This is a genomic window from Paenisporosarcina sp. P4_B8, from assembly GCF_056402175.1.
This window is the reverse complement of record NZ_JBFUHX010000001.1, coordinates 57,672-115,088: the sequence shown is the minus strand read 5'-3', so window position 1 is coordinate 115,088 and position 57,417 is coordinate 57,672. Positions and strand designations below refer to the sequence as shown.

The window sequence follows — 57,417 nt, the reverse complement described above, 5'->3', positions numbered from 1 at the left end:
ATCAACTTCAGTTTAATCGGCATGAACAAAGTTTTATTCGGTTTCGCCCGTTAATTCCCACATGATAGAATTGAATTAAATGATTGAATAGCAAAAGACAGGGCCTCTGCCCTGTCTTTTATTTTGTTGCATGCGCAATCCAGCCACCAAATAGAGTGGTCGAAAAGAATTGTGTTACCCGCTCGAATCCAGCTTGTTGTAAGAGTTCTTCAATCCGAGTTGCAGGTATGAATGACAGTTCACGAACCGACTCTTCCATCGCCTCTACATCTTCTTGTGTTAAATCAGTTAAATCCAGCCAAATCGATTTCCATAAATTCATCCGCTCATCGAATTCTAGATTCGATTGATCACCAAACATCGATACGAGTACAAATGGAGCTCCCGGTTGCAATCTTTCTCTTACTGTTTTCAATAAACTCAGTTTTTCTTCAACTGTTTCAACGAAATGGAGGACAAGCAAACATGTGGCAGCATCAAATGTTTCATTAAATTCGATTTGTTCAATTATCCCTGTGTGTATGGACACTCGATCTTCGATTCCTGCATTTTTCGCTTTTTGCATAGCGACTTCAAGCATGGCTTCTGAAGGGTCAACCCCAGCGAAAGTCCAAGTAGGGTTTGCTGTTCCAAAGGTCACAATTTCATTTCCTCCGCCCGCTCCAATGACCAACACGTTTGCAGAGTCGCTTACATTCGCACGAAGGAATGACTGAACCATCCGGAACAATGCATCGTAAGTTGGTAAAGCACGGCGAATGCCTTTATCGTATTCTCTTGCCATTTCCAGATCAAATTCCAAATCATCTTTCACTGTGTTTCCCCCTTTAATTAATCATTTATATCTTCTATTATGGGACAGTTCATTGAAACTTTCAAACCGCTACATATTCGCTATCTTAAGAGACTAAATGGTACACTTTTACAATAAAAGCGAAAAGCTTCTTTCTAGCCAGACACTGGCGCTTGGAGCTGGAACTAATAAATCATATGCCCTTTTGGAGGCTGATATATATGGAAGATACTATGATAAAGCGGACTCTCGGCCAAACAGATTTACACCTGTCCCCCCTTGGACTAGGGACTTGGCAATTCAGTAAAGGATCAGGTGTCGTTGGCAGATTTTGGGGAGCACTGGAAGATGAACTTACGGAAAACATCATTAAAACGTCATTGGATGGCGGCATCAATTGGTTTGACACAGCTGAAGTATATGGTGGCGGTGAGTCCGAAAGAATTTTAGCGAAAGCGCTTGAAAATATAGGTGCAAGCCCTGAAGAAGCTCGAATTGCGACTAAATGGTGGCCTATGCTTCGAACAGCAAGTTCCATTCCGAAAACGATTAATAATCGTAAAGAGGCTCTTCAAAATCGCAGGATTGACTTGTACCAAATTCATCAACCCTATTCACTCTCATCCGTTGAAAAGCAAATGCAGGCAATGATCGAGCTAGTAAAAGCTGGTCATATTAACCATATCGGCGTTAGTAATTTCAACGCTTCTGCAATGGTCAATTCCCATCGGATTCTTAGTGAAAACGGACTGACACTGGCTTCGAATCAAGTGAAATACAGTTTGCTGGACCGACGTATGGAGGAAAACGGAGTTCTGGATCGCGCGAAGGAATTAGGCATTTCCATCATTGCTTACTCGCCACTTGAGCAAGGAATACTAACTGGGAAGTTTCATGATAATCCTGCATTGATTCACGATGCCAAAGGACCTCGTAGATTTCAACGCAAATTCAAGGAAATAGGATTGGCAGAATCTAAACCACTCATAACTTTACTGGATGCCATTGGTGAAAAATACAATGTCAGTGCCAGCCAAGTAGCTTTGAACTGGACTATCCATTATCATGGAGAAACGGTTTTTGCGATTCCCGGTGCCACTAAAGTTCATCACGCACAAGATAATGTCGGTGCATTAACGTTTAAACTCGATGCGGGAGAACTCGAAGAAATTTCACGCGCTTCCTGGAAAGTTCTTCAAAAATAACAGGAGTATATTTCAGGAGTGAGTTCATGTTAGAAAAATGGATTGAAGAAGCGACCGGACATCGTGTTAGGAGAAGTGCCACTTTAAGTAATCCGAATGATCCCACCGTTAATCGTCACAAAAGAACAAATTGATGTAGGACTTCAATTACTCGATGAAGCATTAATGGAATACGAAGAAGCATTAATGAGTTTAGAGGGTATATAGAGAAAGAGGCTGACTCAATAGTGAGTCAGCCTCTTTCTCTATTATTTTGAATAACGCCTTCATAGATTGGTATATCAAACATATAATGGATAAAAGAAAGGAGAGCTTCGTAATGACCGATCCCATTCAAACAATGATTCAATTATTACAAACGCTGATTCCCCTTATACTAGGTACCATTCTCTTTTCCAGCACTCTGATGTCTCCAAAAAGATGGCTTGTCGCCATCACTTTATTTATAGGCATTAGCGGGCCTTTCATTTATTCCCTGTTTGATGAACAATCTCGTCCCGCTATCGGTGCAACTATCGGTTTGGGTCTCTCCATGCTTTTTGTATGGGTTTGCTCAGGACTGCTTGTACTCATTGCCCTCATTCGTATCTACTTCAACATAAAACAACAAAAAAACTAGAACAAGCGACATTTTGTCGAATGATTCTAGTTTTCTTTTGTTCTGCATACATTTCGCTCAAATGTAACCAATAACAAGAAAATATACCGAAGGTCGCATAGCCGAGGTTTAATTTTTCAACTTGTCTCTTCATTAGCCAAATCTACAATGTTTTCACCAATAGGTTCCCACAATTCGATTTTGTTTCCTTCCAAATCTAAAATGTGTGCAAATTTCCCGTAACTTTCTTCCAAAATAGGTGCTAGGATTTCGACACCTTTCGTTTGAAGTTCTTCAGCCAATTCAACCAAATCATCTACGCGGAAGTTAATCATGAACTGCTTCTGTGATGGTTCAAAGTAAGTCGTCTCTTCTTTAAACGGCGCCCATATCGTCCTCCCTATACCAGGTGGCTTTACAGAATTCCACAGAAACATTTTGCCGTACTCATCCGAATCAATTCCTAATTTTTCTTTATACCAGTTACGCAAGGCTATTGGGTCCTCGCTTTTAAAGAACACTCCACCAATTCCTGTTACACCTGCCATTAATATCACTCCGATTTTTTATAGGTATTGTTAAACGCACATTTGCGCTAGTCACCTGAGCCAACAAGCATAAAAACCACATACTTGTTGGACTCAAACTTCACGTTCGTGCGGCAAGCAAGGTCAAATGCACTTCCTCGGTTTTTATTCTATTTCAACAGCTTTCTATAGCATAGCCCCCGTTTAATAAATTATTTTCTATAGATTAAAACTTTTTTGCCAAAATAAAGTCAAATGTAGTATTAAAAACATGAAAGGAAGAATGAGCAAAGTGAAAAAGAGGAATAAGGCAATTCCACTGTTCATCACTTTTACTGCCGCATTGCTGATTGCACTCAGTTTGCAAACGGATATAGGATCGGCTTTTATGAAAGAAATGAAAGACATGTTTCTCCCTGAGAAAGAAGTGATTCAAAGCATCGAGGGAGAGGATGAAGAAACTGAAGTCCAGTTAAATAAAGGGAAAGATTCGGAATATGTGATTTATGTAGATGAATCACGCTACAAGCTGACCCACGGTGAGGAATCAGATATCATTACCCCTGTTTACCCAGTGCCTGAAAATTATCCGGAAGTGACGATGGAAATCAGGCAAGTTCCCGATGAAAAACCAGAAGAACTTGTTGTTAAATTTGGAGCCGAGCTAAAAAATGACTTTCCCGGGCTCCGGGATGTTGTAGAAGTAACGGAACCCGTAAAAGGATTTGAGTTACACGGTGCAGCAGGCAATGAAGCAAACAGCAAAATCGTTCATGCTTACGTCATCAGTAACGGGAAAGATGGAAGTTTTGTCATCACGCAGTACTATTTCCTCGAAGCTGCTGAAGGACATGGAGCAAGATTTCATCATATGCTAAAAACCTTTGAAATCGTTGAATAACCTTTAAGAGGAGCCGGCCAATCCCGTTCCTCTTAAAGGTTTTTGTTTTCCACAAATAAATACTGGTTTTACATGATGGTTAACCGAGTTTCATCACGTGTGTCGTATCAGGCGTATCATGAGTTTCTTCAAATCCATTCGCCCGGTAAAAAGCATCTGCTTTTGCAGATTCAGTACGACATGTGATTTTTGAAAAATTGCCTTTGGCATGGTTCACAAGTTCGGTGAGTAATTGAGAGCCTACCCCTTGTCGTCTGGCAACTCCGAGTGTATAAAATCTCCTTAAGCGAGCTTCATCTTTGTTTTCCGTATACGGATTTTGATTGATGCCGCCGATTGCCACCAATTTATCGGGACCTTCCCACACTCCGAAAAGTGCTTCCCCGTCTTTGTTGAACGTATTTGATCCATCTTCATAATCATGTACTAAACGAGTCAAGAAACGGTAACCTTCTTCTTCACTTTCTGTTACCAGCTGCGATACGTCTACTTTCTTCAAATCTTCTATTCGTTGAACTTTGAACGTCATCTGAGTTTCTCCCCTTTAGTTAATAGTTTAATTATTCTAACTATATACTATTTCGCTAAACACGGACTCATTACCTTTATTTTTGGCACTTTTAACTTCTTTTGATTTTTAATAAAGAGGATTGTTTATCGTACATTTCGGCTGAATGCATGTTCTGCTTGAGCAATATACTTGTGGGGTCTCATTCTTCGAAAGTGCTGCTCCTGCGGTTACTCGTCGCCTAAAAGATTGCTCCTGCGGTTGCTCGTCGTAAAAGTACTCTTATTAAAAATCAGCTTTAGCTTAAATAAAAGATGGACTCTGCTCTCTTTCCACGGACGACCTAGCAATTCTATAATCACTTGAGATGTACACAAAAAAAGAGTGGGATATTCCCACTCTTTTTCATTACGTTAAACTTCCACTGTATTTCAGCTCGTCTATTGAAAGTTGATCCGCTTTGCCATCTAAAATGGCTTCAACGTCTTGCAATGTTTGTGACAATGCCACAGTCTTTCCTTTTTGGCCCGTAACAGATTCTGCTACAAAAAATGGTTGCGTGAAATATGCTTCCAACCGTTCTCCCCGTTGATATGTTTCCACCTCGGCTGCAGGAATTTTCTCCTTGCCATGCACAGCTACTACTGATCGCAATTCACGGTAGCGACGCAACAATTTTTGTGCACGCTGTCTCAAATTAAAATGACGTTGGTCCAAATCAATCCCTTCCAAAATCGAGGAAGTTGAATAAATCGGGTGGACAGCTGGGTATTGGTGACGGCTTGCCAAATCCGCATCCAGTTGCCACAACGTTTCAAGTGGACCATATGGCATGTCTTCATCCACCACTTCCCCAGATAAATCTACAAGAATGGTTGTTACATTTTGCACGCGTTCTGCAACTAGTTTTTCCTGTAAGTCCAACAGTTCACCAGACACGATATAACTCTTGTCTGTAATGAATATCACTTCTCCATTTTGTGAAGTTAAAGTCGAGTATGTTTCATTGATCGTAGTTGTGACGACATCAGCCAATTCAGTTGTCCCTTGAAGTTCAGGATGACTCCCTTTCGGCAGTAAAAAGACTGTAGTGAGGTCGCTATCTTTAAAGCGATGCATCAATTCAGCCAGGATCACTACTTGCCCCATGCCTGGACGAGCCACTATACCTGTCGTACCGCCTTTTACAAGCGGTGCAAAGAAATCCAAAGTCTTAATTTGCGTTTCAATCATATTCAATTTCTCCCCTCGAATGATTAATTCGTCTATTGAACAATTAGCAAGTGATGCAAGACCAACCAAAGTGCGAACCTCCGCTTTTCCTAAATCAATTTTTCCTGTGCATAAATTAGACACGGTTGCTGGCCGAATGCCAATTGATTTCGCTGCGGTTGTTAAATTTGGAACTTTTCTTCTGAGTAAAGCGACATTTAAACGAATATTATCCATTATTCAATCCCCCCTTGTTACTTTTAATAGTAATTTAAATTACTTTACAATGCAATAGTTTTTTCTTTTTACAGTAAAAATAATTACTTTAAAAGTAACTATCGAATGCTCTTGTGGTAAACTTTGAAAATAGAAAATCATGTATGAGGAGAAAATTATCAATCAAATTGGATCAATTAATTAGTTAAAATGAGGCATTTAACAATAAACGTCTCACAACCGCATGCGAAATCAAATATTAAACAATAAAAAAAGCCGTCCTTTACAGGACAGCTTTCAATAATTAATGTGTAAACTTTTTATCGACATTGTATTTCGCAACAAATTTATTGATGGCATACGTCTCATAAATTTCACGTTCCATTGCATCATCAACATAGAAAATCTTAATTTTCGCTACTTCATCACGGTGCTCTTTAAGTGGTGAAACATTATCTTCAAAATGTTTTTTTACACGTTGTCTTACTTTACGTGCTTTCCCAACAAACAAAAGCTCATCTGTTTTGTTGTAAAACATGATGATACCGCCTTTGTCTCGTGCAATTTGATGGAAGTCGATGAAACCATAAATTGATGGAATTTCTGGCTCGTCGTTTGATCGGTCTTGTTCACGTTGAACAATCGTTAAGTCTGGTTTTGGCATTTCAATCTTAATCATATTCAGTCACGTCCTCACTTCTTTAGAGTGTAATGCTATCACAAATAACGTTAAAAATCTATCAGTTAAACACAGTTCACCTATAGAGAAAGTTTTAGCCAATCCAATAACGTTTAATCACATTTCCATCATCTTCAACAAAGTCGTTGTCTTCGACGCCACCATTCTTTAGGATGGTTTTTTCAGAGCCGATATTAATTGCATCACATACGACTAATACACGATTGATACCAAGCTCTCTTGTTTTTTCAAGAGCCAATCTCAGAATTTCTGTTGCATATCCTTTTTGGCGTTCAGATGGACGAATACCATAGCCAATATGTCCTCCAGCGTTCATCAAGTGATTAGTTAACGAATGTCGAATATTGACCACTCCTAGAATGCGGTATTCCTCCTCAATTAACCAGTAGGTCGAATCAGGCACCCATCCTTCGGGTAAGCCAATCCCTTTTTCAGATTCCAGTAAAGACGAAACCATCCCTTCAAAATCTGTGGGGTCTTTACCGATTACCCAAGGAATCATTTCTTCTTCGCTTTCTTTCCATTCCTCATAGAGAGACATATAAGCCTTCTTCAAGTCCACACTTGGTTTTACCAATTTCACCATGCATTTCACCTCCCAACCTTTATCTTAAGCTTTCAATTGCCTGCTTCACACTGCCATATGTATTGAATGAAGTAAAGTCAATTCCTGCTTGAACTACTGCCATTGATAAATTCGGCCGAATTCCAGTAAACATGATGTGAATACCCAATAATTGCAACACATTATGAATCGTGAAAATATGTTGGGCTACTTCTGAATCAATCGTTAAGATACCAGAAAAATCGATAATTAAATGATCTATGTCTAGCGTTGGTATAGTCGGTAGAACATTGTTCAATAAATGCTGGACTCGGGAATAGTCAATAACACCGATTAAAGGTAAAACAGCAATACCATGCTGGATTGGTACGATTGGTGCAGACAATTCGTTGATTTCTTTTTGGCGATCTTTCAATTGGTCATCACGGTAAGCCTCATATGCAAAAATCGTTTCAATCATGCTGACATCCAGTAGATAGCTTATACGATTGTTGATTTTCAAAACATCTTCCGTCGATAAACCATGCTCCATCGAAATTCTATTAATGTTTTCCAAGTACATCAAACGATTTTTTGCATAAGGTTTGATCATTGTCGATAATTGAGAAAGCATGGCAGCTTGTTGTTCTCCATTCTTTTTACTCCATTTGACCAATTCCGCAGCAGCTACTTCATTGCTATCTTCAAATGACTCAACCAATAACGTCAAAAATTCGACATTGATTTTGATTGATTGCTGAATCATTTCATCTGTTACTTCAAATTCCACATTTTCAAGTGCAGAATCCATCATTTCTGTAACAATTTCTTCTGCATGATCCACCAAATATTTACCTACTTTTAAAATATCATCCACAAGTGTGCACATCCTCAGTTTATTATTGTTAACTATTGCTCTGTAAGAGAATATTACTATAAACACAAGTGGAAAGCATGAATATTCAGTAATTTACTAATTGAATAGTAAAAACCCACTCGAGTGAGTGGGCTTCGTTTTTTATCTTATCCTTGGGTACTTTGAATAGCCTGACCAATTTTTGATTCGGTAATGTTCCAGTGAGAGGCATGCCAGACTGGCTCTTTATTCGACACGATGAAAATTTGTGGTGATTTATGCTGAACACCTAAATTACTTTCGATTTCATTCGATACTGGACGACTTTCGATGACTTTCACTAAGTAAGCGTCAACACCCGTTTCAAATGAAGTGAATTCGCGGTAAGCAGCAGCACTCACAGGACACGTAGTACTATGCTTGAACAGTAAGACAGGCTTTTCTTTTGATTGTTGAAGAATATTTTCCCACTCTGGAATTGTTGTAATTTCTGTATAGGTTGCCATCAATCATCATCCTTTCAATAGTTAGTTTTCCTATTATCTCGAATTTCAAACCGATTTGCACATAACTTGCCTACGTACAAACAGTTTAAAATTTTCGTCCTTGAGGGATACTCATAATGTACTAAACTAAACCAACTCAACAATTTGAAAGGAGAACAAATCATGAAAACTAAAAAACATGCTTTTTATGGACCCTTCCTATTAACGACTGCTTTGCTGTTAAGCGCATGCGGAGAAAAGGAGGAAGTGAAAGATGGACCTACCGGGGAACAAGCTGAAAGTGAATTTGGATTCCGTTCTTTCGATTTAGATATAGATACGGCAGATCAGAAAGACGCAATTGATGTTTCGTTTGACGTGGATGTATCCGAGACTGAAGCGGAGTACATGAATAAACTGGAATCGTTAAATTTGTCAGGAGATAAAGCTTATAAAAAGCTTGAACCACTCTTTAAAGAGCTTGCACTTACGAAAGACATGAGTAAAGAAGAAGTCATTAAAAAAGTGGCAAAGGCCTTTGGCGTGGAAGAGTACAAAGAATTCGATTTAGAAGTTGAATTTTCCGACGGGGACGACCAAGAATTTAAAGATAACAAATAACCAAAAGCCAAGTAGCATTCATGATTCATGCTACTTGGCTTTTATTATGTAAGTTCTTCGGAGGAATCGGCACAAACACACTACTTTTGCCTGAAATATGCGGCATAATCATATTTTTTTCTTTTCAAGCAAACTCACCCCAGATATTTTCAATAAGAAGAAATCGCCATGTATGGCGGCCAGGAGAGTTTCGATATTGGCTCTAAAATGAAAAATCACGATGGGGTTAATACAAATTCCTTAATTTAAATTCTAACTAAGAGCCCCATTTTTCCAACAAAGCCTCGCTCACCTAAATCACGGTTCCCAGTGGCTGAAAAAAATACAAAAAAGCCTTAACGCACATTTTGTCGTCAAGGCTTCTTGTTATTGATCGATTAAACTGACGGATACTTTCACATCAAGCTCGTGGCTGCCACCTCGGTAAATCCCTTGCACCGGACTGACATCCCCGTAATCTCGACCGACGCCAACCCGAATATGGTTTTCAAGTGCTTCCACATTATTTGTTGGATCTAGTCCTACCCAGCCAATACCGGGTACCATGACTTCAGCCCATGCATGGCTTGCTGCGTCCCCAACTAATGCCGAATTTTCTCCGACATACAAATATCCGCTGACGTACCTTGCCGGAATGTGCTTAGCACGAAGTATTCCAAGCATGACGTGAGAAATATCCTGGCAAACACCTTTCTTCAAATCAAAGGATTCCAACGCTTTTGTTGAAACATTTGTCGAGGAACCGTCATACGTAAAACGATTGAACAAATAACCCATAACATCAATTGCATATTGAACAGGATTGGCCATCTGTCCGATATCCTTATCGACTTGTTCCATTTGTTCTGGAGTTAAATAGGTGTATGCCGTATTACTTAAATAAGCTAAATAGTGACTGCTGAATAAATCGGAATGGAAAATCGCATACATTTCCGGTGAATAGTCAATGCGGTGAATCCAAGGACTCTTTTGAATGCTAACAACGGAAGTTGCCTTAACTTCCAAATGCTTATGATGATCCGCTATAAAAAATGATTCTACACTGTTCCCCCAAATATCCACATGTTCTTTCGTAAGAGCAACCGGAGTAATATCCGTTCGATATGACAGCAATCGTTGACACTCATCCGTACGGGGCTTTAATCGGATTGAGTTCATACTTTGATCCACCCATGAATCGTAATCGAAAATGTTGGTATGTTCAATTTTGTACTTCATGGAGGAAGCTTTTTCTGTAATCGGTGGTTGAGGAAAATCTAAAAATTGAACTTGTCGTTGCGTACCAATTGGTTCAATTAAATAATAAGTCTTCGAGAAAATTTGTCCTATTTCATTGCATTTATTTTGGAACTTGTTTAGAAATGCCAGCATATCATCAGAATTTAACTCTTGAATGGACATTTCATCAAATTCATTTTTCACATTCTCAAGGGCGTAATATAATTCGGAAGAATAATGTGCAACTTTTGCATTCTCCAAAATATCAATGGCTGCCCTTACATGATTGATATTGTAATGAATCGACTGCGGGAACGACTCATCAGTAATCAAAAAAGTTAAGATGGTCTTCGGATCCATCTTGGGACGGTTTACTTTCAAATAGGCTTCATAGCCATTCAACATGCGAAGTGCCGATAACCATGCATAGTAATCGTCGCCTTTGTAAAACAACTGGGTTTCCCGTGTCTGTTCACATACCACGTTTAAAATACGTGCCGTTTTTTCTGCACGTTCCAACCACTTCCCAATTTTCATCATGCGATATGCGACACTGCGGGACATACCAGATTCAATAATCCCTTGGGCAGTCAGGCACGTCAATTTCACTTTACGCAAAAACGTGCGTAAGTGATGAATCGTAAAACTTTCCTGTTCTGCTTGAATGGTAAACAGATACAGATCATTCAGAACTTCAAATAGTTCATTCGGCAAGTGATCCCTACTGATTCGTGCATTTTCCCGGGCTACCCGAACACAACTGTATATTGAATTAAAATTATCTGTATGGAAGGCTATAAAACGAATATAATCTTCATCTTGAACATCTTCACTACTTTTTAGCTTATCTAGTTCGTCTTTAGTTGAACACGCTTCAAACATTATTTTCCAGTGTTTACCGTCTAACAATTCTTCACTCGAAGTCTCAACCATCTGTGTTAAATGAACGTCCAAAATTCGCGCGTTTGACTCTGTACGTTCAATATTCCGTGCCATCCAATAGAGTGAATCTGCTACACGACTTAACATTAGCTCATCCCTCCAAACTTCATAACCCATGTATCTTTACCACCACCACCTTGCGATGAATTCACAACGAGGGATCCTTTTTTCAGTGCTACTCGGGAAAGCCCCCCTGGGAATACATGTGTTTCTTTTCCTCTCATGACAAACACTCGTAAATCCACGTGACAAGGATAGAATTCTTCCCCTTGATAGGAAGGAGCTCTCGATAACTTTATCGTCGGTTGTGCAATATATTGATGAGGGTTTTCAAGAATTTTTTCACGGAATTCCTCGATTTCCATTGAGGTTGCATGCGGTCCTACAAGCATGTCATACCCCCCCGAAGCTCCTACATTTTTAACGACCAATTCGTGTAATCGTTCCAGCACCCAGTCCCGCTGTTCGGCATGATCAAGACGGTAGGTCATGACATTATCAATAATTGGGTCTTCTTTCAAGTAGTAACGAATCATATCTGGCACGTAGACATACATCGCTTTATCATCCGCCACTCCATTGCCAATTCCATTCAAAATAGCCACATTTCCTTGACGATAAGCCTCAAGCAAACCTTCAACGCCTAATATTGAATCTTCCCTGAACGCCAGTGGGTCCAGGAAGTCGTCATCAATTCGACGATAAATGATATCCACTTTTTCAAGACCACGGATCGTTTTCATATAAACAATGTTGCCGGAGACGAATAAGTCACGGCCTTCAACCAGGTGTAGACCCATTTGTTGTGCCAGAAACACATGATCATAGTAAGCCGAATTATAAATACCCGGAGTAAGTAGAACTGCTCGAGGATTATCTATACCTTCAGGAGCATGGTCCATAATGGCTTCGTGTAAATAAGTCACTTGATGCTCCAAAGTCTGAACGGAATGTTTTGCAAAAAATTCAGGGTATACCTGACGCATTACATAGCGGTTTTGGTAAACATACGAAATGCCTGAAGGGTTTCGTAAATTGTCTTCCAGTACTAAGTATTTGCCATTTTCATCCCGGATTAAATCGATTCCGGCAAGAAATATATGATTATTCAATGGAATTTTTATTCCCTGTACTTGTTTAACGTAATAATGAGGGTTGTCCACAACCAGTTCCTTAGGGATTATCCCGTCTTTAATGATTTGCTGTTCATTGTATACATCGTGTAAAAAACAATTGAGTGCATTTGTACGTTGTACCATTCCTTTTTCAATTGTTTCCCAATCTTCTGGAGGGATGATGATCGGCACAAAATCAAAAGGCATTGTGCGTTCAGCGCCAACATTATTATGATAGACAGTAAAAGTAATGCCTTGTCTCAAAAACGATAATTGGGCTGTTTCATGTTTTTCTTTCAATTCATCAGCAGAAAAATTATGGAGCATTTCATAAAATTTTTGATAATGGTCCTTAGGTTTTCCGCTTGCCTTCAACATTTCATCAAAAAACGGCTTAACTTTATACGTAGTAAACATGTAAACACCCTCTCTATATATGAAGTTGGAAAATTAAGAAAATAGTACGTTAAGTTTATCATAAAGTTCCTCTTTTCATTACCCATACTCCTAAGTTTTGAAGCCTTCAAATAGAAATAAAATACACACTGGTATCACTAAGAATATGTGAATATAGGAGTCAAAAATGCACACATCTAAATGTGTTTTTAAAAAAGGATATATTTCAAAATAACTGCTCTCCATAAAAAAAAAATGAGCTGCTACCCGTGATTTTCCAATCACGAAGGAGCAGCTCATTTTTATTTAGTAAGAACTTCTTTTTGCTGTCTTTTTTTGACTACAGTACCTAACCCAACAATTAATAACACAAAAGCAATCGGGATGATATATTCAAGAATTGGCCAAGTACTTTCTACAAATAAATGGCCATATTTATCATCAACCATCATTTTCCCAGCAGTATAGGCAATGATGCCCGAACCCGCCCACACAAGGAGCGGGTATTTATCCATTAGATTCATAATGAGCTGACTACCAAAAATAATCAGTGGCACACTAATAGCCAGTCCAATGACAATCAAGACGATATTTCCTTCTGCAGCTCCTGCAATAGCCAGTACATTATCCAGACTCATGACTAAGTCAGCAAAAATAATCGTACGAATAGCGCCGAACAGCGACGCTGAGGAGTGTAAATCTGGATCTTCATTAGCAGATTTAATTAAATCAAATGCAATATATAACAACAATAATCCACCAATAATTTCTACAAACGGGATTTCCAAAAGATAGACAGCTGCAAATGTTAGCACTACACGCAATCCAAGTGCACCAACTGTTCCAATGAAAATGGCTTTCTTGCGTTTGTCTTCGGATAATTTTCTGCTTGCTAGCGCAATGACGACGGCATTATCGCCACTTAATACGATATTAATCAAAATAATTTCAAGTAGTATGCCAAAGAAATGTGCATCCATTTTTTCATCTTCTTTCATTTTGTTCTGTAACTCCTATTACATCATACTCCTCAAACAAAATCTTTCAACCCATCTTTCAAGTTTCTTTCCAATAAAAAGCCCATGAAAGCTGCCGTATGGCAACTCGTCATGGACTGAAATTTATCATTCATATTTTCCAATGATTTTAACTGCTTTTTCCGTAATGTCTGTATCAATGGCTTCATCAAAATCAAACTCGCCTCTAATTGCACCATTCTTCTTATACAGTTCGTACTGATCACGAATATCATCTGTGAACATTTTGCCATTTGGATCAAGTCCAGTGACAAATACATCTTTCCAAACAGCTGCATCTTTTAAAGCAGTGTATTCTGTCATGATGTCGATGATTTCATCTGTGCCTTCGCCTTTTTTGAAGGCATCATTGTAGTCTCTTACACCCTTCAAGTAAGCTGCCATGAAACGTAAGGACACGTCCTGCTCGTCATTCATGAACTGCGGTGAACCTAATACCATGGCAATTTGAGCTTCCGGTGCAAAGTCGGTTGCATCACCTAATCGAACATGAATACCTTCGGCAACGCCTTGCGTGATTAGAGGTTCAATATTCAAAGCTGCATCAATGGAGCCGTTTTCGATGGCTGCCATCATGTTTCCGAAATCCGGCATAAGAACAAACTCGACGTCATCTTTCGACAGACCTGCGTGGTCAAGCATCAGATGGTATATATAATCGTCAACTCCATGCTCCCCTGAAACTGCAATGCGTTTTCCTTTTAAATCACTATATGTTTTGATTTCATCCTGTTTATCAGCACCTATTACAAATGTGAAGTAGGACTTCCCTTTTTCATTATGGCCTTTATCGGCAACAATTTTCACATCGATTCCTTGGGCAATCGCATTAAAGAAGGCAGCTGAGGAAATACCTCCAGCAATATCCACATCCCCTGATGCCAATGCTGGCAACATGTCGTCACTATTCGCGAATGTTGCAAATTCCACTTCGATATTATATTCAGCAAAATAACCTTTTTCATTAGCAATATAAAAGCCTGCCCCAGAAGCAGAACCGTCTTCTGCAATGACTACTTTCGTTTTCTTACTTAAAGGTGCTAAATCACCAGAAGGATTATCTTTACTTACATCGTCATTCACTTTCACTGCTTCCTTATTGGAGCAACCCCCAACAAGTAAAATCAAAACGCCCAACATGCCTAACCATTTTTTCATCTATTCACTCCTCGATTACAATCTTGATCCTTGTACTTCTACTTGCAAGTGACGCCAGATTTCCAGAAATTTCGAAGCCATTTCCGGATTCGAGCGAAAGTCTTCTAATTTCCTTGGACGAGGCAGATCTATTTTCATTTCTGCCACGATTTTGCCTGGCTGCGCACTCATGAGTAATACACGATCACTTAAATACAATGCTTCGTCGATGCTATGTGTGATGAATAACACCGTTTTCTTTGTTTCCGACCAAATCGACAATAATTCTTCTTGTAAAATGTATTTATTCTGTTCGTCTAAAGCTCCAAATGGCTCATCCATCAATAAGATTTCTGGGTCATTAGCAAACGCCCGAGCGATGCTGACACGTTGTTTCATGCCGCCTGAAAGCTCTTTCGGATACATTTTGGCGAATTTCCCAAGACCCACTTTGTTCAAAAAATACGTTGTTCGTTCTTTTACAATCGATTTTGGCAAGTGCCGCATCGTCAGTCCGAACGCTACATTTTTCTCAACCGTCAGCCAAGGGAGTATGCCACGTTCCTGAAACACCATCGATTGACTCGGTCGATCTTCATCTCCGGGTTCAATGGTAAAATCTCCTGAACTTTGATTTTCAAGACCCGCCAGAATGCGAAGTAACGTTGTTTTTCCACAGCCGCTCGGACCAACGAGACACACAAATTCCCCGTCTTCAATATCGAGCGAGATATTTTCAAGTGCAGTGACACTATTTTCTTTCTTGTAAAATACTTTCGTCAACTCATGGATTGATATTTTGGGTTTTGATCTCACGTCGTCACCTCCACGGAACTAACTTTCGTTGTAAGCCACGTAATAATAATGAAAAGATATATCCAAAGAACGAAATCAGGATTAATCCGACAAACATCTCTTTTAATAAAAACGCACTGTAGGACGTCCAAATCAAATAACCAATCCCTGAATTTGCGCCCATCATTTCTGCTGCGACAATGGTAAGCAACGCAATTGCCTGCCCCATTTGAATGCCTTCCAGCATGACAGGAAGCGAACCAGGTAAAGCGATTTTCAAAAAGAAATCCTTACTGCTTGCTCCATAATTCTTCGCCACATCCAAATAAATGGAGTCTATCGAAATAACACCAGCTACGGTATTGATCACAACTGGAAAGAAGACACTACCCGCAATGGTAACAACTTTCGACACTTCACCAATACCAAAAATGATTAAAATAATCGGTAATAATGCAAGTGTGGGAATAGGCATCAACGCCATAATAATTGGAGAAATAAAATGGCGGATTGGCGCGTATAACCCCATACACAAACCGATGATTATTCCAGGAATAACACCTAGTAAGAATCCAAACCCTATTCGGAATAGTGATATGTTAATGTGATGAAACAATTCACCAGTCGTGAGCAATTCGAAAAACGTGGTAACAATTGCAGTTGGCGGAGGGAAAAACCTCGCATCAATCAGTCCGGTTTGAGATAGAAATTGCCAGATGAGCAAGAGACATACTGGAGAAAAAATGGTTAGCCACGTCTTCAGTCGATTCTGTCTTTGCTGCTTTCGCCATTCTTGTTGTTCCGTTTCTATTGGATTTTTTATATCCCTCATTTTCCACCACCTCTTCATCCAAATAATATGAAGATCAGAGGAAATGTGTTCTCACTAAATAGCGTCCTATATCGTTTCCAGACGTCGATTATGCTTTTTGGACGTGGTGTCATTTTTTCACACGTCACTCTTTATTTTTCAGATGTCATTCTCAAAGAGTCCGACGGAGCAAACTGGCATTCTAAAAACTCTTCTCAAAACAAAAAAGACCCGGAAAATTTCCGGGTCCCAATTTCTTCTTATTCAACTTATCCGTTTCGGTAAATTTTGGCGCTGGTTTTTAATCTCTGAGTCGATTGTGATTCTTCTGTGTTACCGTTGACTTGTGATTTGGTCCTCTTTGGCCTTGTCCAGTTATGATGTAATTCCGCTGATTTTGAATCCAGTGGTTGTTTTTTACTCATTGCCTTCACCTCTTTTTTTAAGAATGAAAAGAAGAAATMTTGTTCAGTATGCGTATTACTCGCAAATCTATGTGATGCGCAAAATTAATTTCTATTTAATTGCTGAAGAATTAATTCATTAAACCTACGTTCAAAACTCTCATTATCTTCTTTCCTTCTCTTTTTTGGCCCTTTCATTCGACCACCTGCCTGGCGAATTTTCTTGGCAATATGACGACTATCCAATAGCTGATCTATATTTTCATTCGTATACTCGCGACCATTTTGATCCATCACTAATCCTCGTTTGGCTAATACCATTGCAGCCAAACCGTAATCCTGTGTAATAACAATATCTCCAGGTTTAACGCGATTGACGAGCACAAAATCCACAGCATCCATGCCTTTTGATACCATCACTGTTTTGGCACCTTCTCGTTGCATATTGTGTGCTGTATCGCAGAATAAAGTGACAGGCATTTCATATCGTTTAGCGATTTGAATCGTGCTATCTACTACTGGACATCCATCTGCATCAACTAATATGTTGATCATTTTTCACATTTCCCTCCACTTCAAAACAAATTTCCGTCAATGTCCTTTGCTTAGCTTTCCATTAATCAACCAAATCATGTTCGTTATCTAGCACATGCAAATAAAAACGTGTAAACTTAAGCTTACAGATTCTGGCGATTGGAGATAGTTACATGCATTTTTTTTTGAAAGTTGGATTAAGTCTAGTCCGCATGAAAAACTTAACCTTATTATTTGCAGCACTACTCTTTATTGTATTTTGTACGGTGACGATTTACTTGTTGGAACCTGACACGTTTGAAGGCTTGTTAACATCATTTTACTTTGTAATGACCACCTTTGCTACTGTAGGCTACGGTGATTATTCACCAGTTACGGGAGCAGGAAAATTATTTACAGTCATTATGTACTTATTGGGAATTGGATTACTCGGTGTTGTTATCGGGAAAATAGTAGATGCGTTTTCCATATTCAGAAGACGCAAGGAGGAAGGTAAGTTGTCTTATACACATGAACATCACATCATCATTGTCGGGTGGGGAAAGAAAACTGAAATGGCCCTTAAGGAAATTCTTTCATCTGATCCTTCGGTGGAAATTGTCATAATTGATACTCTTCCTACATCTCCTACAGATGTCACCATGGATCGTGTCCATTATGTTCAAGGTGATCCATCTGAAGAAGGACCATTTGTTCAGGCGAATATCACGAAAGCCAAGTCTGTCATCATTTTTGCTGATGAAAACATCCAAGTCGCGTCTTTGCGAGATGCCAAGACATTGACGATTGCTATTACTTGTGAACGTCTAGCTTCAAATGTGCATACGACAGTTGAAGTGATGACGGAAAAACAACTCGCCAACTTCTCACATGTCAAAGTGGATGAGTTTATTTTGTCCCAGGAAACCATTTCTCTACTAGCCGTTCGCTCTGCTTTACATCAAAATGTTGGCAATATCGTGACACAACTGATTAGTCGCACTGTGGGCGAGGATTTGTTTGAAGTCCCGACACGCTCTGAATGGAAGACATATGGGGACGCATTTCATGCATTATTAGTACACGGCGCAACATTGATTGCCGACCGTCAGAAAATGGACATTAATCGTCGTTTACAGGAACACATTCCATCCGATGCAGTTCTTACGGTCATTTGTGATGAATCAACCTATCAATCTATTATTTCGAAAAGTGGGCAGTGAGAATTAAATAAACAAGTAAAGCCATTCTATCGCAGAATGGCTTTTTCTACTTTCTTATTCAGCTAGTTGTTCCGCTAATTTCAACAACTCATCCTTCAATTCATTCTCATTCAGCTCTGACATATTTAAAGTATATGAATACGTAACATCTTTGACAATTACGTCAAGTTGATTGGGTAAGGTATATTGAGCTTGATAGCCATTATTTAAAGTGATTTCTTCCGGATTGCTATCTGGATAATCTATGTTACCCGTTGTAGTAGAAAGCAGCAGGTTATTATCTTGAGCATCTGAAGCCATAAATTGAGCATCCGGATTTTGACCCTTTCCACCGATATCCGTAATTCCTAAAGATTTGAATCCCACAGTTTTGAATGGTAATTCCTCGGGCAAGTTGACTTCATAGGGTAAAGCATCAATGGCCACGTCCACTGAAGGTGCGCTGTAAAACTTGATGAATCCGTCTTCGCCTTCTTTTGATTCAGTTAATTGTGATGTATCTAAGCTATTCGAGCATCCAGCTAACATTAGTAAGCTACCTGCCAATAAGAATTTTTTCATATTTATTCCCCCTACTTTAAAGTATATAGGTTTCTGCTAAATTTTGGAGGTAATGTAAATAAATTAATTTCCTATATATATAACTACAAGCAAGGAGTTGTTGAAACATTGGTTAAAAAGCCTAATGTTTTATTGTTAAGTTGCTTCACTGCACTTGGTTTTATCCTAATTGCATTCATGGTCGGACAAAAACAAATTGAGCAATTTGACAGAGCCATTGCCACTTTCATTCAAAGTTTCGAAACTCCTTTCTCGACGAATATGATGCTTTTTTTCACAAATATTGGATCAGGAACTTCCATTAACATTATTGCTTTTATCATTTTCATTATCTTTTATTTCTTTTTAAAATTTCGGGCAGAACTCCTTCTATTCATTGTCGTCCTGCTCGGTTCACACTATCTTTTTCGCGTAATAAAACTACTTTTTAAAAGAGAAAGACCAGATTTACATCGCCTTATTGAAATTGGTGGGTACAGTTTTCCAAGCGGACATGCAACAAATGCAATATGTATATATGGAATCCTAACGTTTATTTTGTGGCGTCATATTCCATCTCGTATTGGTCGATATCTACTGTTATCTTTCAGTACTTTCATGATTCTTATGATTGGGATAAGCCGAATCCATTTAGGCGTCCATAATCCAAGTGATGTTCTAGCTGGCTATTTTGCAGGTGGGTGTTGGCTAACAATTGCCATATGGGGTTATCATGTTGCGCTCGTTAAGCTTAATTATTTTTGAGATGTCGCTCCAAAAAACGCTTTTGGATAATGTAATTCTCCAACGGTGTTTTCAAGTTCTCTATCTTTCAGTTCACAAACCATGAAAACGTCATCAGACACTTGATATTGTGTCAATTCTAATCCATGAGCTCTAGCCGGTTGAAAACCAAACTTCGGATAATAGGCTGGGTGTCCAATGAGTAAGACCAGTCCATAGTCCAGATTTTTCGCTCTTTTCAAACCTTCTTCAATCAATTTGATGCCAATGCCTTTTTTCTGAAATTCTGGCAAAACAGCAACAGGTGCTAGGACGACTACCTCTTTTTCGCCATTTTTATTGATAATTTTCGCCTTACTTAATAGTAGATGGCCAACTATTTCACCTTGATCATCTGCCACTATCGATAATTCCGGAATGAAGCCATCTGAAAAACGAATGCGCTCCACAAGTTTCGCTTCATCGTCTCTATTTCCAAAAGCCGTGTAATTCAGATTGAATACATGTTTAAAGTCATTTTTCGTTTCAGTTCGAATTTGCATTCTATTCACCTATTTTCTTTAAACTTCACTCTGTACTAACTTCTACCTCTAACACCACAATCCCTTTTTCTCAAACATCTTGTTTCCAAGAGTATAACTAAAAAAGCTTGAAACGGGCTGCGATGGCTCGTTTCAAGCTTTTTTGTGTTAAGTTTCACGGTTGATTTTATTAAATGTTGGCTCACGCGGAAAGTGCAAATGAATGATAACCAACCATACCGTTTATTAAAGCCATCAGTATTATTGATATTCTTTTGCAAATAACCGGACATCTTCTGAAGTAGACGCGTATTTTATCGTGCCTTCATCTTTCATTCCCAACTTTTGTAGAAGGTTCGCAGATTTTTCATTATCGAGTGATGTAAATCCAACAATTCGGCGATACCCTAAATCTTCTGCACCATAAGTTAAGGTAGCTTCTGCCGCTTCGTATGCGAAGCCTTTACCCCAATATTTTGAGAGTACCGCAAATCCAAGATCCACATCTCTCAAGAAATCACGATGAAGCAGCCCACAAAGCCCAATTGGTATTGCATTTTCTTTCATTTCAATTAAGTACAAACCGATTCCATGCTCTTTATACATGGCCATCGGTCCCTCCACGATGTATTCCTTCGCACCTTCTGCCGTGCGAATACCTCTATCACCGATATATTTAATCCAGTCTGGTTCATTCATGAGTTCTACTATAAACTCCGCATCATCTTCAGTTAAATGCCGAAGTATGAGTCTTTCTGTTTCTACTATTTTCACGCAATTCACCTCTAATTTTTACGGTACTTTTTAAGAGCCACAATATTAAGCAGTATAAATACAATTGCAAAACCAAGAAGTACCAATACGTCCAATTTCACGTCACTTAAACCATAGCCTTTATACATTATACTCTTTAACGCGTCTGCACCATACGAAATCGGCATCACTTTAGATAAACCTTGCAGCCATTCAGGCATCCCCTCGACCGGAATAATTCCTGTAAAAAACACTTGAGGCACAATCACTAGAGGGATAAATTGAATCATTTGGAATTCAGAAGATGCAAATGATGAAAGTAGAATCCCCAAACTTAGGGCAACGAGCGCAATTAATCCATTTACCACAAGTACATGCCAAATTGAACCGACCAAAACCATGTCCAAAACATTAACGGCATACGTAACGACGATGATCGTTTGTATGATGGCAAATAATCCATACCCTATCAAATAGCCAAAGACAATTTCCCTTCTTTGAATCGGGGTAGATAATAACCGTTCGAGTGTTCCTGTCATTCTTTCGCGTAGTAGACCTATTCCCGAAATTAAAAACACGAAGAAAAAGACAAAGAACCCAACTAAAATAGGGCTTAATACGTCAAAGAAAGATGTGTTTTCACTTCCATATACATATTTCGTTTCTATTTCTGACGTTCCAGCTAAATTGCCGAACAAAGCTTGTTGAATTTTTGCTCTCAACATTTTCGAACGGGAAGGATCTGTATTTTCAACTGTCAATGTCATTGTTTCCCCATTAACAACAAGGTACCCATCCAATTCATTATCTATGATTGTTTTCTTTATATCATTTGTCTTTGGGAAAGAGATCAACTCTAACTCATTACTCTTCCATTGCTCTATCATTTCGCTGGATACACCTTCAACACCTAGCCTGGAAGGTACATCATTGCTAGTAAACAAAAAATGCATAAGTGTTAAAATCAATAATGGTGCCATAAACAGGAGAGCCAGTGTCCGTTTATCACGAGCTAGCTGTAATACAATTCGTTTAACGAGGGCCCTGATGCGCATCTGATACCCCTCCCGCTTTTAAAAAGACATCTTCCAAATTACTGACTTGATAAGCCTCTTTTAATGCTTGTGGTGATCCAGTTGTAATGACTTTCCCTTCTCTTATCATGGTGAGCTCGTCACACTTATCTGCTTCATCCATGACATGAGTCGTTACAACAATCGTCTTTTGTTCATCATTCTTCAACCGGTTAAGTTCCTGCCAAATGGATTTTCTTAACTCTGGATCAATACCTACTGTAGGCTCATCAAGTATCAAAATCTCAGGGTTTTGAATAAGTGCGATTGCTAGGGAGAGCCGACGTTTCATGCCACCAGAATAAGTTAAAACTTTCTTTGGAATGGCATTTTCGAGTTGAACAATGCGTGTCACATAAGCAATCCTGTCTTTTTGTTCGTTCTTATTCATCAAAAACATGGAAGCAAAAAATGACAAATTTTCGAAGCCAGTCAAATCTTGATAAAGTGCATCCGATTGTGCCATGTATCCAATTTTCTGGAGCAGGTCCAGATTCGGAACTTTTTTTGAAAGCACTTCTACCGTGCCAGTTGATGGTACCTCCATTCCCATGATGAGTTTTATTAATGTTGTTTTGCCAGAACCTGAAGGTCCAATAAGGCCAAGAATTTGACCCGTATCGGCAGAAAAATTCACGTTCGACAGGATTTGATGCTTCCCGTAAGACTTGCTTACATTGGCAACATGTAAAATCGGCATCCTTTACCACATCTCCTTTTTAACCCGTTACTTTTTCAATCAACTCTGGTGCATTATTTTTGGGAGAGTTCACTTTGTCGGAAACTTCATATGCTTCGAGCAAGCCATTTTCTAATGGAATTAAAAACGGTCTCAGCTCATCCACATGATTCAAATTTAGATTTAACCACTTTTGTTCATCTTCTTGTTTAAGAATGACTGGCATCCGATCATGAAAGGATGACATCAATTCATTCGCTTCGGTTGTCAGAATGGTGCATGTGTGAACAAGGTTGCCTTTTGTGTCTTTCCAAGACTCCCATAACCCTGCCATCGCAAAGAGATTATCGTTTTTCATTTTAATGCGCATTGGAATTTTACGGTCTTCCGTACGTTTCCATTCATAAAATGAATCTGCGACAATTAGGCATCTTCTCTTCTTGAAAGCTTCACGAAAACTTGGTTTTTCATGTACAGTTTCTGCTCTAGCATTAATCATTTTAAAACCGACTTTCGGGTCATTTGCCCATGGTGGAACGAGCCCCCACTTTAAAAAGCCCAAACGGTTTTTATTACCATCATTTATCACGGAAAGGACCATTTGGGAAGGTGCAATATTGTAGCTTTCTTCATAATCTTCTTCATCAAAAGTGGCTTCACCAAAACGTTCTTCAATGATTCGAAATTCCGCAAACAAACTGTAACGTCCACACATATTTACTTCCACACCCTTTCTTTTAGAATCAATTCGCTACAATTAATTGATTTCCTTTATTCACACAAACAAAAACCGCCCTTTCTCAGCCGAGAGTTGGACGGTTTGTATTGATAAAGATTTATTGATTGATATACAGCTCAAATGTATCTGTAAAGTCTTTTTTTGCGTATTTTGAGCGATTTTCCTGCATCCAGTCATGTGCGAAACGAGTAATTTCTTCAAACGATTGAGCAGGCGTTACTTCATCATTTCCAATGCGCCCTATCGACTGGGATGCATAAGATAAACTGTTTTCTGCAATGGCGTACTTTTTCTCGTTTTCTTTTACTTCAATGGAAATCGCATACAACACTTTATACAAATCTTTAATTTCCGCCAAAAAGCGTTTATGGATATCCACTGTCATAGGGATGCTACCGATGGTAAATTTAATTTCCACGTCCAAATCAATTGTTCCGGCTGTTTCCAAGGTAACATTTGTAATCGGATGGTACGCATAGTCATAACGTTTGAGTGTACGTTTCTTGCTGATAGCATTTGCTCCATCCACATGAATCAGCGCTTTGTTTGTAAAACAGTACTCGTCTGCTTTTGTCTTAATCAGGAAGAAGATTTCTTCACCCGATTCATGCATAAGAAAATCATCAGACTCCGTTTTATCAAAATCCGCTTTCGGTACGACAATTCCAATATCAGATAAACCAAGTGCATCTGCTGCTAATTTTTTAAACAAGTGTATTCCTCCCGACAATCTAGACTTCTCTTATACATACGAAATAATTCGCTGAAGGTTTCAAAAATAAGGACCAAAGGTAATTTGGTCTATATTTTCCCTACCAACAACATTACTTAACAGAGTGAACCTGTGGATAACTTCGTGGATATTCGAAAATGGTGTTGAATTACTTTTCTTTCATAATCCACTTATAGTAAAAGACAATCAGTACGACGAAACCACCAAGTGCCATATACAAGTTTGCATATCCCATATACGCTACGGCAATGCCAAGCACAAAGGACCCTACTGCAATGCCTGTATCAAAAAGCGTAAAGAATGTGGCAGTTGCATAAGCACTTCTTCGGTTCGGCGATGCCTGAATGGCAAGCGTTTGGAAACTCGGCAATAACGTACCGTAACCCAAACCGATCAACGCGCCTGCCAGTAGTAACATCCAGGCAGACGAAGCCAAACTGAGGACAAACAAGCCTGCTGCAAAAATCAGGATCGAGGGAATGATGATGATATTCGGTCCCAATGTATCAAACAGTCTTCCTGTGATAGGTCGTGAAATGAGCATTGCTGCCGCAAAGACTAGAAAGAAGTAACTGGCTGTTTCAATTAACCCGATTGACTGTGCATATAACGAGATGAATGACATGATACTCGCATATGCAAACGAAACGAATATCCCTACAGACGAAATTGCAAGTGCCTTGCGTTCAAATAGATCAGACCAACTCAGTTTACGCTTAGCACTAGGCTGAACTACTTGAACGGTATCTTTAACAAAAACCCCACAAAGCCAACCAATAATCATAATCACACCAAATATCAAAAATATGGAATGATACGAAATAAGCGGTTGAAGGGTCAAGGCAATAAACGGGCCAACGACAACTGCCAAGTTCATCGACATGCCGAAGTAGCCAAGTCCTTCTCCTCTTCGCTCAGAAGGAACAATATCCGCTGCAATCGACAACGTCACTGTTGTGGCTATGCTGAATGAAACGCCATGTATAAATCGTAAAATAAGTAGTAAACTGATGTCTTCCGTCAATATATAGGAAAAGGTAGAAACTGCAAATGCAAGCATACTTAATCCCAACATGCGTTTTCTACCGAACTTCTCGAGAATCAGTCCAGAAAAAGGCCGGACGAGAATGACAGACAACAGGAAGATGGTCGTGACAAGCCCCGCTTGGGAAACGGTTCCTCCTGGCAGATCGAGAGCATACATGGGCATTAACGTTAACAATGCATAAAACACCACAAATATGAAAAAATTACTGACGGCAATGTTGATGAAACTTTTTGTCCAAATGGATGATTTATTTGATTGCTTATTCATAATCCTTACCTAATTTCTTTAACAGTCGGGTCAGTTCATTTACTTCATTGTCTGACAATGACTGCAACAATCTACCTTCAACTTCCGCAATTTTCCCTTCAATTTTTGGAATCAAAGACTTTGCTTCATCTGTCAACTCGACAATTCTCTCCCGTTTGTCCTTGCCTTCCCTACGGATGATGAAGTTCCGTTGTTCCAGCTTCACCAAAGTTCTCGTTACAGTTGGAGCTTCTACATTTAAATACTGCCAAATTTCAGTCTGCGTCATGATACCGAATCGCTTCAGGCAAAACAGAATGGACCACTGGGCGGTATATAATCCATAATCTTTTAACGCTTCGTTAACTTCCTTATTTGACAATCGCGCTTTCTGATGCATTTCGTGAAACACTAAATTCTTCATCGTCATCTCTTTTCTAATTATTTACCTAGGTAACTACTTTACTATTCTAGTATATAATTTTAAATAAAAAGAGTAAAGAAAAAAACCTGCAGTTCGCAGGTTTCAGTTTTTAACTTTACCTCAATGCTAATGGGAGGATAATTGCTTTATGTAAAATCAATGAATCGATTAGTGAACTCAAATAGACTACAGTGACAAGACCTTCTTTTGTTTGAAAGTCTTTGAAAACGGCATCATCAATATCTGTCAGATCTTTTTTGATAGCTACCAACGGGACTGTTACTGGATTCTTCCCAGACGGTGCGGGGGAAGGTGATTTCATCTTGCTATTTTCATCCGATCACTTCCCTTAATATTGGGGGCATTTCTATTTGATGTAAGTCTTGACTTCTGAAGGAAAGTTTATTCGAAAATATGTAAGTGTTGACATATGCCGCTAACTCTCGTAAACTAACTTACATAAAGTAACTAGCTTTTGAAATGTAACCAAAAAGGAGAATGATTATGACATTCCATCAACATCCAACCACTTATACAAAGCATGTCCATTTACAAGTAGCGGACTTATCTCGCTCTACCATTTTTTACGAAAACATATTGGGACTTCGTATTTTGGATCAAACAAAATCAATTGTCAGTTTTACTACTAACGGACAAGATGCTATCTTAACAATTGAACAACCTATAGAAGTCAGCAACCACCCCGCAAACGCTGCAGGACTGTACCATATGGCCTTGCTACTGCCTTCCAAGAAAGACTTAGGAATCGTTTTCAATCATATTCGCAGCACCGGTTATCCGTTTAGCGGAGCGTCCGATCACATGGTGAGCGAAGCGCTTTACTTGAATGATATAGATGGAAACGGCATTGAGCTCTATTACGACCGTAGCCCTGATATGTGGAAATGGCAACGTGACATGGTTGAAATGACCATCGATCCACTTGATATTCAGAGTCTTGTGGCAAGTGCAGAGCAGACACCATTCAATGGCATGCCTGAAGGAACCGTTATGGGTCACGTTCACCTCCGTGTCGCAGATCTCGATGAAGCAGAAACGTTTTATGTAAAAGGATTAGGATTCGATGTTGTGAATCGTTATGGAACACAAGCATTGTTCATATCTTCAAACGGCTACCATCATCATATTGCTCTTAATACATGGGGACACCCTAGTTCGATTAAACGCACGGATCAAACACTTGGAATGAAAAGTTTTTCAATCGTTTATCCAAGTGAAGAAGCAAGACAAAAAGTTGTTGCACAATTAAAAGAAATCGGTGCAACCGTTTCAGTTCAAAGTGATTATGTAAGTGTGATAGATCCATCCGGTATTGAAGTTCAATTGTTTATCGCATAATTAAAGTCCCAAATAGAGAAACAAGTCGATACGATACGACAAAAAGCCAAACCTAAACGGAAAACTTCCGAATATGTTTGGCTTTTTGTCTATGATCAAATTAATATCACAAAATCCATAAAAATCATCATACACACAAGTGTCTCATCTGGATGAAACAATTAATTCCATATTAAAAGTCAATGAATTACTTGAACAATCAAATTTGAGAGTTCCATAACCTAAACATTCATTTCAAACTTGCATAAATTAGAAAGATTTTATAATGAGGAGTGTAGTTAAATGGTTATGCCATTCGGAAGAGATGAACGTTCGCGACAAAGTTTCCCGAGTTTCCCAAGACCCCGAAGATTCCCAAGGTATCCGTTTTATCCGTACTATCCGTTTTATCCGTATTATCCATTTTATCCTTATTATCCTTACTATCCTTATTACCCAGGATATGGATACAGTGGATACGGTTATTAACAATAGTAAGTTTTCATGAAAATACACTGATACTCTAGAAAAATTCTAGCTCTCTATGTCACAAAGTATGTAATCAAATTGCTCTTTAAATGATTTACAGTGGAATTATTGTACAATTTAAAAGAGATGGTGATTCCATTGTGGAATTCACCATCTCTTTTACTCATTTCGCGTTTAATCTAAGCTTCTCTAACTCTTCTTCGATCAGATTCACATCAATTCGTTCAAATAAAGGACTTACTTGGAAAACTTGATAAGCTACTTTTTCAATTGGCTGCCATGAAAATGGAGCCAATTGTAACATTTCATTAACTTTTTCACTGGAAAACGGCAGAAATGGTGCTAACAGTTGAGTGCAGTTAGAAATGATATGCACACAAGTAAGCAGTACGTTTTGACAGGCTTCCCGTTTTTCATGAATGGTTTTCCACGGTTGCTGGGCGTCGAAGTATTTATTTCCAAAGCGGATTGTTTCAAAGATGACTTCAATCGCTTGTTTAAAATGGCCGTTTTCAATGAGTAGCCCGACTTCATCGTATTTCGACGACACCTTTGCCTTGATGATCGTATCTATTTCCCCTGAAATATGACCTTCGAAAGACTTGTCGATAAATTTCAATGTACGATTCACTAAATTACCATAAGCACCAAGAAGCTCGGAATTATGACTTAAAATAAACTCTCGCCACGAAAAGTCAGCATCTCTGTTTTCTGGTGCATTCGCCGTCAAAAAATAACGGATAGAATCGGGATTGTAGCTTTCCAGTATTTCAGGTACCCATACGGCCCAATTCTTGCTCGTCGACAATTTTTTCTTTTCCAATGTTAAATACTCGTTCGAGATAATGTGGGTTGGGTGAACACCTTTTCCAATCCCCGATAAAATGGATGGCCAAATGAGCGAATGAAACGGAATATTATCTTTCCCATGAACATAATAGGAAATGGTTTCTTTATCCCAAAATGCTTCATCACTTTGATTTGTTTCGTTTGCCCAGCGCTGACTGGAGGAATAGTAACCCGAAACCGCCTCAATCCAGACATAGATTTTCTTCTCCTCATAACCTTTTACAGGAACGCTTACTCCATTCAACAAATCTCTCGAGACAGCACGGTCATGCAAGCCTTCTTTCAAATAGCGTTCGGTTAGATGGATAGCATTCTCACGCCATTGCTTGTTTTGCTTCGCAATTGCCACTCTGTTCTCCAGCTCATTCTGAAATGAACTTAAAGAAAAATAGAAGTGTTCCGTTGTCTTGGTGGTCGGTTCATTGCCACAGATTTTGCACTTCCGCTCAAGTAAATCCAAAGGGTCAAGAATGGCTGAGCAATGATCACATTGATCCCCGCGTGATGGTTGCCCGCAGTTTGGACAAATTCCTTCTACATAACGATCGGGTAAAAACTGTCTGTCGACATCGCAGTAAGTTTGTTCGATCTCCCGTTTATCAATATAGCCATTTTCAAGTAGCTTCAGGAATATTTGCTGAACGACTTCATGATGCTGTGGATGATCCGTTCTTGAATACCTATCATAACTAAAGCCCAGTTTTAAAAAGCTTTCTTCAAATTCCTGATGAAAACGATTGGCGATTTCCTCAATGGATACCCCTTCCTGTTTAGCCCGAATGGAAATCGGTGTACCGTTACAATCACTGCCCGATACATATAAGACATGTTCCCCTTTTTGACGGTAATACCTTGCCAAAATATCTCCTGGCAATAAAGCCGCAACATGACCTAGATGCAACGACCCGTTGGCATATGGCCATGCTCCCCCAATAAAAACATTCATTGTGACTCCCCCTTTAATTGCATACAAAAAACCCCGCCCTTATCTTATCGATAAGGACGAGGTTGAAAAATCCCCCGTGGTACCACCTTAGTTTACAAAGAGCTCACGCCATTTGCCTTCATAAGTACGCAGCAAAAAATCATGCCGGTATACTCAGACATTTGTAACAAGTGTCAATTCTTGTTGCAGCCTACTCATCATCAGATTTTCAGTGCAAAGCTCAGAGATCATGTTCGTAAGACTAGTTTGCTTCATTTCCACCAACAGAAGCTCTCTATATAACATCGTCCCACTACTTTTCCTCGTCATCGCCGTTTCATATATGATTGAAATGATTATAGTGAAAATGGAAATAAAATGAAATATTAATTTTATTGAGTAAACGGGGTAATCGGCATTGATTATCTTTTTATCGGCATAATCTGATTTTTATTCGGCATGAATCGCGATATAATCGGCTTCATCTGATATTTAATCGGCATAAAACGTAATTTAATCGGTTTCACCCATTTATTCCATTAATAATCTTATATTAGTGAAAGTTTCTTTTTTAGGCACACTATTGTTATACTTTTTCCATCACAGCTTTTTCATATTTTTTACATAAGAGGAGCAATTAAAATGATAGAACAAAGAAATTTACGCCTGGTCGTAACAGGCTTGCTTTTAGCGATTTTGATGGCTGCGATGGACAATACGATTGTTGCCACTGCACTTGGGTCGATATTGGCAGACTTAGGTGGAGTCGAGAGCTACGTGTGGATTACATCAGCATATGCTGTAGCCGTCTTGGCAGGGATGCCGATTTTCGGGAAATTATCTGATATGTATGGACGCAAACGGTTCTTCGTCTTTGGACTAGCAATTTTCCTGATTGGTTCTGCTTTATGTGGAATCGCACAATCTGTCCCTCAGTTGGCTGTATACAGAGCTATTCAAGGGATCGGCGGAGGCGCATTGATGCCGATTGCTTTTACGATTGTCTTTGATATCTTCCCTCCTGAAAAACGTGGAAAAATGACAGGATTATTGGGAGGTGTATTCGGCGCTTCCAGTGTACTCGGTCCGTTACTTGGAGCCTTTATTACCGACACAATAAGCTGGCACTGGGTGTTTTATGTGAATGTGCCAATCGGAATTGTATCTCTATTTCTGATTCTGAAATTCTACAAAGAAACGAAGCAAAATACGAAACTTAAGATTGATTGGCTTGGCGCCATCACCTTGATAACAGCTGTTGTCAGCCTAATGTTTGGACTAGAGCTCGCCGGCAAAGAATTTGCCTGGAGTTCATGGCAAAGCTACACATTATTCGGGATTTTCATTGTGTTTTTGATTGTCTTCTTATGGGCAGAAACGAAAGCATCCGAACCAATCATTTCGTTTTGGATGTTCAAAAACCGTCTGTTCGCTTCTTCACAAGTACTCGCATTTATTTTTGGTGCGACATTTGTCGGATTGACGATTTTCATACCTATTTTTGTTCAAGCCGTGTATGGGGGGTCCGCGACGAATGCCGGTATTATTCTGATGCCGATGTTACTTGGATCTGTTGCCGGAAGTGCATTCGCAGGGATTGCACAAACCAAAATTTCCTATCAGAAAATCATGGCTATATCCGTAGTTTTCTACGCAATTGGAATGGCATTCATGTCGACAATTTCTCCTGAAACAAGCCGTATTTTACTTACTTTGTATATGGTATTGGTTGGGATGGGCGTAGGGTTTTCATTTTCATTACTGCCTTCGGCGAGTATGCATAAGATGGATTATCGCCATCGCGGTTCTGCTAACTCGACCAATTCATTTTTCCGGTCATTAGGTTTGGCGCTGGGTATTACCATATTCGGGTCATTGCAAACGAAATTGATGACTAATGAAATACAAGACAAGCTTGGGGGTTCTGGTCAAGATGCATCGCAGACAATTGACAATTTGCAGACCGTATTCCAACCCGACCAACGACAGATGATTCCATCAAACATTTTGGATGTCATTATCAATGCCATGTCGAATTCCATCTCGGCTACTTTCCTTTGGTCACTCATCCCGATTGCCATTGCAATCGTTGCTGTTTATTTCATGGGAAATGAGAAGCTTGAAGTTTCAAAAGAAGAGTAACTGAAGTCGACAATAATTAAAGGGCTTTTCCTCCGTCATGAATGATGACGAAGGAAAAAGCCCTTTTTTGTGTATTATCCCTCAACCTCGACAAATAGACTGACGAGAAATCCAGCACAAAATATTGCAAGTAAAAAAGACGGCACTGCCAGTACTATTTTCAACCACATGGGAGTGTCCTTGAGCCTTTTAAATAACCGGATAGCAATCCACAAATGAATCCAACTAATGATGCTACGAATAATGGCGCTTGCCATCTTCATGTCATCGAAATGAACATATCGCTGAAGATTGTCCATATCAGCAAAGAGAATTCCCATAAAAGCTAGTGCAGTTATGAAAAAGAAGTGGACGAAAAATCTGAAATGATCTGAAATCCTAGTTCTCATTGATTGATGGCATTTAAAAATGCTACTCCATATTTCTCAAGTTTATTGGCACCTACACCACTGACTTCAAGAAACTCTTCCTCGTTTTTCGGACGTTTGGCACACATGTCTTTCAATGTTTTATCCGAGAAGATGACAAATGGCGGAACATTTGATTCGTCAGCCAATCGCTTTCTCACGATGCGTAGTTCTTCAAATAACGGATCATTGTCAGTAACTTGTTGGGTAACAATCGCCCCTTTGCGAAGAACTTTTTGATTTCCTTTCAGTACTTCTTTACTTTTCTCGGTAACATATATTGTTGGAAATGATCCATGTTCGACTGCGAGTAAGTCCTGTGAAATCATGAACTCCATCAAGTTCGCTACATCTTTCGCACTGTAATGCTTTAATATACCGTACGTTGTCAGTCTCTCAAATCCAAATTCAATTACCTTTTTGTTTCTGGATCCCGTCAGTACTTGGGCTGTCAGCATTTTTCCGAATTTCTGTCCCATTCGAATAACGCATGAAAGGACCATTTGGACATCTTGTGTAACGTCCTGACTTTCCCGTTGGTCGGTGCAATTGCTACAATGTCCGCATACGCCTGCATCGGTGTCACCAAAATAGTGAATGATGAATTGCTGCAGACAATTTTCTGTATGACAGTAGTCAACCATTCCCTGCAACTTGATGAGTTCGCCGGGTATACGACTTGGGTCTTGAGCTTGATCAATCAGGAATCGTTGGGTCTGAACATCTTGTGAGGCATAGAGTACAACACACGCACTCGGCAATCCATCACGACCTGCACGTCCTGCCTCCTGGTAATAACTCTCCATATTTTTCGGCAGTTGGTAATGGATAACATAGCGAATATTTGATTTGTCGATACCCATTCCAAAGGCATTTGTCGCCACCATCACCTGAACTTCATCTTTAAGAAAACGTTCCTGCTCATAGGTGCGGTCCTCATCGAACATACCGCCGTGATATTTTGCCACGCTAATTCCTCGTTTTTGCAACATGTCGTGAATATGATTGACTGTTTTTCGAGTAGCTGCATAAATAATGCCTGATTCGTTTTCATTTTTCATTAAATAATCTTTGACAAATTTTTCACGGTCTTGTCCACGAATAACAGAGAATGTTAAATTCGATCGTTCAAAACCGGTCATTACAGTGTTTTCTTCCGTGATATTCAGAATTCGGCAAATGTCTTCGCGCACTTGTGGTGTGGCAGTGGCAGTTAATGCAAGGACTGTCGGTTTATTCGGGAAAAGCTCAGTCATTCGGCTGATTAATCGGTAACTTGGACGGAAATCATGTCCCCATTGAGAAATACAATGTGCTTCGTCAACAGCTATCAATGGTACTGGAATGTCCCGAAGTTCATTCAAAAAGGACTGGGAGTCCAATCTTTCTGGGGCAATATATAAAAGTTTGACAGCACCGCGTTGCACATCATACAGTACTTCACGCACTTCTTCATGACTCAATGAACTATTGATATATGCCGCATGAATGCCCGCTTCCAGTAAGGTATCCACCTGGTCTTTCATTAATGAAATCAATGGAGAAACAACAATCGTAGTACCTTCTAAAACTAGTGCTGGTATTTGATAGCATATAGATTTTCCGCCACCAGTCGGCATCACGCATATTGAATTGTCGCCATTCAGTACTTGTGTAATTACTTGTTCTTGTCCGGTTCGGAATGACTCATATCCAAAAAAGGTTTGTAAGTATTTTGTTGCTTGTTCTAACACATGTGTCACTCCTTATCTGTTACAGATTGAATGTTAATGATATTCAAGTTCTTTATTTTTTTGGTATTACATCACCCGTGACCTTTTGTGATTCCTCTTTTAATTCATCAATTAACAGCTCCGCTGCTCTACGGTACGAGTTGCTGATGTTAACCAGTGAGGTGATCAGAAGAATTTTCTCCAATTTTTCCGCTTCGCTGTCTTTCATTTTGGCCACTTCTTCGTGAACATCTATTGCTCTTTTTTGGAATTCCGACTCGAAATCCGAGGCATTCCCACTCTGAATAGCAAGATAGCTATTATAGAATTTTTCTAGCTCAAAGTCTTCATTTGTCAGTTTGGAATTAAGACCGTCCAGCGTTGACTTAATGTCATTGATTGATAGAGCACCTTTTAATTGATAGACCAAACTGATCAAGATGAGGTGCTTCTTCGAATATTTTTTATTTTTTATAGGAATGAACAGCTTAGCTTTCGCATAGTTGTTGATCATAGTTTTTGTCAGAACTTTTTCTTCTTCATTGCGCTTTGTACTTTTAAAAGTGTGATCAAATAATTGAATGACTTGATCCATATATAAATCGATATCTGGCATTTCCTGAAGTGAAATGTTCTTATCTAAAGAAAGTTTCCTCAACAATTCTTGTGTGTTTTCCATCTTGTATCCCTCGGTTTTCATTGGCATTTAGTAGTTTCAGTGTAACTTAAAAAAGACCAAGCGTAAATATTGACTAGATGGTGATATAGTTATATCGTTAAACGTAGTATTAATAACTACATATTGAATTGGGGGTATTTAAATGCACGCTTATATTCGAGAACCTTTTAATAGTTTATCTCATTTAGTTGGTGCGGTATTATCTGTCATTGCGTTAATTGCTATGACTGTCAAAGCATCTATAAGTGATGTGCCTGTTCTTCATATTGTCGCCGTTATCATATTTGGCATCAGCATGGTTTTATTGTATACAGCATCCGCCACTTATCATATGGTAATTGCGAAGGACAATGTCATTGCCTTTTTCAGAAGACTTGATCACTCCATGATTTTTTTGTTGATTGCAGGATCGTACGCTCCTTTTTGCTTAATTGCTCTAAACGGCAAGAACGGATTTGTTTTATTTTCTGTCGTTACTGGTTTAGCGATTGCAGGTATTCTGTTTAAAATGGTGTGGTTCAACTGTCCGCGATGGCTTTCCACTGCGCTTTATATTGGAATGGGTTGGATTATTGTTTTTCTTGCCTCACCACTTGCGGCAACTTTAAGTGCGAAGGGACTTTGGTTGCTCGTTGTTGGTGGAATCATGTACACAATAGGAGGTATCATTTACGGTGCCAAGCCCAGTTTCATGAAATTCAAATACCTCGGTTTTCATGAAATTTTCCACATCTTCATTTTACTTGGAACCCTTTGTCACTTTTTAAGTGTATATATGTACGTATTATAGAAAAGTAACGAAGTGCCAGGCACCGGTTTTCTCAGAACCTTTGCCTGGCACTTTTGTGTTGTTGCAACTGGCGTATGAATGGAACCCAAACCCTTCTTCGACAAAGCCATATACTAACTCGAATACAGTTTAAAGGAGGTACTCATTTTGGTTAATCAATTTCCCCCATTTTTACCTGGTGATGGCTCGCCAAACTTCCCTGGACGTGGTCCTGGATTTCCACCAGGATTCCCTGGACAAGGAGGATTCCCAGGTCAAGGTGGTTTCCCCGGGCAAGGTCCTGGATTCCCTGGTCAAGGAGGAGGCCAACAACCTTCAGGCGGCCCGCCGTCTGGTCCACCACCATCTTTCGTTCCTCAGCAAGCTGCCGGTGCTCGAGGTGGAGTTTCGGCTTTTGCAGTAGATCCCGGTGCGATTAGGGGCTGTTTGTTCCGGTTTACGTTTATATGGCTACGAAATGGTCGTTCTTTCTGGTTTTTCCCAACATTCGTCGGTAGACAATCTGTTGCAGGTTGGCGTTGGAATGGTCGTAGATGGACTTATTACGGAACAGATTTAGACAGAATCTCATCTTTCCAGTGTTTCTAGAACTTTTTTCTGTGCAAAAATGAAGAGGACGCCTAAAAGTCATTAACCATGACTTTATCGCGTCCTCTTTTTTATTTAGCTTATTAAAGAATGTTAGCCGGCTAGTTACGATAAACAACCAGGGTAGTTTAACAGAGCCTTTAATTTAAAATCTATTGTGTAATTACTCTATAAAAATCTTCTTCATTATCGACTTCAAGATATGAAAAGGCTGATTCCCCTGAAGGATCTTCAAGTTCGGGATCTGCTCCGTACTCATAGAGCATTAATGCAAGTTCATAATTCTCGTTGTATAAAGCATCCATCAAAACAGTCGAATAGTCATTTAGAGCATTCGGATCTGCTCCCGCCTCCAAGAGAACTTGTGCGACATCGTTATTCTGTAAAAAACCTGCGTATGCGAGAGCAGTATATCCCTCAGCATCTGTTTCTTCCAGGTCGGCACCTTCATCAATTAAGGCATTTACTTCTTCAATATCCCCATCGTATGCCGCAGTCATAAGAGGAGTTTCTCCTTCGGTAGGATAATAGTCTTCCTCTGACAAATCGAATGTATCCTCTGAAAGAAGAGATGGAATGAAGCTTGAATAGACCAATCCCCCTGCTGAGAAAAAGAACACAATCAGCAGATAGACTCCAAACATCCCACCAAATAATAAACTGGCACCCAACACTATTTTCCCTTGTTTCGGTTCATATGAGGGTGTTCCCTCTACACGCATAAACTGTCCGACAGATTGGATACGTTTTGGTAAGCGAGGATGACTAGATAAGACTTCACTTAACCACACAGCAACATTGGACTCACTCTTGATTTGTTCTAAATAGGCTGATTCGTTTACTTCTTGATACAAATCCTTGCCAGCTCCAAGAATCGTTAATGCCCGTTTTGCAGCAATTCCATTTTGAGTATAGAAAGCCGCTTCGCGGTCACATGTATATTCACATGAACGACTGTAAGCTTGTGATAAGAAAGGAATGAAAGTTGCAGGAAGCAGTAGCAGGTTCTTCCAAACATGGCGTCGTTTAATATGAGCAAGTTCATGGGCAATGATGAAATCAAGTTCAGCTGCTCCACCCTGTCTTGCAAGTTCGAAAATTTCCGAATAAATGACGACCATATCACGACCTAAAAAGCGTGTTGCAAATGCGTTTAATGCTCCTTCAGACTGAACAATAAATACATCGGGTACACGTTTCAGGCCCATTTCTTGCGATAAAACCACTACCCGTTCGTAAACATCTGGGAATTGGTCTTGGTTAATACGAATTCCATTCCCACGGATTGATCCAAGCATAATCATATTTGCATAAAGTACGATGGCTAATAAGCCAAGCGCTATGCCGATTCCGATAATTGAAATGGCCGCAATGATATAAATAAATATACTGAATATAATACTCAATACGAAGTATATCGTTTCTCTCTCTGATGTTACATTTGGTGTTCTCATTTTGCTGTCCCCTCATGTATAAAATTTACATACAATACTGAATTTAACGGATAATACAGAAGGGGTCAATAGAATAATTTTCGGAAAATAAAAACAAAAAAACGCAAAAGACCAAACCGATGGTCTTTTGCGTTTTTGGGTACTTAAGATTTTAAGAAATCTTGAATTTCGGATAGTAATAAATCCGGTTTTTCCATCATGCTCATGTGTCCGGCACCTTTAATCAAAGCTTGGGAAATGATTTCTTTATGAACAGAGAAAGTTTTTTCGGGAGGGATGACTTGATCCTTCTCCCCAGCAATCAGTAGCGCAGGCAACTTGCTGTTTTTGATGACATGATTTCGGTCTGGTCGATTTTTCATTGCTGTTAACATTCCTATTGCGCCTTCTTCAGTTGTTTCCTTCCCAATTTCTTTTGCTTTTTCTACATCTTCTGCATGCGTCTCCAAGTTTTCAGGCGCAAATAATTTAGGAATTAACCCCTCAATCAAAGCAGGGATTCCTTCCGATTTCACTTTCTCAATGGATGCATCGCGACCTTTCTTCGCTTCCTCAGAATCTGGATGCGCAGTAGAATGAATCAACGAAAAGCCATTCAGTCGTTCTTCATATTTTTCTGCGAATGCCAATGTTATGTAACCACCCAAAGAATGACCAAACAATGTTACTTTCTCCAACTCCAATTGATCCAGTAGTTCTACTAACGTATCCGCCAAGTATTCCATTCCGTAGTTCCCTTTAGGAAAAGTGGAGTCACCATGGCCCGGTAAATCGGGCACAATCACTCGATTGGTTTCGGATAATGCCGGAATCACTTTGTCCCAGTATTCATGACTTCCACAAAAACCATGCAGGAGGACAATTGCCTCACCTTCACCACTGTCTTGGTATGCTAAAGTCAGATTCGATAATTCAATTTGATGATGCCCCATCTTAACAACTCCCGTTTTCATGTTTGTCATACACTTATACCCATTATTTAAACTTTTAAGCGAGGAAATCGGTTCAAATACAAAAATAAGATAGAAGATACATTTTAAACACAAAAAAAGCATGCGCACTGAGTGTACGCATGCTTTCGATCATTTATTGAAAGAATTTAATCAATTGGTTGCTTGACGGTTCTTGTAAAGGATATGTCTCATCACTGTCAGTCTGGCAGACCACATGCAATGTCGGTGTTTCCTTTACAATAAATTTCCAATGAGCCGTTTTTGAAGTACTCGTAGCTTTCAGTTCTTCACGCATCATTTTCTTTCTGAAATTGGCAAGCTTAGCAATCAAGAAACGTTCTTTGTAACGAATTAACAAATACCCATTATGGGCAACACGGTTGAATTTGTTTAGACTAACTTCTCTTAAATCAAATCCATTAGACTTATTTTGAACAGACGGTGACAATACAAAAAAGTCACGTTTCTTAAAAATGGTTGTATTTAAATGTTGTACTAACCCTAATTCATTTGTCAAAAAGTCCTTGTTAACAGCACTTGGAATTTGATTATTATCCATTCTTCACCTCTTCTAAAAGTTCTCTTATAATAAGTATACACCTTTATGGATGAAATTTCACCTCTTCATGGCTTTAAACCACTATAGAATGCATGTCGCGACAACATTTCCCACCCATTAATCGTTGCTGTTCATGATATTACTCCGCTACTTGGACAAATAATAATAATTTTAAATTTAACTGTTTTCAAATGAGATTATTTGATTTCTCCTGCTTAGTTTGCTTAAAAGTGGCTCATACTATTCCAATTAATTTTCTTCATTTACATCAAAAAACGCAGTTGTAGCTTATCGTGTCATTTGCGCTATCTGCATGTTCCGAATGAGCCAACAAGTATAAAATCCACATACTTGTAGGTCTCAAGCTTCGAAAGTGTTGCTCCTGAGGTTACTCGTCGCAAAGAATAGGGTCAAACTACCTTTGACCCTATTCTTTGCTGCGACATGCAATGTAATCTTTCGTTTTTTTCAATATCAACAGCTTTCTTTCATTGGAACTGATGTCTTACTCCAGAGGAATCGTGTCTTTCTCCAAGCGAATGATCAAATACGGTAGGTGAGTGGACAAAAAGCATAGTTGAACGGACGAAAACTTACAATGAATGGACAATAACTCACAATGAGTGGACGAAAACCAATTTCCTTGTACCCTTTCGTTCGTTCTTTATATAGATAAAAAAAAGCAACCTTGATCCTCCTCAAGGTTGCTTCGGAATGACAATTTTATTTATTTTCCATAAATACGGGTTAAAGCCTCTTTGAATTGAGGTTTTACGTTCACTTCAGGACGAATCATTTTCACTTTCGCTTCAGCTTCTTCAATTGAATCAGCTAAACGGAGTTCCATCAACGTAGCCACAGCCATAGTTCCTGCTCTACCGCGACCGGTATTGCAATGGAAGAAGATTTTCTTGCCATCCTGGTAATCCTGAACAATTTGTTTGACACCAGTCCGAATCGATTCATCTTGGAATTCCCCATCATCCACAATTGGCTGATGTTTGCTGATTTCACTTGATGAAGCCGCAACTTCCGCACGCAAATCGTATACCACGTCGATTTTTTCGTCTTCAATCGCATGTGGTACGTCGTTAACCCCACCAATAAATATACGATCGTCGATTAACGCTTGATAATTTTTTTCGTTCATTGTGTCATCCTCCTAGTTAAAATCCAGTTTTAATTGACCATTAGTGAATGTCAGCTTGGCATTGAAGTTTTTGCCCGTTTTTGAAACAAACCCTTTAATTAGGTCGGTTTTCCCTTTCACACATAAATCTTCAATGTGTTTGACGGACAACCGTTTCTTTAGGAACATGGCCGGAAACGTTTGTTTACATCCCTCTTTATAGCCAGAGCAACCATAAAAATTCTTCCTTGAAATAATGGTTCCTTTTTTACAGATCGGGCAAGTCGCAACTTCTTTTCTACTGACAAACGTTTCCGTCGTCATGTGAAAAGTCTTATCGCTCAGCTGCGTCGGCACATCATGAATCAATTGGTTCAAGTATTTAGCTATACTGCCTAAAAACAATTCGGATGAGCCATTACCCGTTCCGATTTTCTTTAAATAGGCTTCCCATTTTGCGGTCATGACGGGACTTGCAAGTAAATTTCCTTCAATCGCTTCGCAAAGGACACGTCCTTTTTCAGTAATGGAAACGATATTTCGCTTAACTTCAATATACCCATGTCGTTTAATCGTTTCAATTATTCCACTCCGCGTCGCTTCCGTTCCGAGCCCTTCCACTTCTTTAAGAATTTCAGTATCCACTGCATCTTCCACAAACTTCCCACAGGTTTTCATCATAGCAATGAGCTGGCCTTCTGTGTATGGCTTTGGTGGCGTAGTTTGACCTTCTTTAATTGCCACTTTACTTTTCACTTGTTCATGCAGTGAAAGCCTCGGTAAATTGGGCTCTTTTGCTGAAGACGGTTCTTTTTCATTCGAAAACAATGCTTTCCAACCTTTATCGATTTCCGTTTTGCCGCTCGAGAAAAAGTCCAGTCCATTTACATCAGTTGTCACCGTTGTTTCTTTGTATAAGTAATCTGAATGGAACATCGCGAGTGTGGTACTTAACACTTCTTCATACAAATTTCGTTCCTCACGAGACAAACCAGCCAATTGTTTGTCGCTCGGAATTTTTTTCGTTGGAATGATTGCATAGTGTTCCTGCACTTTTGAACTGTCGACATACCGTTTACTTGGATTCCTTGAAGCAACTTGGAAAGGTTGCTGAATAAGCTGTTGGTAAGCTTCAACTTGATTAACAAGATACGAAAATTCATTCGGTGTAATGTGCTGAGTATCTGTTCTCGGATAGCTGACAAGTTTCTTTTCGTACAAACTTTGCATCGTCGATAGCACTCTCGCAGGACTATATTTCCATCTGCGATTGGCTGTTGCCTGAATGGTGGATAATGCATGAAGTTTAGGTGGAAGAATCTTTTTATCTTCCGTTTTCAGTTGCTTCACAGTGCCTGGAAGCAAACCGTCTATTTGATGTTTATTTAATAATTGTTGAGCTTCTTCAAGGCGCTTCATTTTGCCTTTCGTTTTCCCTTTATAAGAACCATGTTCCGCTTTGAACGTTCCTTCCAATTCAAAAAAGGATTCAGGAACAAATCGTTCAATTTCAAGGGCCCGTTGGTAAATCAGGTAAACTGTAGGTGATTGAACTCGCCCTATAGAAAACACTTCACGAATTCCTTTTTGTTGAATAAGCAACGTGTAAAGACGAGAACCATTCATCCCAACAAGCCAATCACTCATTTGACGCGCCTTCGCTTCTTCATACATAAGCAAATCCTTGCGGTTGTCCTGCAACTGTATAAATCCTTTACGTACTTCATCCACTTCCAGAGAATTAATCCATAAGCGTTTGATTGTCTTGTTGCGGGCACGCGTGTAATCAAAAATGCTATAAAAAATATTGGACCCCTCACGATCAACATCACATGCATTGATTACCGTATCAGTCTCATAAATCAATTTCTTAATGATTCCAAACTGTTTTGCCTTGCCTTTAGCAATTTGAAATTGAAATTCATCAGGCAAAATAGGTAATGTCTGAAGAGACCACTTCGTCCATTTAGGATTATGGGCCTTTGGATCGCGCAGTTCGACCAGATGCCCGATTCCCCATGTAATATAGGCGCCTTGCGGGAAAACCTCGCACGGTTGTACATCAAAAAAGCCTTCCTGCTTCTTCACTTTGAAAGCATCTGCATATGCCTTCGCCTGACTCGGCTTTTCTGCAACAATAACCGGTTTCACAAAACCCCCACCTTTATTTTTAGCCTTATGTAAAAAAAGTATAGCATCTACCGAACGCACATTCTACTTTTCAATGACTAGTCTCGTTGTTAGCCTTGTCTTAATCGTCTCATTAAACAAGTTAACTCTACACCGAGATGGTAGTTACATAGTTGAAAAGATTTATCGCTCAGATCGGACCATTTATCGATCAAACTGGAGATTTATCGCTCAAAATCGAGTTTTATCGCTCAAACTAACACATTTATCAATCAAACACGTCTCATCAGCAAGTCAACTTGGAGAAACACATACAAAAGAAGCCAGGTACCTTATATGTCGAGGGAAATTCACTGGGTCTGTCCCTCTCCATGTTTCGGCACCTGGCACTAACCAGTAAGCTTATTTTTTGACCAGTTCCAATTCAACTGGAATGGATTCTTCAACTTCTTCACCTTTTAAGTGAGCAACAGCCTTTTCAAGTGCTGTCATTCAGATTAGATCCGGTTTTTGAGCAACACTTATATGAGGTATTGATGAATTTGCGACAAGTATTCTTGTCCAGTAAGCTCGGTCGTCCCTCCACCTTGAGCAAAGCTTTCTGAGCCGCCACCCTTACCGTTGATAATAGGCAAAATCTGTGCAGACAATTGCTTCATATTTGTATCGTTCTCAAGTCCGCGGGCAAGAACGACCTGTAGCAAACCTTCATTTTCCGCTATAAAGATGACACGAAAGGCAGGTGCTTCAACTACAAGAAGACGAGCCAGTTTTTGCAAATCCTGAATCGGGCGTTGTTTAAAAATACGTTCAATGGAATCGTTGCTGACATTATCCGCAAGTAACTCCTTCACTTCATAGTTCAGTAACTGCTCACGAGATTCATCGATCAGTTTCTCAATCCTCTTCCCATTGTCGAGCAGCACTTTTACTGCCTGCGATAACCCTTCTTCAGATGCGCTCAACAGGTGTGTCACTTCTTGCAAAGTCTTTTGTTTACGGTGAAGTTGATTCAGTACTCGTCCTCCACAAACAAAATGCACTCGTACTTTTCCTTTTTGCATTTCCGTATCAAGAATCTTTAGCGAACCGATTTGAGCAGTGGATGATGGATGTGTTCCTCCGCAACCGTTATAATCGAAATCTGCAATAATCACCAAACGAATGTCTTCTTCAACTGTTACTTGCTTTCGAAGTGGGTAATCTGACAATTCGTCTTTTGTGACCCACTTCGTTTCGATTGGCCGGTTATCTAATATGATTTGATTTGCGTGTTTCTCCACTTCCAGCAATTGCTCGTCTGATACATTCTTCACATCCAAATCAATCGTAACCAGTTCTTTTCCTAAATGAAAACTGGTCGTTTGTATGCCAAACAATTCAACAAAGGCAGCTGTCAATATATGTTGTCCCGTATGCTGTTGCATGAAATCAAATCGACGGTTCCAATCAATTTCAAACTCAACCGCGTCACCCACTTCGAGCAATGGTTCTGATATGTAATGTCGGATTTCACCGTCTACTTCCTCCACATCAATGACTTCAACTTCATTTATGGCACCTGTGTCGTGGGGCTGTCCTCCACCAGTTGGATAAAAGAGTGTTTCTTCTAACGTGACATACCATCTATCGGATTCGTCTTTCATCTGACTCACTACAATTGATTTTCCTTTTTGGCAGTAAGCATCTTGGTAAAATAATTTATGTTTCAATTTAAATATTCTCCTTTTATGTTGCAGATTTTGATGCATATGACTTATCACCTTGAAAAATGGATATATAACATAATGTACCATCAATTAGCATAGAGGAGCCATGGAATGAAAACAGATATATACCAATCTGAACCTGGGCATAAAACTGACTTTCCACTTCCTTTATTTCATGCGAAAAGTTTAAATAGATATCAAGGGATTATTGTAGCTAGTTTTTTTGATTCTACAATGTTGATGGGGAAAAATGCAAAACGAACATCCTATCTGGAAGTGGGTAACTTCAATCCATTAACCGCAATACGTGTCAACAATCCAAATCGATTTGTGAAATTAATACCCATGTGGAAATGATGGTGCAAAAAAAGCTTTTGACTGATTAAAGTCAAAAGCTTTTTTCGTTCGGTAATTTGGATATTATAATAAATAAAAACCAATGCCCATAATAAGATAAGCGGCAAGCAATGTGAGTCCTTCAAACCAATTGGACTCCCCGTCGTTGGAAACGCTGATCGTTAAGAGAACAGCCGTAGCCATGGCTACGAGTTCCGGCATGGTAAAAACTAGCGGCATTGCTGTAGGCATAAATAAAGAAATAATGACGAGCAAAGGAGCTACGAACATAGCAATTTGCAACGTAGAACCAATGGCAATTTCCACGGCAACGTCCATTTTGTTTTTCAGGGCCATTAAGATGGCAGATGAGTGCTCAGCTGCATTCCCTACAATTGCAACGATGATTACCCCAATGAATAGTTCGGACCATCCAAATTGTTCTCCTACCGCTTCAAAAGTATGAACTAGATTTTCAGACACATAAGCAACAGCCAGTGTCGATAACAGCAAGATGGTCAAAGCTTTTTTCTTCGACCATTCAGGTTCTTCATGTTCTTCAGTTGTTCCATCACCTTCACTATGTGCATATACACCGCGATGTGTGACCAATTTGAAAACCAGTCCAGCTAAATACAGAACAATCATGATAATTGAAATCCCGACGCTTAACTGCAACGTTTTCGATTCATTCATGGACATAGAAAAAATTTCCGGAATAACGAACGCCACAAGAACTGCGAAAACGAGTAATCCAGAATTATGACGGGCATCATGGATGCTAAATTTCTGGCGTTTGAATTTCAGTCCACCCATGAAGAAGGAAAGTCCTCCAACTAACAATAAGTTCCCGAGTACCGAACCAGTCAAAGAGGCCAATACGACGCCAATTAAACCAGCTTGTAGGGCAAAGATAGAAATAATCAACTCTACCGCATTCCCAAACGTGGCATTCAGTAACCCACCAATTCGTGGCCCACTGACCACTGCCAAACTTTCAGTCGCTCGTCCCATAAAGCTAGATATCGCGATAACAGTCACCGAACAAATAATAAACATGGCAATACTCGACCAATGCAATAATGATGCCACAAATGTTAATGGTACCCCGACCAGTACAAGAATAGTAAAAATCCGATTCATACATTCACTCTCCAATAAAAGAAATTCTAAATTATATGATATTCCTTTATCCATACCCAATCAACAGGAGATTCTACACGTTTTGAAAAAATTTAATGGGCGGGCAACTTTGCGCTAAAGTGATTTCATAGATTAAATCTGAATCAAAAATGATTTCTTAGATTCTGTACTAAAAGGATACCCATCTTTCACTTTTCCAACTAAGCAAATATCATCATCAAATTGAATTAAAAACAGGCGGTCTCTTTTTGCAAAAAGAGCTATAAACGTTAATTGCAATAAAAAATGCCGAGCGGATGGCGAAATTCGCCCATCCCCTGACATCATTTTAGAGATTCTATGGATTGGTTGACCACAGTCCCGCTTCTTTTATAAAGATTCGCTTGTTTAATTTTAATTGGGCAACGATAAATTCTGCAATATCTTCTGGTTGCATCACTTTATCTGGATTGCCATCAGTCAAATCATTGTCGATTGCTAAATCTGTAGCTACTGTACTTGGCGTCAACGCGGTGACACGGATATTGTGCTTACGTACTTCCATTGCGAGTGATTCAGTGATCCCAAGAACCCCAAATTTCGAAGCACTATATGCACTTGTAATCGGTGCACCCTTTTGTCCCGCAGAAGAAGAAATATTGATAATGTCTCCCGCTTGTTGCTCGATCATTCCCGGCAAAACAGCACGAGTAACATAATAAACACCCATCAAATTCACTTGAATGATTTTTTCCCATTCAGCAATTTCAAGGTCCATAAATTTACCGAATTTCGCAATGCCAGCATTATTAATCAATATATCGACTGTACCCAGTTGATTCGTCAATGACTCAATTGCACGTGTCACTTCGTCATTTGAAGAAACGTCAGCGGTTGCGAAAACTGCTTTCACACCTGTTCCTTCCACTTCTTTTACGACTTGTAGCAAATGTTCTTCAGATCGAGCAAGGAGTCCAACATTCACTCCCTCTTTAGCTAAAGCTACCGCAATGGCACGGCCAATTCCGCGTCCTGCACCTGTAATTATGGCGTTCTTTCCTTGTAGAGATGTAGCCAATATGATTTCCTCCTATTCATCCTGTGTATAAAAATCCACTCCCCATATGAGAAGTAATTTGTCTTCTAGACAAGCAATATACGTGTGGTGGAATCGCGAAAGCTACTGCCCTGTCTTTCAACGCACTAAATTATTTTAACCAATCGATTGGTGAGATAAAAGCAAACTGTCTCATCCGTAGATCATCTTCTCACTTGATTGCATAAACATTCAAAATGAAAATTTATTATGCACACAACTGGCGATTTGTTACAATAATTTATAATCTATATTACACGCTTGGAGGAATGAAAATGGAAAAACTATTGCTACATAAATTGGAACAAGCCTTCGATGAAATGGTCGCTGTTCGTCGTCATCTACATATGCATCCTGAACTGTCCCACCAGGAAGTGGAGACACCAGCATTCATCGCTGCTCAGTTAGAGTCAATCGGTGTAGAAGTGAAACGCGGGGTAGGCGGACGAGGTGTCGTCGGTACAATCAGAGGCGGAAAGCCAGGAAAAACCATCGCCTTCAGAGCGGATTTTGATGCATTGCCCATTCAAGATATGAAAGATATTCCTTATAAATCGACCGTTCCCGGAGTGATGCATGCATGCGGACATGATGGACATACTTCAGCTTTGCTTGGATTTGCGAAAGCTATGATGGAAGTGAAAGAGGATATGCCGGGCAATATCGTGCTCATCCACCAATTCGGAGAAGAATTATCCCCGGGCGGAGCGCGAGCCATGATTGAAGACGGTTGTCTTGAAGGGGTTGACCTCGTTTACGGTGCGCACTTGCAAAGCAAAATGGAAAGCGGTTATGTATATGTACGGAATGGTTTTCTTCAAGCTTCTGAAGATACGATTAAAATAGTGGTGCGTGGATCCGGTACACATGGAGCAGAACCGCATAACGGCGTCGATCCCATATTGGCAGCAAGCCATATCATGGTTGCATTGCAAACCATCGTCAGTCGAAATGCAGATCCTTTAAAGGAACTGGTCGTTTCGATCGGGAAGTTCCATGCCGGCGATGCCGACAATGTCATACCGAGTGAAGCGGTGCTCGAAGGGACCATTCGGGTATTCGATCCGGAGCTGCGCAAATTGGCAAGCCGTCGCGTACGTGAAATTGCAGAAAATGTGGCAATTGGCCTTGGTGCAAAAGCAATTGTCACCATTGAAAATGGATACGACGCATTATGGAACCACGCAGAAGCGATGGATATAGTCCGACAGGCAGGTTATGAACTTTACGGAGCAGATGCAGTCATTGAAACAATGCCAATCATGCCTGTAGAAGATTTCAGTTACTACACACAAGTTGTGCCGGGAGCCTATTTCTTTGTGGGTGCAAAATTACAAGACGAATCGTGCGTATTTCCCCACCACCATGAACAGTTTGATTTTGACGAAAAAGCCATGTTGATGACAGCCAAGCTATTCGCTGCCATCTATTTAAAAGCACAACAATAAACACGAGCGGTATCTAGCCAACTCCTTGGCCAGGCACCGCTCGTTTTTCTATTCTAAACAACTTTGTCTTACTCAGCTCGGTAAATCAGCACAAGCGAGATAACTAAACAAAGTGCCAGATCCCAATAGATCCAGGGGACATTAAAATCTTCCCACCATTGGTTTTTGGCACTTTTCACATGATGAATTAATGTTGGCTTTCCAGTTCAGTAACAATCGATTCGACTTCTTTTCGAGAAATTTTTTCTCGGCCGATTTTCATCGCTTTTAACGTACTGTTCGCCAAAGCCAACGGCACTTTACAAAACATCGTAATGCCACGATTGTTAATATCTTTCACATAATCGCTTCCCATTGCCAAGTTTTGCTTTGCATATAAAAATAAATCCTCACGCTCCCACCCATCAGGTAAGAAACGTACTCCACGTTCCCAGTCTTCATCTTGATTACGCAGAATGTTTACAGCTTGCAACCCTCGTCCAAAAGCAATTGCTTTTTCCCGGTCGGTTTCTGTATTATCATGCCATTTCCACAAATCGGACAGCATGCATCCCACAAGCCCTGCTACATAATACGTGTAATCATCAAGATCTTCTTTGGTTTTGATACGCCAGTCCTTGTCCACCCATTTGGCCATACCTTCCGCCATAACAGCAGTCGACTCTTTTACCTTTTCCACCACATCTGGCGGACACAATAAAATCCAGTCACCGAGGCGTTGCGTCACAATCGGAAGCAAGTTTTGATAAGGCAGTATCAGTGCACGGTATTTTTCAGGGTCAAATGTTGTTTTCATAATTTCGCTGATCGACGTTAGTAATTGACGTTTGGTTTCGGCCTTCATGGATGGATGATCTTCGATTTCATCAATCGCTCGCATACATAAATACGCAGACGCCACCGTTTTTCTTAACGTAGGTTCCAAAAAGTTAATGGGAATGAAAAATGTACGACTTGTTTGTTTTAACACATCCATCGCTTCCCGTTGCAGTAAGACTGCCTCACTCATTCTCGATTCCTCCCGTTCCGATCCTTATGTATTTCTATGATATGACTATTTCAAAAGGTTTTAATCCTCTTATCATACAATAAAAATTAGATTTCGTACGCAACGAAGATAGAAAATTCAAGAAACTAGTAATAAAGACCGATGGCCAACCTAAAAAATGCCATATATCTTTTGGCTTAATAGGACATTTACAATCCCATTAATCCATTGATACACAGCACTCTCTCTTTATACATTCCGTATTATTTTTTTAATTTCCGATTGAGCTCTGTGGCCGCGGAGATTGCACGAAAATCTTCTGAAATATCACCGGGACGACTTGCCTTTCCGAGAACATACCCTTCGAAAGATATTCCCATAAACTGAAATATATAATTGAATTGTTGAATTAGAGGAAGGCCTTTTACATGAGGATTGTCGCCACCTACAGCAATGACATAAGCTTTTTTCGTACCAAGCTGATTTTTAAAACCCGGGAACTTCTCATCCCGCATAGTATGAGACCATCTATCAATAAAGTTTTTCATGGTCCCAGTCATACTGTACCAATAGATTGGTGTCGCAAATATGAAGGTATCATGTTTCATCATCCGCTCCACTAACCCGTTGTAATCATCATTCACATCTGAAAAGCCACTTTCCGAATGGCGGCGGTCGTCAATTGGTTCAATTTTATAATCTCGCAAATAAATTTGTTCAACTTCAATTCCTTCGATTGCAAATTTGGTTAAATGCTCTGTATTTCCATTCTGTCGGGTACTCCCGTATATCACAGCAATGCTCATAACGGTTTATTCTCCTTTATGTTGATTAAATTATGAAGGCAATTAATAGTGTATGCCACAATCATTATAAAAATAACGAAACAAGCTCTGTTAACTGTTACTGTTGATTTTTCACAAAAGCTTTATTAAATCTTGCTGGTTATATTTCGCAAAACAGCACCGCTTTCCCGCAGGAATCTACCCCATTTCCGACGAAGTAGCTCAGCGTTGCAACGTTCTTTCAAGTTTCGAAGCAAGCGCAGCGATGCCGAAACAGAAACAGATAATAAGTTCTTCTTTATCCACATGTGGATAACCCTTCATTATCCCAATCTATGCACAAAGTGTGGACAGCTACCCATTTATCCGTGCATAACTTTTCCCTTACTCGCCTTTTATACGTCTTTCATAGGAAACTGCAAAGGCATCTTTGCGGAATGGCAGTATTTCATCATCAGCACATTCGATACCTGTGGGTATAACGGTCGGATCAACAGGAATCATAGCCCTCTTTCGCTTTTGATTGGATGCACAATACTCCTGCATCAATTCTAGACCGCCCAACAACCACTAAACTATGAATGTCTACTTCAGGCAATTGATTCACCGTGCGTATGGCCAACACTGTTTCATTTGTGTTTTCAATCACATCGAAACCTCCAGAATTACTGTAACTCGTAGTCCAAACTCCTTTTAACGTGTACACTGGAAAAGGGTCACTTACTGGACAAGATACCCAATAAAGAATTTAAACTAACTTATGAAAAAGGCGGAATCTAAAATGACAAATCCTGAGCAAACGAATTTACCACCAAAAACATGTTCAATCGAACGTCTAATTACGATGGAATCTGATATTGAAAAAGTACTGCAAGGTGTAAAAACAGCAACACGTCGTAACGGTCGTTATGCCGATATTGGTGAGATTATGGAATTAAACGGACAGTCCTTCATCATCAACAATGTGTACATCCAAGCACTTGGTGACTTAAACGAAGAACACGCACGTCAAGAAGGTTTTCAATCAGTCGAAGACTACAAACAATCGATTTTGTCATACCACCCTGGCATGCCTTGGTTGCCTACAATGACTGTATGGGTTCATGAATTTTCCCCGGTAAAAGCTTAAACTATGAATGATTTTTCCATTTACATCGTCTTCATCCATGTTTTAAGTGCGGTTTTGTCAGTAGGTCCCTTGTTTGTGTTGTTTGTTGTTCTGCGGAAAATGCAAGAAAGTGATCGCCAGCTTGATCAATCATACATTTCCATTTTCCGTTCAGTTGTTCGACTCATAAAGCATGCCGGGCATGTCCTCGTCGGCTCCGGAGTTTTACTCATTATCATTGGACCTTGGCCATGGTATACGTCATGGATTGTAATGACTATTGCACTTATGGTGGTTTCCATTTTCTTTCTTGCCCGTGCATTTTCAAGCATTCTCAAGAAATTTGATGACGTTGAAGCTGATCGTTTTTCTTTAATTTCCAAACTTCGAAAAGCAACATGGATTTATATTATATTATTGGTACTTATGCTTGCTTTAATGGTTATAAAGCCAACATTGTGGTGAATTGAAACGATGCAGGATGAACTTTCATCCTGCATCGTTTTTTTCGTTCTTTGATATGCTTTCTTATTAATGAATAATTTGGGCAATTATTGCCATAGTAAGAGGGATGGATATATTTATTGGTTAAATATAAGGAGGACTTTCTATGGAAGACCATACACAAATGAGCTGGAAAGAAGATACAATCATTGGGCAATTACACAATTCAGTAGACAATGCTGCGATGGCGGTAGGACAAGCTTTAACGAACCCCTCTGAGCAATTTATCCACCAAGCCCACGAAATGATTGAGCGTGCTGATCGGGCGGTCGAAAATGCGCTGAAAAACCAAGGGCAAACAGATCCGGTTAGTTTACTTCAGGATCAGTTAAGCGAACAAAAAGAAAGATTGAATCGACTTCACTAGGCGAAAGAGAAATCCTTTATTTTTATCTATTAATGAATGCTGTCAGAGTGTCTTTGCAGCTAGCGTAAATTTCGATATAACAAACCAAATTTTTAAATTTAAGTATTCCCGCAAATTGGATGCTCATGCATTTATCAATTAAAGAGACCCATCAGTTCGCTGATGGGTCTTCACCGTTTTATACAAACTTCAAAAGGGTAACAATAGAAGTAGACGAATAAATTCGGAGGTGCTTCACAAATGGAAGAACAAACAAGAACGATTGTTCAGCAATCATTGAATGCATTATTGGAAAATGAATCATTTCTGCCTGAATTAAAAGGAGACATGCGCAAAACGGCGTTCACTTCTCTCAGCGCAATCCTTTCAACACCGAACCAGATACATAAATCATTTTTACGTATTCCCCTGGAAGCAGGGGAAGTAATCCGCATTCCTTCCTATCGTGTCCATCATAATGATGCACTGGGACCATATAAGGGTGGGATTCGTTTTCATGAGTCCGTCAATGAAGAAGAAGTCGTGAATCTAGCGTTTTTAATGACATTAAAAAACTCCCTACATAATGTTCCTTTTGGAGGAGGAAAAGGCGGAATCATTATTGATCCCAAAGCATTTTCTGAACAGGAATTGCAACGCATTTGCATTAAGTATGTACGCTATTTCAATAACGTCTTAGGTCCAGACAAAGACATTCCGGCACCGGATGTAGGCTCAGGCGAACGTGAAATGGACTGGATGATGGCTGAATACAAAAAAATCAATCCCGGCCAACCCTACCTCGGTAGTTTCACAGGAAAAAGTGTAATCAACGGAGGCTCTTTGGGTCGACGTGAAGCAACTGGTAAAGGCGTCTACTTCACTTTCCGTTACTTACTGAACGACTATGTAAAAACAAACGAAGAAACATTAACTGCATCTTCCAATCCCTTTGCCAAGACAGCAGTGGAGTATGTGGATCGACCTTTGAGTGTAGCTGTTCAAGGATTTGGTAACGTAGGATCGGTATCCGCCTTGGAAGCCTTCCGATGTGAGCATATCCAGAACAAAGTCGTTGCGGTAAGCGATCGGAATGTAACTCTATTCAATGCAGATGGGCTGGATATACCTGCACTCGTGAACTTTTCCGCAAACAATCACGGGGATTTACCAACAACTCCAGAACAGTTGAAAGAAATAAATGTAAGTGCTGAAATTCAATCACGCGAAGATATTTTAACCATGAACGTTGATGTGTTGTTCCTGGCAGCTTTGGAAAATCAGTTGACAGATCAAAATATGACAGAAATTAAAGCCCGTATTATTGTCGAAGGCGCCAACGCTCCCACCACTAAAGAAGCAGATGATTATTTAAGCGCAAAAGGAGTCGTTATCATTCCTGACATTTTAGCAAATGCAGGTGGTGTAATTGTTTCTTACCTGGAATGGCTTCAAGGTCGCGAAACCCAGTTCTATACAGAAGAGCAAGTCCACTCCCAGTTACTCGAAAAAATGAAGAACACGTTGGATATTATTCTTCCGCAATATTTTGGCGACCCCTTCCCGCTTCGTCAAAACTGTTATATTCACTCGGTAACGCGATTATCGACTGTCTTATACAAACAAGGGAAACTATATTAAAAACCAAAAAGTCGCGGGTAGAGTCTTCTCACCATGCGACTTTTTGATTTAATTAAATAATAGTAACTTTTTCTTTTTGAAGCTCTAATAGCACCGGATCTTCAGTTTTCGTAAAATCCAATTTCAGTTTTTCTAATTCAAGGCGCATTTTTTCCGTTTCCGCGATAAAATTTTCACCTTTCAACTTTTCAAGTTCCAACTCATCTTTTAGCATTTTAGCTCTCAACTTCTGATTTCCTCGTAGATGTCCCAAAATAATAGCTGTGAGCGGAATTGAAAATACCATGACGACTGCAATCAATCCTATTAAATTCTCCATGAATTCACCTCAATTTTATTAGTAGTGTATTTCTAATATAGTCATTTGCTTTATGTGTTATACGAGCTTAAGGTAGACTTGGTTTCAATTGGAATAGAAATTCCACTTTCAGCTTCTGCATCTTCAGGACACTCAAATTGCTTCAGGTAAGCAACCTTACCGTTCTTCATAATGATATACGAATAAATCATCGCTTCTTTTATAACCAACCCATCATCACTTTTCCAAATACCTCGATGTTTTAAAACCAATTTTTCTTCTTTTACATAACTATTTAAGGTTTTTAATGTCATTCCCGTTCGTATAATGCTTTTCACCAAAGATTGCAACCCAAAATTCGACTCTTTATCATCCACAACTTCAACGTGTTCATCAGTTAACTTTAGCAATCCATCAATATTACGTTCATTCCAATATTGCTGCCATTTCGCAGCAACAATAAGTGTGAGCTGATTTTTCATAAAGATAAATCTCCCATTTGTATGATTTGAGACATTAAAGGTTCAAACATTATAGTTTACACAACTTTTGAATTACATAGGTTATAGATTTCGACAATAATTCCAGAAAACCTGCTTCTTATGTCATATAATAACACCGTTTTCAATTATTTTTCTATTGAACAGCAGTTTAAACCATTAAATTGAAACTCCACCTAACGAGAAAATCCAAAATACGCAAGGCACATTGAGCTCACGGAAGTGTAATTCCAAAATGCTCTCTATGTTTCCTGACGCTTTTAGATCATTCTAGTTTGCACAAAATACTTTCGCTGCTTTTATGAAGAGTGCTAAGCTGCCAAAAATAAGTATCTTTAAAGGCTAGATTTTCATACAAGGGTTATAATTTAATCCATTTTTTCCTCTAGTCTGAGAAAAATAATAAGTAATAAAAACAACTCTTCTAATCATCCTGACCTATATGATAGATGTCATGCCTTCCACTTGACGTTTATGTCTTTTATTATCTGCTCCTAATCCCTATTCTTAAGGTAACAAGTTTTTAACGAAAAATTAAAATACATTTTTTCCAGGAGGACGCTATGAGTAAGGAAAAAACAATGCAGTTGCGTAAGCAAGTTGCGCCATTTGAAAAGTCTGATACGTCAGCGAGTATCATGCAAATTATTAATACGATTCCCCCGTTTTTCATTTTATGGTACTTAGCATATTTGAGCTTAGATGTTTCAATTTTTTTAACAATCACTTTGGCAGTGATTGCATCAGGCTTTATCGTTCGAATCTTTATCATTTTTCATGACTGTACACATGGTTCATTCTTCAAGAGCAAGAAAGCCAATTCTATCTTGGGAACCATTACAGGTATTTTGACATTGTTTGCTTATGAAAAATGGAAACGCGATCACTCGATTCACCATGCAACAAGCAGTAACTTGGATAAACGCGGAACTGGCGATGTTTGGGTTATGACGGTTGATGAATATATCGAAGCAACACCTGGTCGTCGTTTTGCTTATCGTCTATATCGCAATCCAATAGTAATGTTCGGTTTAGGACCGTTCTTCTTATACTTGGTATCAAATCGTTTCAATCGTAAAGATGCACGCAAGAAAGAGCGCAACAACACATACTTCATCAACGTTGCAATCGTTGCCTTGTATGCTTTTATGATTTGGTTAGTAGGCATCCAAGCGTTCGCAATTATTCAAGGAACGATCTTGATTGTTGCCGGTTCTTTTGGAATCTGGTTGTTCTACGTACAGCATCAATTTGAAGATTCTTATTTCGAAGATGAAGAACAATGGGATTATGTAAAAGCTGCAGTTGATGGCAGTTCGTTCTACAAATTACCTAAAGTGCTTCAATGGTTAACAGGAAACATCGGTTACCACCATGTGCATCATTTAAGCCCACGAGTACCTAACTATTTGTTGGAGCAAGCACATGAATCGACACCACCTCTTCATAAAGCAACGACCATTACATTGAAAACAAGTTTACAATCGATTCACTTCCGCCTATATGACGAAACGAAAAAAACGTTTGTAAGCTTCAATGAAATTAAACATTTACTGAACGACACGAAAACTTCTTTGCAAATGCAAACAAAACGTTCAAGCATTCAAGAGAAATAGTACAGATAGAAAACCATTCCGCATAGGGAATGGTTTTTCTGTCTGTTATAATTAACTCAAGACAAAAGCACCTAATTTATGGAGGCACTTATGCAAAGTTGGTATCAAATTTTCCCTAAAAACCCTTATGTCAGTATTTACATATGGATTATTTTTTGTATTTTGCCGTTATTTTATATATTCAAATCGTACTCACCATCAGAAAGTTTCCTTGGACTGCTGTTAGTTTTAGGGTTCTTTTTAACATATCGCCGATCGTTCATGTCAAAAGGATGGCGTATGTATGTGTGGATTGCTTTTCAAATTGCCATCAGCATAACGTTGATTATATTATTTGGTTATCTTTATTTTTCATTGTTCCTGGCATTTTTTATAGGTAACATTCGCAACAAAGCTGGATTCATCACGATGTACGTCGTTCACCTTGTAACCACGATGGTGTCTGTCAGCATTGGGTTCTTCACACAGTACGACCTACTTGTATCTCAATTTCCATTCATTCTAATCGGCATCATCGGTGTGATTTTATTGCCTTTCAATTCGTACAATCGCAATAAACAGGAAAAGCTCGAAGGCCAGCTGGAGGATGCCAACAAACGCATTTCGCAATTGCTTGTCATGCAGGAACGCCAACGAATTGCACGTGATTTACACGATACATTGGGTCAAAAGCTTTCTTTAATTGGACTGAAAAGCGATTTAGCCAGTAAAGTAATCGAAAAAGACCCCGTTCGGGCTAAAAACGAGCTTCATGATATCAATCACACGGCTCGTATAGCGTTAAAAGAAGTACGAGAACTAGTTTCAAATATGCGATCAGGCAAACTGGTGGATGAACTTTTACGTGTCCAGCAAATCTTGAAAGCTGCAGAAATCGACTTCCGAGTTAAAGGGAATTCAGTGCTAAAAGATACTCCATTACTCGTTGAAAATGTTTTAAGTATGTGTTTAAAAGAAGCGGTAACCAATGTTGTCAAACACAGTCAGGCCACGTTTTGTCACGTGTTAATTAAACAATCACAGACTGAATTGTTTCTTCAAGTACAAGATAATGGCATTGGGCTTGAAGGAGATAAACAATTTACAGATGGCAATGGCTTGCGTGGAATGAAAGAACGGCTAGAATTTGTCAACGGAATCATTGAAATATTAAGCATCGAAGGGACGACCCTTAATATCCGGATCCCACACGTCATCTTACAATCAATTGAGGAGGAAAATTCATGATTCGTATTGTCATTGCTGAAGATCAACGCATGTTACTAGGAGCTCTTGGTTCATTACTCGATTTGGAGGATGATATGGAGGTTGTCGGTAAAGCGCATAATGGGGAAGAAGTATTGTCTTTAGTCCACCAATTGAATCCCGACGTATGCATTATGGATATTGAGATGCCTTCGAAAACTGGTTTGGACGCTGCTGAAGAACTGAAAGATCACGATTGTAAAGTAATCATTCTTACAACATTTGCCCGATCAGGTTATTTTGAAAGAGCTCGAAAAGCAAATGTCATGGGATA

At 39.4% G+C, this 57,417-nt stretch carries 61 protein-coding genes and 1 other annotated feature (1 of these 62 cut by a window edge); of the genes, 19 read left to right on the top strand and 42 right to left on the bottom strand.

The window, feature by feature from the left end; translation table 11 throughout:
• Positions 1-118: 118 nt before the first annotated feature.
• Positions 119-814, bottom strand: a complete 696-nt coding sequence (locus tag AC1DSK_RS00590) for a class I SAM-dependent methyltransferase (protein ID WP_477546138.1) — start codon at positions 812-814, stop codon at positions 119-121.
• Between the two features lie 200 nt (positions 815-1,014).
• On the opposite strand from AC1DSK_RS00590, the gene AC1DSK_RS00585 reads away from it, so the two are divergent.
• Together AC1DSK_RS00585 and AC1DSK_RS00580 are read left to right on the top strand one after the other, a co-directional pair.
• Entirely contained in the window at positions 1,015-1,998 is a 984-nt protein-coding gene (locus AC1DSK_RS00585; RefSeq protein ID WP_477546137.1) for an aldo/keto reductase, read from the top strand.
• Positions 1,999-2,317: 319 nt separating this feature from the next.
• Complete coding sequence (locus tag AC1DSK_RS00580) at positions 2,318-2,617, top strand: hypothetical protein (protein ID WP_477546136.1); 300 nt, start codon at positions 2,318-2,320, stop codon at positions 2,615-2,617.
• Positions 2,618-2,733: 116 nt separating this feature from the next.
• On the opposite strand, the gene AC1DSK_RS00575 is transcribed toward AC1DSK_RS00580, so the two are convergent.
• Positions 2,734-3,144: a VOC family protein gene (locus AC1DSK_RS00575; protein ID WP_477546135.1), complete on the bottom strand. Its 411-nt coding sequence runs from the start codon at positions 3,142-3,144 to the stop codon at positions 2,734-2,736.
• Between the two features lie 271 nt (positions 3,145-3,415).
• Here AC1DSK_RS00575 and AC1DSK_RS00570 point away from each other — a divergent pair, with 271 nt between their 5' ends.
• Positions 3,416-4,024, top strand: a complete 609-nt coding sequence (locus tag AC1DSK_RS00570) for a hypothetical protein (protein WP_477546134.1) — start codon at positions 3,416-3,418, stop codon at positions 4,022-4,024.
• A 79-nt stretch (positions 4,025-4,103) separates the two neighbouring features.
• On the opposite strand, the gene AC1DSK_RS00565 is transcribed toward AC1DSK_RS00570, so the two are convergent.
• The 6 genes from AC1DSK_RS00565 to ytxJ all read right to left on the bottom strand — a co-directional run bounded on the left by AC1DSK_RS00565 (position 4,104) and on the right by ytxJ (position 8,566).
• Positions 4,104-4,553 (bottom strand): GNAT family N-acetyltransferase, encoded by a 450-nt coding sequence (locus AC1DSK_RS00565; RefSeq protein ID WP_016428467.1) that lies wholly within the window; start codon positions 4,551-4,553, stop codon positions 4,104-4,106.
• A 387-nt stretch (positions 4,554-4,940) separates the two neighbouring features.
• Entirely contained in the window at positions 4,941-5,981 is a 1,041-nt protein-coding gene (locus tag AC1DSK_RS00560) for a helix-turn-helix domain-containing protein (RefSeq protein WP_477546133.1), read from the bottom strand.
• A gap of 283 nt (positions 5,982-6,264) precedes the next feature.
• Positions 6,265-6,639 carry a nucleotide excision repair endonuclease gene (locus AC1DSK_RS00555; RefSeq protein ID WP_477546132.1) on the bottom strand — a complete coding sequence of 125 codons (375 nt, stop codon included), beginning with the start codon at positions 6,637-6,639 and terminating at the stop codon, positions 6,265-6,267.
• 94 nt (positions 6,640-6,733) lie between these two features.
• The gene (locus AC1DSK_RS00550) at positions 6,734-7,246 is read right to left on the bottom strand and encodes a GNAT family N-acetyltransferase (protein ID WP_477546131.1); all 513 of its coding nucleotides are present in this window, start codon (positions 7,244-7,246) and stop codon (positions 6,734-6,736) included.
• Positions 7,247-7,265: 19 nt separating this feature from the next.
• Positions 7,266-8,081: an STAS domain-containing protein gene (locus AC1DSK_RS00545; protein ID WP_477546130.1), complete on the bottom strand. Its 816-nt coding sequence runs from the start codon at positions 8,079-8,081 to the stop codon at positions 7,266-7,268.
• Between the two features lie 146 nt (positions 8,082-8,227).
• Positions 8,228-8,566, bottom strand: coding sequence for a bacillithiol system redox-active protein YtxJ (gene ytxJ, locus AC1DSK_RS00540; RefSeq protein WP_477546129.1), 339 nt, complete (start codon positions 8,564-8,566; stop codon positions 8,228-8,230).
• A gap of 162 nt (positions 8,567-8,728) precedes the next feature.
• On the opposite strand from ytxJ, the gene AC1DSK_RS00535 reads away from it, so the two are divergent.
• Positions 8,729-9,166, top strand: coding sequence for a YusW family protein (locus AC1DSK_RS00535; protein ID WP_477546128.1), 438 nt, complete (start codon positions 8,729-8,731; stop codon positions 9,164-9,166).
• Between the two features lie 366 nt (positions 9,167-9,532).
• Here AC1DSK_RS00535 and AC1DSK_RS00530 read toward each other — a convergent pair whose 3' ends face one another.
• From AC1DSK_RS00530 to AC1DSK_RS00495, 8 genes are all read right to left on the bottom strand, one after another.
• Positions 9,533-11,413: an alpha-E domain-containing protein gene (locus AC1DSK_RS00530; RefSeq protein WP_477546127.1), complete on the bottom strand. Its 1,881-nt coding sequence runs from the start codon at positions 11,411-11,413 to the stop codon at positions 9,533-9,535.
• On the bottom strand, positions 11,413-12,858 hold the full coding sequence (locus AC1DSK_RS00525; protein ID WP_477546126.1) for a circularly permuted type 2 ATP-grasp protein: 1,446 nt from the start codon (positions 12,856-12,858) through the stop codon (positions 11,413-11,415). Before AC1DSK_RS00525 ends, AC1DSK_RS00530 begins: the two co-directional genes overlap by 1 nt.
• 281 nt (positions 12,859-13,139) lie before the next feature.
• Positions 13,140-13,835, bottom strand: a complete 696-nt coding sequence (locus tag AC1DSK_RS00520; protein ID WP_477546125.1) for a TerC family protein — start codon at positions 13,833-13,835, stop codon at positions 13,140-13,142.
• 126 nt (positions 13,836-13,961) lie between these two features.
• Positions 13,962-15,032, bottom strand: a complete 1,071-nt coding sequence (locus tag AC1DSK_RS00515) for an ABC transporter substrate-binding protein (RefSeq protein ID WP_477546124.1) — start codon at positions 15,030-15,032, stop codon at positions 13,962-13,964.
• 15 nt (positions 15,033-15,047) lie between these two features.
• The gene (locus AC1DSK_RS00510) at positions 15,048-15,827 is read right to left on the bottom strand and encodes an ABC transporter ATP-binding protein (protein ID WP_477546123.1); all 780 of its coding nucleotides are present in this window, start codon (positions 15,825-15,827) and stop codon (positions 15,048-15,050) included.
• Positions 15,828-15,831: 4 nt separating this feature from the next.
• The gene (locus AC1DSK_RS00505) at positions 15,832-16,638 is read right to left on the bottom strand and encodes an ABC transporter permease (RefSeq protein WP_477546122.1); all 807 of its coding nucleotides are present in this window, start codon (positions 16,636-16,638) and stop codon (positions 15,832-15,834) included.
• A gap of 248 nt (positions 16,639-16,886) precedes the next feature.
• Entirely contained in the window at positions 16,887-17,042 is a 156-nt protein-coding gene (locus AC1DSK_RS00500) for a YpzG family protein (protein ID WP_477546121.1), read from the bottom strand.
• An 84-nt stretch (positions 17,043-17,126) separates the two neighbouring features.
• Complete coding sequence (locus AC1DSK_RS00495; protein WP_016428481.1) at positions 17,127-17,576, bottom strand: YaiI/YqxD family protein; 450 nt, start codon at positions 17,574-17,576, stop codon at positions 17,127-17,129.
• Between the two features lie 152 nt (positions 17,577-17,728).
• On the opposite strand from AC1DSK_RS00495, the gene AC1DSK_RS00490 reads away from it, so the two are divergent.
• A complete protein-coding gene (locus AC1DSK_RS00490) occupies positions 17,729-18,757 on the top strand; it encodes an ion channel (protein WP_477546120.1) in 1,029 nt (342 codons plus the stop codon).
• A 54-nt stretch (positions 18,758-18,811) separates the two neighbouring features.
• On the opposite strand, the gene AC1DSK_RS00485 is transcribed toward AC1DSK_RS00490, so the two are convergent.
• A complete protein-coding gene (locus AC1DSK_RS00485) occupies positions 18,812-19,318 on the bottom strand; it encodes a hypothetical protein (RefSeq protein WP_477546119.1) in 507 nt (168 codons plus the stop codon).
• A 108-nt stretch (positions 19,319-19,426) separates the two neighbouring features.
• Here AC1DSK_RS00485 and AC1DSK_RS00480 point away from each other — a divergent pair, with 108 nt between their 5' ends.
• A complete protein-coding gene (locus tag AC1DSK_RS00480) occupies positions 19,427-20,062 on the top strand; it encodes a phosphatase PAP2 family protein (RefSeq protein WP_477546118.1) in 636 nt (211 codons plus the stop codon).
• On the opposite strand, the gene AC1DSK_RS00475 is transcribed toward AC1DSK_RS00480, so the two are convergent.
• The 9 genes from AC1DSK_RS00475 to AC1DSK_RS00435 all read right to left on the bottom strand — a co-directional run bounded on the left by AC1DSK_RS00475 (position 20,053) and on the right by AC1DSK_RS00435 (position 26,579).
• A complete protein-coding gene (locus AC1DSK_RS00475) occupies positions 20,053-20,583 on the bottom strand; it encodes a GNAT family N-acetyltransferase (protein ID WP_477546117.1) in 531 nt (176 codons plus the stop codon). The genes AC1DSK_RS00480 and AC1DSK_RS00475 overlap by 10 nt on opposite strands.
• A gap of 240 nt (positions 20,584-20,823) precedes the next feature.
• On the bottom strand, positions 20,824-21,336 hold the full coding sequence (locus AC1DSK_RS00470) for a GNAT family N-acetyltransferase (protein WP_477546116.1): 513 nt from the start codon (positions 21,334-21,336) through the stop codon (positions 20,824-20,826).
• 11 nt (positions 21,337-21,347) lie between these two features.
• Positions 21,348-22,370 (bottom strand): ABC transporter permease, encoded by a 1,023-nt coding sequence (locus AC1DSK_RS00465; protein ID WP_477546115.1) that lies wholly within the window; start codon positions 22,368-22,370, stop codon positions 21,348-21,350.
• Positions 22,348-23,088: an ABC transporter ATP-binding protein gene (locus tag AC1DSK_RS00460; RefSeq protein WP_477546114.1), complete on the bottom strand. Its 741-nt coding sequence runs from the start codon at positions 23,086-23,088 to the stop codon at positions 22,348-22,350. The genes AC1DSK_RS00465 and AC1DSK_RS00460 overlap by 23 nt, the downstream gene beginning before the upstream one ends.
• A gap of 19 nt (positions 23,089-23,107) precedes the next feature.
• Positions 23,108-23,782 (bottom strand): SOS response-associated peptidase, encoded by a 675-nt coding sequence (locus tag AC1DSK_RS00455; RefSeq protein ID WP_477546458.1) that lies wholly within the window; start codon positions 23,780-23,782, stop codon positions 23,108-23,110.
• A 121-nt stretch (positions 23,783-23,903) separates the two neighbouring features.
• Complete coding sequence (locus AC1DSK_RS00450) at positions 23,904-24,518, bottom strand: PH domain-containing protein (protein ID WP_477546113.1); 615 nt, start codon at positions 24,516-24,518, stop codon at positions 23,904-23,906.
• Between the two features lie 169 nt (positions 24,519-24,687).
• A complete protein-coding gene (locus AC1DSK_RS00445) occupies positions 24,688-25,854 on the bottom strand; it encodes an MFS transporter (RefSeq protein WP_477546112.1) in 1,167 nt (388 codons plus the stop codon).
• Positions 25,847-26,257 carry a MarR family winged helix-turn-helix transcriptional regulator gene (locus AC1DSK_RS00440; RefSeq protein ID WP_477546111.1) on the bottom strand — a complete coding sequence of 137 codons (411 nt, stop codon included), beginning with the start codon at positions 26,255-26,257 and terminating at the stop codon, positions 25,847-25,849. The genes AC1DSK_RS00445 and AC1DSK_RS00440 overlap by 8 nt, the downstream gene beginning before the upstream one ends.
• A gap of 115 nt (positions 26,258-26,372) precedes the next feature.
• Complete coding sequence (locus tag AC1DSK_RS00435; RefSeq protein WP_477546110.1) at positions 26,373-26,579, bottom strand: hypothetical protein; 207 nt, start codon at positions 26,577-26,579, stop codon at positions 26,373-26,375.
• Between the two features lie 182 nt (positions 26,580-26,761).
• Between AC1DSK_RS00435 and AC1DSK_RS00430 the strand changes: the two genes are divergently transcribed.
• Positions 26,762-27,616 (top strand): VOC family protein, encoded by an 855-nt coding sequence (locus tag AC1DSK_RS00430; protein WP_477546109.1) that lies wholly within the window; start codon positions 26,762-26,764, stop codon positions 27,614-27,616.
• A 631-nt stretch (positions 27,617-28,247) separates the two neighbouring features.
• On the opposite strand, the gene metG is transcribed toward AC1DSK_RS00430, so the two are convergent.
• Positions 28,248-29,879 carry a methionine--tRNA ligase gene (gene metG, locus AC1DSK_RS00425; protein WP_477546108.1) on the bottom strand — a complete coding sequence of 544 codons (1,632 nt, stop codon included), beginning with the start codon at positions 29,877-29,879 and terminating at the stop codon, positions 28,248-28,250.
• 49 nt (positions 29,880-29,928) lie between these two features.
• Positions 29,929-30,197, bottom strand: a binding site (T-box leader).
• 303 nt (positions 30,198-30,500) lie between these two features.
• Here metG and AC1DSK_RS00420 point away from each other — a divergent pair.
• Positions 30,501-32,000, top strand: a complete 1,500-nt coding sequence (locus tag AC1DSK_RS00420; RefSeq protein WP_477546107.1) for an MDR family MFS transporter — start codon at positions 30,501-30,503, stop codon at positions 31,998-32,000.
• 385 nt (positions 32,001-32,385) lie between these two features.
• On the opposite strand, the gene recQ is transcribed toward AC1DSK_RS00420, so the two are convergent.
• On the bottom strand, positions 32,386-34,140 hold the full coding sequence (recQ, locus tag AC1DSK_RS00415) for a DNA helicase RecQ (protein WP_477546106.1): 1,755 nt from the start codon (positions 34,138-34,140) through the stop codon (positions 32,386-32,388).
• A 52-nt stretch (positions 34,141-34,192) separates the two neighbouring features.
• Positions 34,193-34,798, bottom strand: coding sequence for a DUF1836 domain-containing protein (locus tag AC1DSK_RS00410; RefSeq protein WP_477546105.1), 606 nt, complete (start codon positions 34,796-34,798; stop codon positions 34,193-34,195).
• Positions 34,799-34,940: 142 nt separating this feature from the next.
• Between AC1DSK_RS00410 and trhA the strand changes: the two genes are divergently transcribed.
• Both trhA and AC1DSK_RS00400 read left to right on the top strand, forming a co-directional pair.
• The gene (gene trhA, locus AC1DSK_RS00405) at positions 34,941-35,588 is read left to right on the top strand and encodes a PAQR family membrane homeostasis protein TrhA (RefSeq protein ID WP_477546104.1); all 648 of its coding nucleotides are present in this window, start codon (positions 34,941-34,943) and stop codon (positions 35,586-35,588) included.
• A gap of 147 nt (positions 35,589-35,735) precedes the next feature.
• Positions 35,736-36,176, top strand: a complete 441-nt coding sequence (locus AC1DSK_RS00400) for a transporter (protein WP_477546103.1) — start codon at positions 35,736-35,738, stop codon at positions 36,174-36,176.
• Between the two features lie 152 nt (positions 36,177-36,328).
• On the opposite strand, the gene AC1DSK_RS00395 is transcribed toward AC1DSK_RS00400, so the two are convergent.
• From AC1DSK_RS00395 to AC1DSK_RS00370, 6 genes are all read right to left on the bottom strand, one after another.
• Positions 36,329-37,630: a M48 family metallopeptidase gene (locus tag AC1DSK_RS00395; protein WP_477546102.1), complete on the bottom strand. Its 1,302-nt coding sequence runs from the start codon at positions 37,628-37,630 to the stop codon at positions 36,329-36,331.
• A gap of 143 nt (positions 37,631-37,773) precedes the next feature.
• Positions 37,774-38,562 (bottom strand): alpha/beta fold hydrolase, encoded by a 789-nt coding sequence (locus AC1DSK_RS00390; protein WP_477546101.1) that lies wholly within the window; start codon positions 38,560-38,562, stop codon positions 37,774-37,776.
• Between the two features lie 154 nt (positions 38,563-38,716).
• Positions 38,717-39,142 (bottom strand): hypothetical protein, encoded by a 426-nt coding sequence (locus AC1DSK_RS00385; protein ID WP_477546100.1) that lies wholly within the window; start codon positions 39,140-39,142, stop codon positions 38,717-38,719.
• Positions 39,143-39,869: 727 nt separating this feature from the next.
• Complete coding sequence (locus AC1DSK_RS00380) at positions 39,870-40,292, bottom strand: protein-tyrosine phosphatase family protein (protein WP_477546099.1); 423 nt, start codon at positions 40,290-40,292, stop codon at positions 39,870-39,872.
• Between the two features lie 12 nt (positions 40,293-40,304).
• Positions 40,305-42,422 (bottom strand): type IA DNA topoisomerase, encoded by a 2,118-nt coding sequence (locus tag AC1DSK_RS00375; protein WP_477546098.1) that lies wholly within the window; start codon positions 42,420-42,422, stop codon positions 40,305-40,307.
• 500 nt (positions 42,423-42,922) lie between these two features.
• Positions 42,923-44,113: an alanyl-tRNA editing protein gene (locus tag AC1DSK_RS00370; RefSeq protein WP_477546097.1), complete on the bottom strand. Its 1,191-nt coding sequence runs from the start codon at positions 44,111-44,113 to the stop codon at positions 42,923-42,925.
• A gap of 108 nt (positions 44,114-44,221) precedes the next feature.
• Here AC1DSK_RS00370 and AC1DSK_RS00365 point away from each other — a divergent pair, with 108 nt between their 5' ends.
• The gene (locus AC1DSK_RS00365; protein WP_477546096.1) at positions 44,222-44,467 is read left to right on the top strand and encodes a hypothetical protein; all 246 of its coding nucleotides are present in this window, start codon (positions 44,222-44,224) and stop codon (positions 44,465-44,467) included.
• A 63-nt stretch (positions 44,468-44,530) separates the two neighbouring features.
• Here AC1DSK_RS00365 and cax read toward each other — a convergent pair whose 3' ends face one another.
• A complete protein-coding gene (cax, locus tag AC1DSK_RS00360; protein ID WP_477546095.1) occupies positions 44,531-45,589 on the bottom strand; it encodes a calcium/proton exchanger in 1,059 nt (352 codons plus the stop codon).
• Positions 45,590-45,926: 337 nt separating this feature from the next.
• Positions 45,927-46,646, bottom strand: coding sequence for a 3-ketoacyl-ACP reductase (locus AC1DSK_RS00355; RefSeq protein ID WP_477546094.1), 720 nt, complete (start codon positions 46,644-46,646; stop codon positions 45,927-45,929).
• A 293-nt stretch (positions 46,647-46,939) separates the two neighbouring features.
• Between AC1DSK_RS00355 and AC1DSK_RS00350 the strand changes: the two genes are divergently transcribed.
• Positions 46,940-48,112: a M20 metallopeptidase family protein gene (locus AC1DSK_RS00350; protein WP_477546093.1), complete on the top strand. Its 1,173-nt coding sequence runs from the start codon at positions 46,940-46,942 to the stop codon at positions 48,110-48,112.
• A 187-nt stretch (positions 48,113-48,299) separates the two neighbouring features.
• On the opposite strand, the gene AC1DSK_RS00345 is transcribed toward AC1DSK_RS00350, so the two are convergent.
• The 3 genes from AC1DSK_RS00345 to AC1DSK_RS00335 all read right to left on the bottom strand — a co-directional run bounded on the left by AC1DSK_RS00345 (position 48,300) and on the right by AC1DSK_RS00335 (position 50,534).
• A complete protein-coding gene (locus tag AC1DSK_RS00345) occupies positions 48,300-49,121 on the bottom strand; it encodes a squalene/phytoene synthase family protein (RefSeq protein ID WP_477546092.1) in 822 nt (273 codons plus the stop codon).
• Between the two features lie 242 nt (positions 49,122-49,363).
• Positions 49,364-49,906 (bottom strand): flavodoxin family protein, encoded by a 543-nt coding sequence (locus AC1DSK_RS00340; protein WP_477546091.1) that lies wholly within the window; start codon positions 49,904-49,906, stop codon positions 49,364-49,366.
• A gap of 469 nt (positions 49,907-50,375) precedes the next feature.
• A complete protein-coding gene (locus AC1DSK_RS00335) occupies positions 50,376-50,534 on the bottom strand; it encodes a hypothetical protein (RefSeq protein WP_477546090.1) in 159 nt (52 codons plus the stop codon).
• Between the two features lie 132 nt (positions 50,535-50,666).
• Between AC1DSK_RS00335 and AC1DSK_RS00330 the strand changes: the two genes are divergently transcribed.
• The 4 genes from AC1DSK_RS00330 (at position 50,667) to AC1DSK_RS00315 (ending at position 53,484) form a co-directional block, all read left to right on the top strand.
• Positions 50,667-51,014, top strand: a complete 348-nt coding sequence (locus tag AC1DSK_RS00330) for an ASCH domain-containing protein (RefSeq protein WP_016428516.1) — start codon at positions 50,667-50,669, stop codon at positions 51,012-51,014.
• A 3-nt stretch (positions 51,015-51,017) separates the two neighbouring features.
• On the top strand, positions 51,018-51,458 hold the full coding sequence (locus AC1DSK_RS00325; RefSeq protein ID WP_477546089.1) for a DUF2269 family protein: 441 nt from the start codon (positions 51,018-51,020) through the stop codon (positions 51,456-51,458).
• Positions 51,459-51,603: 145 nt separating this feature from the next.
• Positions 51,604-51,864 (top strand): hypothetical protein, encoded by a 261-nt coding sequence (locus AC1DSK_RS00320; protein WP_477546088.1) that lies wholly within the window; start codon positions 51,604-51,606, stop codon positions 51,862-51,864.
• A 240-nt stretch (positions 51,865-52,104) separates the two neighbouring features.
• On the top strand, positions 52,105-53,484 hold the full coding sequence (locus AC1DSK_RS00315; protein WP_477531686.1) for a Glu/Leu/Phe/Val family dehydrogenase: 1,380 nt from the start codon (positions 52,105-52,107) through the stop codon (positions 53,482-53,484).
• A gap of 52 nt (positions 53,485-53,536) precedes the next feature.
• Here AC1DSK_RS00315 and AC1DSK_RS00310 read toward each other — a convergent pair whose 3' ends face one another.
• Together AC1DSK_RS00310 and AC1DSK_RS00305 are read right to left on the bottom strand one after the other, a co-directional pair.
• A complete protein-coding gene (locus tag AC1DSK_RS00310; RefSeq protein ID WP_016428520.1) occupies positions 53,537-53,803 on the bottom strand; it encodes a hypothetical protein in 267 nt (88 codons plus the stop codon).
• Positions 53,804-53,853: 50 nt separating this feature from the next.
• Positions 53,854-54,264, bottom strand: coding sequence for a hypothetical protein (locus AC1DSK_RS00305; protein ID WP_477531687.1), 411 nt, complete (start codon positions 54,262-54,264; stop codon positions 53,854-53,856).
• A gap of 581 nt (positions 54,265-54,845) precedes the next feature.
• Between AC1DSK_RS00305 and desA the strand changes: the two genes are divergently transcribed.
• The 3 genes from desA to AC1DSK_RS00290 all read left to right on the top strand — a co-directional run.
• Complete coding sequence (gene desA / locus AC1DSK_RS00300; RefSeq protein WP_477546087.1) at positions 54,846-55,898, top strand: Delta(5) desaturase DesA; 1,053 nt, start codon at positions 54,846-54,848, stop codon at positions 55,896-55,898.
• Between the two features lie 90 nt (positions 55,899-55,988).
• Positions 55,989-57,125: a sensor histidine kinase gene (locus AC1DSK_RS00295; RefSeq protein ID WP_477546086.1), complete on the top strand. Its 1,137-nt coding sequence runs from the start codon at positions 55,989-55,991 to the stop codon at positions 57,123-57,125.
• Positions 57,122-57,417, top strand: the 5' portion of a protein-coding gene (locus AC1DSK_RS00290; protein WP_477531690.1) for a response regulator. 307 nt of this gene lie beyond the right edge of the window; only the first 296 of its 603 coding nucleotides appear in the window; it begins with the start codon at positions 57,122-57,124; its stop codon lies beyond the right edge, outside the window. The genes AC1DSK_RS00295 and AC1DSK_RS00290 overlap by 4 nt, the downstream gene beginning before the upstream one ends.

Coding starts and splice junctions, on each gene's coding strand:
- AC1DSK_RS00585 (WP_477546137.1), top strand. CDS start 1,015: ATGGAAGATACTATGATAAAGCGGACTCTCGGCCAAACAGATTTACAC.
- AC1DSK_RS00580 (WP_477546136.1), top strand. CDS start 2,318: ATGACCGATCCCATTCAAACAATGATTCAATTATTACAAACGCTGATT.
- AC1DSK_RS00575 (WP_477546135.1), bottom strand. CDS start 3,144: ATGGCAGGTGTAACAGGAATTGGTGGAGTGTTCTTTAAAAGCGAGGAC.
- AC1DSK_RS00565 (WP_016428467.1), bottom strand. CDS start 4,553: ATGACGTTCAAAGTTCAACGAATAGAAGATTTGAAGAAAGTAGACGTA.
- AC1DSK_RS00560 (WP_477546133.1), bottom strand. CDS start 5,981: ATGGATAATATTCGTTTAAATGTCGCTTTACTCAGAAGAAAAGTTCCA.
- AC1DSK_RS00555 (WP_477546132.1), bottom strand. CDS start 6,639: ATGATTAAGATTGAAATGCCAAAACCAGACTTAACGATTGTTCAACGT.
- AC1DSK_RS00550 (WP_477546131.1), bottom strand. CDS start 7,246: ATGGTGAAATTGGTAAAACCAAGTGTGGACTTGAAGAAGGCTTATATG.
- ytxJ (WP_477546129.1), bottom strand. CDS start 8,566: ATGGCAACCTATACAGAAATTACAACAATTCCAGAGTGGGAAAATATT.
- AC1DSK_RS00535 (WP_477546128.1), top strand. CDS start 8,729: ATGAAAACTAAAAAACATGCTTTTTATGGACCCTTCCTATTAACGACT.
- AC1DSK_RS00530 (WP_477546127.1), bottom strand. CDS start 11,413: ATGTTAAGTCGTGTAGCAGATTCACTCTATTGGATGGCACGGAATATT.
- AC1DSK_RS00525 (WP_477546126.1), bottom strand. CDS start 12,858: ATGTTTACTACGTATAAAGTTAAGCCGTTTTTTGATGAAATGTTGAAG.
- AC1DSK_RS00520 (WP_477546125.1), bottom strand. CDS start 13,835: ATGAAAGAAGATGAAAAAATGGATGCACATTTCTTTGGCATACTACTT.
- AC1DSK_RS00515 (WP_477546124.1), bottom strand. CDS start 15,032: ATGAAAAAATGGTTAGGCATGTTGGGCGTTTTGATTTTACTTGTTGGG.
- AC1DSK_RS00505 (WP_477546122.1), bottom strand. CDS start 16,638: ATGAGGGATATAAAAAATCCAATAGAAACGGAACAACAAGAATGGCGA.
- AC1DSK_RS00500 (WP_477546121.1), bottom strand. CDS start 17,042: ATGAGTAAAAAACAACCACTGGATTCAAAATCAGCGGAATTACATCAT.
- AC1DSK_RS00495 (WP_016428481.1), bottom strand. CDS start 17,576: ATGATCAACATATTAGTTGATGCAGATGGATGTCCAGTAGTAGATAGC.
- AC1DSK_RS00490 (WP_477546120.1), top strand. CDS start 17,729: ATGCATTTTTTTTTGAAAGTTGGATTAAGTCTAGTCCGCATGAAAAAC.
- AC1DSK_RS00485 (WP_477546119.1), bottom strand. CDS start 19,318: ATGAAAAAATTCTTATTGGCAGGTAGCTTACTAATGTTAGCTGGATGC.
- AC1DSK_RS00475 (WP_477546117.1), bottom strand. CDS start 20,583: ATGCAAATTCGAACTGAAACGAAAAATGACTTTAAACATGTATTCAAT.
- AC1DSK_RS00465 (WP_477546115.1), bottom strand. CDS start 22,370: ATGCGCATCAGGGCCCTCGTTAAACGAATTGTATTACAGCTAGCTCGT.
- AC1DSK_RS00460 (WP_477546114.1), bottom strand. CDS start 23,088: ATGCCGATTTTACATGTTGCCAATGTAAGCAAGTCTTACGGGAAGCAT.
- AC1DSK_RS00455 (WP_477546458.1), bottom strand. CDS start 23,782: ATGTGTGGACGTTACAGTTTGTTTGCGGAATTTCGAATCATTGAAGAA.
- AC1DSK_RS00445 (WP_477546112.1), bottom strand. CDS start 25,854: ATGAATAAGCAATCAAATAAATCATCCATTTGGACAAAAAGTTTCATC.
- AC1DSK_RS00440 (WP_477546111.1), bottom strand. CDS start 26,257: ATGAAGAATTTAGTGTTTCACGAAATGCATCAGAAAGCGCGATTGTCA.
- AC1DSK_RS00435 (WP_477546110.1), bottom strand. CDS start 26,579: ATGAAATCACCTTCCCCCGCACCGTCTGGGAAGAATCCAGTAACAGTC.
- AC1DSK_RS00430 (WP_477546109.1), top strand. CDS start 26,762: ATGACATTCCATCAACATCCAACCACTTATACAAAGCATGTCCATTTA.
- metG (WP_477546108.1), bottom strand. CDS start 29,879: ATGAATGTTTTTATTGGGGGAGCATGGCCATATGCCAACGGGTCGTTG.
- AC1DSK_RS00420 (WP_477546107.1), top strand. CDS start 30,501: ATGATAGAACAAAGAAATTTACGCCTGGTCGTAACAGGCTTGCTTTTA.
- AC1DSK_RS00410 (WP_477546105.1), bottom strand. CDS start 34,798: ATGGAAAACACACAAGAATTGTTGAGGAAACTTTCTTTAGATAAGAAC.
- trhA (WP_477546104.1), top strand. CDS start 34,941: ATGCACGCTTATATTCGAGAACCTTTTAATAGTTTATCTCATTTAGTT.
- AC1DSK_RS00395 (WP_477546102.1), bottom strand. CDS start 37,630: ATGAGAACACCAAATGTAACATCAGAGAGAGAAACGATATACTTCGTA.
- AC1DSK_RS00390 (WP_477546101.1), bottom strand. CDS start 38,562: ATGGGGCATCATCAAATTGAATTATCGAATCTGACTTTAGCATACCAA.
- AC1DSK_RS00385 (WP_477546100.1), bottom strand. CDS start 39,142: ATGGATAATAATCAAATTCCAAGTGCTGTTAACAAGGACTTTTTGACA.
- AC1DSK_RS00380 (WP_477546099.1), bottom strand. CDS start 40,292: ATGAACGAAAAAAATTATCAAGCGTTAATCGACGATCGTATATTTATT.
- AC1DSK_RS00365 (WP_477546096.1), top strand. CDS start 44,222: ATGAAAACAGATATATACCAATCTGAACCTGGGCATAAAACTGACTTT.
- cax (WP_477546095.1), bottom strand. CDS start 45,589: ATGAATCGGATTTTTACTATTCTTGTACTGGTCGGGGTACCATTAACA.
- AC1DSK_RS00350 (WP_477546093.1), top strand. CDS start 46,940: ATGGAAAAACTATTGCTACATAAATTGGAACAAGCCTTCGATGAAATG.
- AC1DSK_RS00345 (WP_477546092.1), bottom strand. CDS start 49,121: ATGAGTGAGGCAGTCTTACTGCAACGGGAAGCGATGGATGTGTTAAAA.
- AC1DSK_RS00340 (WP_477546091.1), bottom strand. CDS start 49,906: ATGAGCATTGCTGTGATATACGGGAGTACCCGACAGAATGGAAATACA.
- AC1DSK_RS00330 (WP_016428516.1), top strand. CDS start 50,667: ATGACAAATCCTGAGCAAACGAATTTACCACCAAAAACATGTTCAATC.
- AC1DSK_RS00325 (WP_477546089.1), top strand. CDS start 51,018: ATGAATGATTTTTCCATTTACATCGTCTTCATCCATGTTTTAAGTGCG.
- AC1DSK_RS00320 (WP_477546088.1), top strand. CDS start 51,604: ATGGAAGACCATACACAAATGAGCTGGAAAGAAGATACAATCATTGGG.
- AC1DSK_RS00315 (WP_477531686.1), top strand. CDS start 52,105: ATGGAAGAACAAACAAGAACGATTGTTCAGCAATCATTGAATGCATTA.
- AC1DSK_RS00310 (WP_016428520.1), bottom strand. CDS start 53,803: ATGGAGAATTTAATAGGATTGATTGCAGTCGTCATGGTATTTTCAATT.
- AC1DSK_RS00305 (WP_477531687.1), bottom strand. CDS start 54,264: ATGAAAAATCAGCTCACACTTATTGTTGCTGCGAAATGGCAGCAATAT.
- desA (WP_477546087.1), top strand. CDS start 54,846: ATGAGTAAGGAAAAAACAATGCAGTTGCGTAAGCAAGTTGCGCCATTT.
- AC1DSK_RS00295 (WP_477546086.1), top strand. CDS start 55,989: ATGCAAAGTTGGTATCAAATTTTCCCTAAAAACCCTTATGTCAGTATT.